The organism is Microbacterium sp. 22179, assembly GCF_052045715.1.
Lineage (GTDB): Bacteria > Actinomycetota > Actinomycetes > Actinomycetales > Microbacteriaceae > Microbacterium > Microbacterium galbinum.
The window spans coordinates 448,742-504,456 of record NZ_JBQEPJ010000002.1; the positions used below are offsets into that span (position 1 = coordinate 448,742).

The 55,715-nt window shown below is 69.7% G+C and carries 56 protein-coding genes and 1 tRNA gene (2 of these 57 running past the window's edge); 13 read left to right on the plus strand and 44 right to left on the minus strand.

Going from position 1 to position 55,715, the window contains the following annotated elements; all coding sequences use genetic code 11:
• The 22 genes from rplN to ACTJKK_RS07370 form a co-directional block, all read right to left on the minus strand.
• Nucleotides 1-178, minus strand: the 5' portion of a protein-coding gene (gene rplN / locus ACTJKK_RS07265; protein WP_045253838.1) for a 50S ribosomal protein L14. It extends 191 nt beyond the left edge of the window; only the first 178 of its 369 coding nucleotides appear in the window; it begins with the start codon at nt 176-178; its stop codon lies beyond the left edge, outside the window.
• Nucleotides 175-492 carry a 30S ribosomal protein S17 gene (gene rpsQ, locus ACTJKK_RS07270; protein WP_247625175.1) on the minus strand — a complete coding sequence of 106 codons (318 nt, stop codon included), beginning with the start codon at nt 490-492 and terminating at the stop codon, nt 175-177. The genes rplN and rpsQ overlap by 4 nt, the downstream gene beginning before the upstream one ends.
• Nucleotides 492-809 carry a 50S ribosomal protein L29 gene (gene rpmC, locus ACTJKK_RS07275; protein WP_050722500.1) on the minus strand — a complete coding sequence of 106 codons (318 nt, stop codon included), beginning with the start codon at nt 807-809 and terminating at the stop codon, nt 492-494. Before rpmC ends, rpsQ begins: the two co-directional genes overlap by 1 nt.
• Nucleotides 809-1,228 (minus strand): 50S ribosomal protein L16, encoded by a 420-nt coding sequence (rplP, locus tag ACTJKK_RS07280; RefSeq protein ID WP_247625176.1) that lies wholly within the window; start codon nt 1,226-1,228, stop codon nt 809-811. The genes rpmC and rplP overlap by 1 nt, the downstream gene beginning before the upstream one ends.
• A complete protein-coding gene (rpsC, locus tag ACTJKK_RS07285) occupies nt 1,228-1,983 on the minus strand; it encodes a 30S ribosomal protein S3 (protein WP_017201587.1) in 756 nt (251 codons plus the stop codon). Before rpsC ends, rplP begins: the two co-directional genes overlap by 1 nt.
• Nucleotides 1,983-2,381, minus strand: coding sequence for a 50S ribosomal protein L22 (gene rplV / locus ACTJKK_RS07290; RefSeq protein ID WP_247625177.1), 399 nt, complete (start codon nt 2,379-2,381; stop codon nt 1,983-1,985). Before rplV ends, rpsC begins: the two co-directional genes overlap by 1 nt.
• Nucleotides 2,381-2,662, minus strand: a complete 282-nt coding sequence (gene rpsS / locus ACTJKK_RS07295; RefSeq protein WP_017201589.1) for a 30S ribosomal protein S19 — start codon at nt 2,660-2,662, stop codon at nt 2,381-2,383. The genes rplV and rpsS overlap by 1 nt, the downstream gene beginning before the upstream one ends.
• A gap of 12 nt (nt 2,663-2,674) precedes the next feature.
• The gene (rplB, locus tag ACTJKK_RS07300) at nt 2,675-3,514 is read right to left on the minus strand and encodes a 50S ribosomal protein L2 (protein ID WP_247625178.1); all 840 of its coding nucleotides are present in this window, start codon (nt 3,512-3,514) and stop codon (nt 2,675-2,677) included.
• 20 nt (nt 3,515-3,534) lie between these two features.
• Nucleotides 3,535-3,858 carry a 50S ribosomal protein L23 gene (gene rplW / locus ACTJKK_RS07305; protein ID WP_247625179.1) on the minus strand — a complete coding sequence of 108 codons (324 nt, stop codon included), beginning with the start codon at nt 3,856-3,858 and terminating at the stop codon, nt 3,535-3,537.
• Entirely contained in the window at nt 3,855-4,517 is a 663-nt protein-coding gene (rplD, locus tag ACTJKK_RS07310; RefSeq protein ID WP_247956749.1) for a 50S ribosomal protein L4, read from the minus strand. The genes rplW and rplD overlap by 4 nt, the downstream gene beginning before the upstream one ends.
• A gap of 2 nt (nt 4,518-4,519) precedes the next feature.
• The gene (gene rplC / locus ACTJKK_RS07315) at nt 4,520-5,179 is read right to left on the minus strand and encodes a 50S ribosomal protein L3 (RefSeq protein ID WP_247625181.1); all 660 of its coding nucleotides are present in this window, start codon (nt 5,177-5,179) and stop codon (nt 4,520-4,522) included.
• A gap of 8 nt (nt 5,180-5,187) precedes the next feature.
• Nucleotides 5,188-5,496 carry a 30S ribosomal protein S10 gene (rpsJ, locus tag ACTJKK_RS07320; protein ID WP_030147986.1) on the minus strand — a complete coding sequence of 103 codons (309 nt, stop codon included), beginning with the start codon at nt 5,494-5,496 and terminating at the stop codon, nt 5,188-5,190.
• Between the two features lie 777 nt (nt 5,497-6,273).
• The gene (locus ACTJKK_RS07325) at nt 6,274-6,486 is read right to left on the minus strand and encodes a hypothetical protein (RefSeq protein ID WP_247625182.1); all 213 of its coding nucleotides are present in this window, start codon (nt 6,484-6,486) and stop codon (nt 6,274-6,276) included.
• A gap of 46 nt (nt 6,487-6,532) precedes the next feature.
• Nucleotides 6,533-15,724, minus strand: a complete 9,192-nt coding sequence (locus ACTJKK_RS07330) for an isopeptide-forming domain-containing fimbrial protein (protein WP_440747484.1) — start codon at nt 15,722-15,724, stop codon at nt 6,533-6,535.
• 312 nt (nt 15,725-16,036) lie between these two features.
• Complete coding sequence (gene tuf / locus ACTJKK_RS07335) at nt 16,037-17,227, minus strand: elongation factor Tu (RefSeq protein ID WP_042538710.1); 1,191 nt, start codon at nt 17,225-17,227, stop codon at nt 16,037-16,039.
• A gap of 147 nt (nt 17,228-17,374) precedes the next feature.
• Nucleotides 17,375-19,489, minus strand: coding sequence for an elongation factor G (gene fusA, locus ACTJKK_RS07340; RefSeq protein ID WP_282185368.1), 2,115 nt, complete (start codon nt 19,487-19,489; stop codon nt 17,375-17,377).
• An 85-nt stretch (nt 19,490-19,574) separates the two neighbouring features.
• On the minus strand, nt 19,575-20,045 hold the full coding sequence (gene rpsG / locus ACTJKK_RS07345; RefSeq protein WP_017201608.1) for a 30S ribosomal protein S7: 471 nt from the start codon (nt 20,043-20,045) through the stop codon (nt 19,575-19,577).
• A 5-nt stretch (nt 20,046-20,050) separates the two neighbouring features.
• On the minus strand, nt 20,051-20,419 hold the full coding sequence (gene rpsL / locus ACTJKK_RS07350; protein WP_017201609.1) for a 30S ribosomal protein S12: 369 nt from the start codon (nt 20,417-20,419) through the stop codon (nt 20,051-20,053).
• A gap of 228 nt (nt 20,420-20,647) precedes the next feature.
• On the minus strand, nt 20,648-21,295 hold the full coding sequence (locus ACTJKK_RS07355) for a spermidine/putrescine ABC transporter substrate-binding protein (protein WP_247634094.1): 648 nt from the start codon (nt 21,293-21,295) through the stop codon (nt 20,648-20,650).
• Nucleotides 21,296-21,365: 70 nt separating this feature from the next.
• Nucleotides 21,366-21,803 (minus strand): hypothetical protein, encoded by a 438-nt coding sequence (locus ACTJKK_RS07360; RefSeq protein ID WP_440747485.1) that lies wholly within the window; start codon nt 21,801-21,803, stop codon nt 21,366-21,368.
• A gap of 65 nt (nt 21,804-21,868) precedes the next feature.
• Entirely contained in the window at nt 21,869-22,927 is a 1,059-nt protein-coding gene (locus ACTJKK_RS07365) for an ABC transporter (protein ID WP_440747486.1), read from the minus strand.
• Between the two features lie 122 nt (nt 22,928-23,049).
• Nucleotides 23,050-23,202: a hypothetical protein gene (locus ACTJKK_RS07370; protein ID WP_247634091.1), complete on the minus strand. Its 153-nt coding sequence runs from the start codon at nt 23,200-23,202 to the stop codon at nt 23,050-23,052.
• Between the two features lie 116 nt (nt 23,203-23,318).
• Here ACTJKK_RS07370 and ACTJKK_RS07375 point away from each other — a divergent pair, with 116 nt between their 5' ends.
• Nucleotides 23,319-23,807: a YajQ family cyclic di-GMP-binding protein gene (locus tag ACTJKK_RS07375; protein WP_247625188.1), complete on the plus strand. Its 489-nt coding sequence runs from the start codon at nt 23,319-23,321 to the stop codon at nt 23,805-23,807.
• A 42-nt stretch (nt 23,808-23,849) separates the two neighbouring features.
• On the opposite strand, the gene ACTJKK_RS07380 is transcribed toward ACTJKK_RS07375, so the two are convergent.
• The gene (locus ACTJKK_RS07380; RefSeq protein WP_440747487.1) at nt 23,850-24,365 is read right to left on the minus strand and encodes a GNAT family N-acetyltransferase; all 516 of its coding nucleotides are present in this window, start codon (nt 24,363-24,365) and stop codon (nt 23,850-23,852) included.
• Nucleotides 24,366-24,630: 265 nt separating this feature from the next.
• Here ACTJKK_RS07380 and ACTJKK_RS07385 point away from each other — a divergent pair, with 265 nt between their 5' ends.
• A complete protein-coding gene (locus ACTJKK_RS07385; RefSeq protein WP_247634089.1) occupies nt 24,631-25,263 on the plus strand; it encodes a GntR family transcriptional regulator in 633 nt (210 codons plus the stop codon).
• A 27-nt stretch (nt 25,264-25,290) separates the two neighbouring features.
• On the opposite strand, the gene ACTJKK_RS07390 is transcribed toward ACTJKK_RS07385, so the two are convergent.
• From ACTJKK_RS07390 to ACTJKK_RS07410, 5 genes are all read right to left on the minus strand, one after another.
• Nucleotides 25,291-26,313: an alpha/beta hydrolase gene (locus ACTJKK_RS07390; RefSeq protein ID WP_440747488.1), complete on the minus strand. Its 1,023-nt coding sequence runs from the start codon at nt 26,311-26,313 to the stop codon at nt 25,291-25,293.
• Between the two features lie 24 nt (nt 26,314-26,337).
• The gene (locus ACTJKK_RS07395; RefSeq protein ID WP_440747489.1) at nt 26,338-27,711 is read right to left on the minus strand and encodes an FAD-dependent oxidoreductase; all 1,374 of its coding nucleotides are present in this window, start codon (nt 27,709-27,711) and stop codon (nt 26,338-26,340) included.
• A gap of 63 nt (nt 27,712-27,774) precedes the next feature.
• A complete protein-coding gene (locus tag ACTJKK_RS07400; RefSeq protein ID WP_247956757.1) occupies nt 27,775-28,836 on the minus strand; it encodes a polyprenyl synthetase family protein in 1,062 nt (353 codons plus the stop codon).
• A 20-nt stretch (nt 28,837-28,856) separates the two neighbouring features.
• Nucleotides 28,857-29,588: a class I SAM-dependent methyltransferase gene (locus tag ACTJKK_RS07405; protein WP_308194268.1), complete on the minus strand. Its 732-nt coding sequence runs from the start codon at nt 29,586-29,588 to the stop codon at nt 28,857-28,859.
• Nucleotides 29,589-29,597: 9 nt separating this feature from the next.
• The gene (locus ACTJKK_RS07410) at nt 29,598-30,191 is read right to left on the minus strand and encodes a hypothetical protein (RefSeq protein WP_440747490.1); all 594 of its coding nucleotides are present in this window, start codon (nt 30,189-30,191) and stop codon (nt 29,598-29,600) included.
• Between the two features lie 36 nt (nt 30,192-30,227).
• On the opposite strand from ACTJKK_RS07410, the gene ACTJKK_RS07415 reads away from it, so the two are divergent.
• Nucleotides 30,228-31,487 (plus strand): isochorismate synthase, encoded by a 1,260-nt coding sequence (locus tag ACTJKK_RS07415; protein WP_440747491.1) that lies wholly within the window; start codon nt 30,228-30,230, stop codon nt 31,485-31,487.
• Nucleotides 31,488-31,513: 26 nt separating this feature from the next.
• On the opposite strand, the gene ACTJKK_RS07420 is transcribed toward ACTJKK_RS07415, so the two are convergent.
• The 3 genes from ACTJKK_RS07420 to ACTJKK_RS07430 all read right to left on the minus strand — a co-directional run bounded on the left by ACTJKK_RS07420 (nt 31,514) and on the right by ACTJKK_RS07430 (nt 34,660).
• Nucleotides 31,514-32,356: a PPK2 family polyphosphate kinase gene (locus ACTJKK_RS07420; RefSeq protein WP_247956760.1), complete on the minus strand. Its 843-nt coding sequence runs from the start codon at nt 32,354-32,356 to the stop codon at nt 31,514-31,516.
• A gap of 199 nt (nt 32,357-32,555) precedes the next feature.
• Nucleotides 32,556-34,265, minus strand: coding sequence for a 2-succinyl-5-enolpyruvyl-6-hydroxy-3-cyclohexene-1-carboxylic-acid synthase (gene menD, locus ACTJKK_RS07425; RefSeq protein WP_440747492.1), 1,710 nt, complete (start codon nt 34,263-34,265; stop codon nt 32,556-32,558).
• A complete protein-coding gene (locus ACTJKK_RS07430) occupies nt 34,262-34,660 on the minus strand; it encodes a PLD nuclease N-terminal domain-containing protein (RefSeq protein ID WP_440747493.1) in 399 nt (132 codons plus the stop codon). Before ACTJKK_RS07430 ends, menD begins: the two co-directional genes overlap by 4 nt.
• 74 nt (nt 34,661-34,734) lie before the next feature.
• Here ACTJKK_RS07430 and ACTJKK_RS07435 point away from each other — a divergent pair, with 74 nt between their 5' ends.
• From ACTJKK_RS07435 to ACTJKK_RS07445, 3 genes are all read left to right on the plus strand, one after another.
• Nucleotides 34,735-35,124: a hypothetical protein gene (locus ACTJKK_RS07435; RefSeq protein WP_440747494.1), complete on the plus strand. Its 390-nt coding sequence runs from the start codon at nt 34,735-34,737 to the stop codon at nt 35,122-35,124.
• A gap of 76 nt (nt 35,125-35,200) precedes the next feature.
• Nucleotides 35,201-35,893: a DsbA family protein gene (locus tag ACTJKK_RS07440; RefSeq protein WP_440747495.1), complete on the plus strand. Its 693-nt coding sequence runs from the start codon at nt 35,201-35,203 to the stop codon at nt 35,891-35,893.
• A gap of 53 nt (nt 35,894-35,946) precedes the next feature.
• Entirely contained in the window at nt 35,947-36,753 is an 807-nt protein-coding gene (locus tag ACTJKK_RS07445) for a tyrosine-protein phosphatase (protein WP_440747496.1), read from the plus strand.
• Between the two features lie 15 nt (nt 36,754-36,768).
• Here the strand turns inward: ACTJKK_RS07445 and ACTJKK_RS07450 are convergent, their stop codons facing one another.
• Nucleotides 36,769-37,866, minus strand: a complete 1,098-nt coding sequence (locus ACTJKK_RS07450) for a PQQ-dependent sugar dehydrogenase (RefSeq protein ID WP_440747497.1) — start codon at nt 37,864-37,866, stop codon at nt 36,769-36,771.
• 70 nt (nt 37,867-37,936) lie between these two features.
• Here ACTJKK_RS07450 and ACTJKK_RS07455 point away from each other — a divergent pair, with 70 nt between their 5' ends.
• Together ACTJKK_RS07455 and ACTJKK_RS07460 are read left to right on the plus strand one after the other, a co-directional pair.
• Nucleotides 37,937-40,024 (plus strand): phosphatidylglycerol lysyltransferase domain-containing protein, encoded by a 2,088-nt coding sequence (locus ACTJKK_RS07455; RefSeq protein WP_440747498.1) that lies wholly within the window; start codon nt 37,937-37,939, stop codon nt 40,022-40,024.
• Between the two features lie 146 nt (nt 40,025-40,170).
• On the plus strand, nt 40,171-41,319 hold the full coding sequence (locus ACTJKK_RS07460; RefSeq protein ID WP_440747499.1) for a baeRF2 domain-containing protein: 1,149 nt from the start codon (nt 40,171-40,173) through the stop codon (nt 41,317-41,319).
• Nucleotides 41,320-41,413: 94 nt separating this feature from the next.
• Here ACTJKK_RS07460 and ACTJKK_RS07465 read toward each other — a convergent pair whose 3' ends face one another.
• From ACTJKK_RS07465 to ACTJKK_RS07475, 3 genes are all read right to left on the minus strand, one after another.
• The gene (locus ACTJKK_RS07465; RefSeq protein ID WP_440747500.1) at nt 41,414-42,148 is read right to left on the minus strand and encodes a DUF4870 domain-containing protein; all 735 of its coding nucleotides are present in this window, start codon (nt 42,146-42,148) and stop codon (nt 41,414-41,416) included.
• A gap of 94 nt (nt 42,149-42,242) precedes the next feature.
• Nucleotides 42,243-42,683, minus strand: coding sequence for an alternative ribosome rescue aminoacyl-tRNA hydrolase ArfB (arfB, locus tag ACTJKK_RS07470; RefSeq protein ID WP_440747501.1), 441 nt, complete (start codon nt 42,681-42,683; stop codon nt 42,243-42,245).
• Between the two features lie 25 nt (nt 42,684-42,708).
• Entirely contained in the window at nt 42,709-43,998 is a 1,290-nt protein-coding gene (locus ACTJKK_RS07475; protein WP_440747502.1) for an MFS transporter, read from the minus strand.
• Between the two features lie 70 nt (nt 43,999-44,068).
• Between ACTJKK_RS07475 and ACTJKK_RS07480 the strand changes: the two genes are divergently transcribed.
• Nucleotides 44,069-44,692, plus strand: a complete 624-nt coding sequence (locus ACTJKK_RS07480; RefSeq protein ID WP_440747503.1) for a TetR/AcrR family transcriptional regulator — start codon at nt 44,069-44,071, stop codon at nt 44,690-44,692.
• Between the two features lie 22 nt (nt 44,693-44,714).
• Nucleotides 44,715-45,935, plus strand: coding sequence for an alpha/beta hydrolase family protein (locus ACTJKK_RS07485; RefSeq protein WP_440747504.1), 1,221 nt, complete (start codon nt 44,715-44,717; stop codon nt 45,933-45,935).
• Between the two features lie 23 nt (nt 45,936-45,958).
• On the opposite strand, the gene ACTJKK_RS07490 is transcribed toward ACTJKK_RS07485, so the two are convergent.
• From ACTJKK_RS07490 to ACTJKK_RS07515, 6 genes are all read right to left on the minus strand, one after another.
• A tRNA-Met gene (locus ACTJKK_RS07490) sits at nt 45,959-46,034 on the minus strand.
• A gap of 94 nt (nt 46,035-46,128) precedes the next feature.
• The gene (locus ACTJKK_RS07495; RefSeq protein WP_440747505.1) at nt 46,129-47,550 is read right to left on the minus strand and encodes a DUF6716 putative glycosyltransferase; all 1,422 of its coding nucleotides are present in this window, start codon (nt 47,548-47,550) and stop codon (nt 46,129-46,131) included.
• On the minus strand, nt 47,547-48,419 hold the full coding sequence (locus tag ACTJKK_RS07500) for an N-acetylneuraminate synthase family protein (protein WP_440747506.1): 873 nt from the start codon (nt 48,417-48,419) through the stop codon (nt 47,547-47,549). Before ACTJKK_RS07500 ends, ACTJKK_RS07495 begins: the two co-directional genes overlap by 4 nt.
• A 96-nt stretch (nt 48,420-48,515) precedes the next feature.
• Entirely contained in the window at nt 48,516-49,724 is a 1,209-nt protein-coding gene (locus ACTJKK_RS07505) for a cytidylyltransferase domain-containing protein (RefSeq protein ID WP_440747507.1), read from the minus strand.
• Between the two features lies 1 nt (nt 49,725).
• Nucleotides 49,726-51,117: a polysialyltransferase family glycosyltransferase gene (locus ACTJKK_RS07510; RefSeq protein WP_440747508.1), complete on the minus strand. Its 1,392-nt coding sequence runs from the start codon at nt 51,115-51,117 to the stop codon at nt 49,726-49,728.
• Entirely contained in the window at nt 51,114-52,094 is a 981-nt protein-coding gene (locus ACTJKK_RS07515) for a glycosyltransferase family 2 protein (protein WP_440747509.1), read from the minus strand. Before ACTJKK_RS07515 ends, ACTJKK_RS07510 begins: the two co-directional genes overlap by 4 nt.
• A gap of 124 nt (nt 52,095-52,218) precedes the next feature.
• On the opposite strand from ACTJKK_RS07515, the gene ACTJKK_RS07520 reads away from it, so the two are divergent.
• A complete protein-coding gene (locus ACTJKK_RS07520; protein WP_440747510.1) occupies nt 52,219-53,109 on the plus strand; it encodes a hypothetical protein in 891 nt (296 codons plus the stop codon).
• Between the two features lie 46 nt (nt 53,110-53,155).
• Complete coding sequence (locus ACTJKK_RS07525; RefSeq protein WP_247625218.1) at nt 53,156-53,464, plus strand: DUF4229 domain-containing protein; 309 nt, start codon at nt 53,156-53,158, stop codon at nt 53,462-53,464.
• Nucleotides 53,465-53,512: 48 nt separating this feature from the next.
• Here ACTJKK_RS07525 and ACTJKK_RS07530 read toward each other — a convergent pair whose 3' ends face one another.
• The 3 genes from ACTJKK_RS07530 to ACTJKK_RS07540 all read right to left on the minus strand — a co-directional run bounded on the left by ACTJKK_RS07530 (nt 53,513) and on the right by ACTJKK_RS07540 (nt 55,335).
• The gene (locus ACTJKK_RS07530; RefSeq protein ID WP_440747511.1) at nt 53,513-54,508 is read right to left on the minus strand and encodes a 1,4-dihydroxy-2-naphthoate polyprenyltransferase; all 996 of its coding nucleotides are present in this window, start codon (nt 54,506-54,508) and stop codon (nt 53,513-53,515) included.
• Between the two features lie 62 nt (nt 54,509-54,570).
• Nucleotides 54,571-54,861: a DUF4287 domain-containing protein gene (locus ACTJKK_RS07535; RefSeq protein WP_440747512.1), complete on the minus strand. Its 291-nt coding sequence runs from the start codon at nt 54,859-54,861 to the stop codon at nt 54,571-54,573.
• An 18-nt stretch (nt 54,862-54,879) separates the two neighbouring features.
• Nucleotides 54,880-55,335 (minus strand): Lrp/AsnC family transcriptional regulator, encoded by a 456-nt coding sequence (locus ACTJKK_RS07540; RefSeq protein WP_247634062.1) that lies wholly within the window; start codon nt 55,333-55,335, stop codon nt 54,880-54,882.
• 72 nt (nt 55,336-55,407) lie between these two features.
• On the opposite strand from ACTJKK_RS07540, the gene ACTJKK_RS07545 reads away from it, so the two are divergent.
• A protein-coding gene (locus ACTJKK_RS07545) for a DUF6421 family protein (protein ID WP_440747513.1) crosses the window boundary here: on the plus strand, nt 55,408-55,715 show its 5' end (the start). It continues 1,153 nt past the right edge of the window; the window shows 308 of its 1,461 coding nt (coding positions 1-308); its start codon is at nt 55,408-55,410; the stop codon falls past the right edge of the window.

Below are 55,715 nucleotides of genomic sequence, written 5' to 3' on the forward strand. Positions count from 1 at the left end.
CCTTGACGACGTCGCCCTTCTTGACGTTGCCGCCCGGGATCGCGTCCTTGACCGTCGCGACGATGGTGTCGCCCACGCCGGCGTAGCGGCGCTTCGAGCCACCGAGCACGCGAATCGTGAGCAGCTCCTTGGCGCCGGTGTTGTCGGCGACCTTGAGGCGGGACTCCTGCTGAATCACTTGGCCTTCTCCAGAATCTCCACCAGACGCCAGCGCTTCGTGGCGCTGAGCGGGCGGGTCTCGTTGATCAGGACCAGGTCGCCGATGCCGGCGGTGTTCGCCTCATCGTGCGCCTTGACCTTCGAGGTGCGGCGGATGACCTTGCCGTAAAGCGGGTGCTTCACGCGGTCCTCGACCTCGACCACGATGGTCTTGTCCATCTTGTCGCTGACGACGTAGCCACGACGCGACTTGCGGTACCCACGGGCATCCGCATCGCGCACATCGTGAGCAGCGTGCTCAGCCTCGACGGCGGCTTCCTTCTTGGTGGCCATCACTCAGCCTCTTCCTTCACGGCGTCGTCGGCGGCATCCGCCTTCTTCGCCTTCGACTTGGACGCCTTCTTGGCCGGAGCCTCGACCGGAGCGGGCGTCGCACGGATGCCCAGCTCGCGCTCGCGGATCACGGTGTAGAGGCGCGCGATGTCGCGCTTGACGGCGCGGATGCGGCCGTGGCTCTCCAGCTGGCCGGTGGCCGACTGGAAACGGAGGTTGAACAGCTCCTCCTTGGCCTTGCGCAGCTCCTCAACGAGGCGCTGGTCTTCGAACGTGTCGAGCTCTGCCGGAGCGAGCTCCTTGGTGCCGATCGCCATTACGCGTCGCCCTCCTCGCGCTTGATGATGCGTGCCTTCAGCGGCAGCTTGTGAATGGCTCGCGTGAGTGCCTCACGGGCGAGCTGCTCGTCGACACCGGCGACCTCGAAGAGGACGCGACCCGGCTTGACGTTGGCGACCCACCACTCGGGGGAACCCTTACCGGAACCCATGCGGGTCTCGGCAGGCTTCTTCGTGAGCGGACGGTCGGGGTAGATGTTGATCCACACCTTTCCACCACGCTTGATGTGACGGGTCATCGCGATACGAGCGGACTCGATCTGACGGTTCGTCACGTAAGCGGGCGTCAGGGCCTGGATGCCGAAGTCACCGAAGGAGACCTTCGTGCCACCGGTGGCCTGACCCGAGCGACCCGGGTGGTGCTGCTTGCGGAACTTGACCTTACGGGGAATAAGCATCAGGCAGACGCTCCTTCTGCAACAGGTGCCTCGTTGCGCGGGGCACGGCGGCGGTCGCCACCACGGTCGTCACGACGAGCCTTGGGTGCGTTGGCCTGCTCGCGAGCGAGCTCCTTCGCGGTCAGGTCGCCCTTGTAGATCCAGACCTTGACGCCGATGCGGCCGAAGGTGGTCTTGGCCTCGTAGAAGCCGTAGTCGATGTTCGCACGGAGCGTGTGCAGCGGCACACGACCCTCGCGGTAGAACTCCGACCGGCTCATCTCCGCGCCGCCGAGGCGGCCGGAGACCTGGATGCGGATGCCCTTGGCACCGGCACGCTGGGCGCCCTGCAGGCCCTTGCGCATCGCGCGGCGGAAGGCCACACGTGCGGAGAGCTGCTCGGCGATTCCCTGTGCGACCAGCTGAGCGTCGGCCTCGGGGTTCTTGACCTCGAGGATGTTCAGCTGGATCTGCTTGCCGCTGAGCTTCTCGAGGTCGCCGCGGATACGCTCGGCCTCGGCGCCACGACGACCGATCACGATGCCCGGACGGGCGGTGTGGATGTCGACGCGGACGCGGTCACGGGTGCGCTCGATCTCGATGTTCGAGACACCGGCGCGGTCGAGCTGCGTCTTCAGCAGGTTGCGGATCTTGATGTCCTCGGCGACGTAGTCGGCGTAACGCTGACCCGGCTTCGTCGAGTCCGAGAACCAGCGCGACACGTGGTCCGTGGTGATGCCGAGACGGAAGCCGTACGGGTTTACCTTCTGTCCCATTACTTGCTCGCCTTCTTGTTGCTGTCACCGGCAGCGGGCGCAGCCGCCTCCGGCGTCGAGAGCACGACCGTGATGTGGCTCGTGCGCTTCTTGATCTGGAACGCGCGACCCTGTGCACGGGGCTGGAAACGCTTGAGCGTCGTGCCCTCGTCGACGTACGCGTTGGCCACGTACAGGTCCTGCTCGTCGAGGTACTCGCCGTCGCGATCCGCCTTCACCTGTGCGTTGGCCATGGCCGACGCGACAAGCTTGTAGATCGGCTCACTGGCGCTCTGCTGTGCGAACTTGAGGATCGCGAGAGCTTCCTGGGCCTGCTTGCCCTTGATGAGCGCGACGACACGACGAGCCTTCTGCGGGGTCACGCGGATGTGCTTCACGCGTGCGATCGATTCGACCATTAGCGGCGCCGCCCCTTCTTGTCGTCCTTCTCGTGGCCGCGGAAGGTGCGGGTGGGCGCGAACTCGCCCAGCTTGTGACCGACCATGGTCTCGGAGACGAACACAGGGATGTGCTTGCGTCCGTCGTGGACCGCGATCGTGTGACCCAGCATGGCCGGGATGATCATGGACCGGCGGGACCAGGTCTTGATGACGTTCTTGGTGCCGGCTTCGTTCTGCACGACCACCTTGCGAAGCAGGTGCTCGTCGACGAAGGGGCCCTTCTTAAGACTGCGAGGCATCTTCTCTTACTCCTACTTGCGCTTCTTGCCGGCGTTACGACGACGCACGATGTACTTGTCGCTTTCCTTGTTGGCGTGACGGGTGCGACCCTCAGCCTGACCCCACGGGGAGACCGGGTGACGACCACCGGAGGTCTTACCCTCACCACCACCGTGCGGGTGGTCGACCGGGTTCATGGCGACACCACGCACGGTCGGGCGAACGCCCTTCCAGCGCATACGGCCGGCCTTACCCCAGTTGATGTTCGACTGCTCGGCGTTGCCGACCTCGCCGATGGTCGCGCGGCAGCGCGCATCGACGTTGCGGATCTCGCCCGAGGGCAGACGCAGCTGGGCGTAGGGGCCGTCCTTGGCGACGAGACGGACGGATGCTCCGGCCGAACGCGCCATCTTCGCGCCGCCGCCGGGGCGGAGCTCGATCGCGTGGATGACGGTACCCGTCGGGATGTTCTTCAGCGGGAGGTTGTTTCCCGGCTTGATGTCGGCACCCGCGCCGGACTCGATGATGTCGCCCTGCTTCAGCTTCGCCGGAGCGAGGATGTAGCGCTTCTCACCGTCGAAGTAGTGCAGCAGCGCGATGCGAGCCGTGCGGTTGGGGTCGTACTCGATGTGAGCGACCTTGGCGTTCACGCCGTCCTTGTCATTGCGACGGAAGTCGATGACGCGGTACTGGCGCTTGTGGCCACCACCGATGTGACGGGTCGTGATGCGCCCCTGGTTGTTACGACCACCGGTCTTCGAGAGCGGGCGCAGCAGCGACTTCTCCGGCGTCGATCGGGTGATCTCGGCGAAGTCAGCCACCGACGAGCCGCGACGGCCCGGGGTCGTGGGCTTGTACTTGCGAATTGCCATGATTGTCCTTATCCCCCGGATCAGCCGATTGCCGTGAAGATGTCGATGGTGCCCGACTTCAGGGTCACGATGGCGCGCTTGGTGTCCTTGCGCTTGCCGGTGCCGAAGCGGGTGCGACGGGCCTTGCCGACGCGGTTGAGCGTGTTGACGGACGCGACCTTGACGCCGAAGATCTTCTCGATGGCGAGCTTGATCTCGGTCTTCGAAGCACGCGGGTCGACGAGGAAGGTGTACTTGCCCTCATCGATCAGGCCGTAGCTCTTCTCGGACACGACCGGCTTCAGGATGACGTCGCGCGGGTCCTTGTTCAGGGCCGTCTGGAGAACAGATGCCTGCTCGCTCATGCGGAGACCTCCTGGTTGGCGCCGGACTTGGAGGCGATGAAGCCTTCGAGCGCGGCCTGGGTGAAGACGATGTCGTCGGAGACGAGCACGTCGTAGGCGTTGAGCTGGTCGAACGACAGCAGGTGCACGTGACCGAGGTTGCGCAGGCTCTTGAGCGCGAGCTCGTCGCCGCGCTCGATGACGACCAGCACGTTCTTGGACGTGGCGACCTGGCCGAGGAAGCCCGCGGCTGCCTTGGTCGAGGGCGAGCCCTCGGTGCCGAAGCTGTCGATCGCGTGCAGGCGGTCGCCGCGGAAGCGGTCGCTGAGCGCACCCAGGAGGGCGGCGGCGATCATCTTCTTGGGCGTGCGCTGCGAGTAGTCGCGCGGCTTGGGGCCGTGCACGATGCCACCACCGGTCATGTGCGGCGCGCGGATGGAACCCTGACGGGCGTTACCCGTGCCCTTCTGCTTGAAGGGCTTGCGGCCGGCACCGGAGACCTCACCGCGACGCTTGGTCGAGTGGGTTCCCTGGCGAGCCGCCGCGAGCTGCGCGACGACGACCTGGTGGATCAGCGGAATGTTCGTCTTGACGTCGAACAGCGCGGCGGGAAGCTCGATCGAGCCTGCCTTCTTGCCGTCTGCCTTGAGGACGTCGAGCGCGAGAGTCGAGTCAGCCATGATCAGGCACCCTTCACTGCGTTGCGGACGTAGACGATGCGGCCACGAGCACCGGGGACGGCGCCCTTGACGAGCATCAGACCCTTCTCGATGTCGATGGCGTGCACCGTGAGGTTGAGGACGGTCACGCGCTCGCCACCCATACGGCCGGCCATGCGCATGCCCTTGAAGACGCGGCTCGGGGTCGACGATGCGCCGATGGAGCCGGGCTTGCGGTGGTTGCGGTGCGAACCGTGCGATGCCGAGACGCCCTTGAAGTTGTGACGCTTCATGACACCGGCGAAGCCCTTGCCCTTGCTCGTGCCGACGACGTCGACGAGCTGGCCGGCCTCGAACGTGCCGTCGACCGTGAGCTCCTGACCGAGTGAGTAGTCAGCAGCATCCGCGGTGCGGATCTCGGTGACGTGGCGGCGCGGCGTGACGCCGGCGGCCTCGAAGTGAGCCGTGAGGGGCTTGTTCACCTTGCGGGGGTCGATCTGGCCGTACGCGATCTGCACGGCGTTGTAGCCGTCCTTCTCGGGGGTACGAACCTGGGTGACCACGTTCGGTGCGAGCTCGATGACGGTGACGGGGACGAGCTTGCCGCTCTCGTTCCACACCTGGGTCATGCCGAGCTTCGTGCCGAGCATGCCCTTGGAAATCTTTGCGTTGATGTCAGCCATGTCGAACCTCAGAGCTTGATCTCGATGTTGACATCGGCCGGGAGGTCGAGACGCATCAGCGAGTCGACGGCCTTGGGCGTCGGGTCGACGATGTCGATCAGACGCTTGTGGGTGCGCATCTCGAAGTGCTCGCGGCTGTCCTTGTACTTGTGGGGCGACCGGATGACGCACACGACGTTCTTCTCGGTCGGAAGCGGCACGGGGCCGACGACGGTCGCGCCCGCACGGGTCACGGTGTCGACGATCTTGCGTGCCGACGAGTCGATGACCTCGTGGTCATACGACTTCAGGCGAATGCGGATTTTCTGTCCCGCCATTGTCTGCTCACTCTCTTTAAGCGTCTTACCGGCCTGAACCCGGTGGCTCAGGGGCATTGGACGCACGTCGGCGCTGTTCACGCCTCGGCACTCGAACGACTCCGGGGAGTCGTTCTGCGCACCACTGTTCTGCTGTCATCCCGACCTCCGCCGCGCACGGCGAAGTCCTCGAAAGGAAGGTGTCGGGGTTGTGTGTTCTGCTACCCGCGGCCTAGAACCCTGCGCCTCTCAGAGGAGACACCGTCTATGCACTGCCCTGGCAGTGATTCGGCGCACGCTGAGCGCACCGAAATGTCGAACCTGTCTATTCTGCCACGGGGTATTTCACTTGCGCAAACCCGGGCGTGTCGCGCCGCCGTCGAAGCCTCAGCCGCGAGGTGAGAACGGGGCGAGGCATCCCCATGCCTCGCCCCGTTCGGGGAGGGCGTTCAGTGCGAGGGGGCACACCGAACGCGAGGAATCCGGCGTGAAGGGACGCCGAGATCCTCGATCGAGGGCACGGCGATGACGCCGCCGTGCAGGCGGGGTGACGAAGGCGCGCAGCGAGTGCGCACGTCGCAAGATGATCCCCAAGATCGCATTCCCCAGTTGAACGCGGACGAGCCGCGTGCTTCAGGAGTCCGGACCCCTCCGGGCTCCCCGACCGCCCTATCCCCAGTGCGGCCAGTCCCAGTCTACGCATCCGCGGGTCTCCGCGCGAGCATCCGCCGGAATATCGCAGCGCACGACGGAGGGCGGCGACCTCCTCCCGGAGATCACCGCCCTCGGAGCGATCGACTACTGGTTGCCGACCTGCTTGTCGGCCGCGTCGCGGATCTCGTCGATCTTCTCGGACGCACCCGGAGCGATCTTCTTGGCGAAGTCGGCGACGCCGTCGAGGACCTTGTCGCTGATGTCCTCGGCCTGTTCGCTCTTCACGGCCTCGGCGATCTTGTCCTTGTTCTGCTCGACGAAGTCCTTGCCCTTGTTGACGGCGTCCTCGATACCCATGTGCGTCCCCTACTGGTCATGTGCTCCGGATCGGTTCCGGGCACCCTCATTCTGCATGGACGGACGCGCCGGCGGAAGAGCGTCGACGCGCGGCGACGAACAGTCCTCCCGACACCATCATCAGCAGGGCGACCGCGAGCAGACCCCAGGCCATCTCGGCACCGGTCGTGGCGAGCGGATCCGCCGCGGCGACATCGACCGTCGCCTCGTCGGTCAGCACGGCGTCCTCGGTCTGCTCGCTGGGCGAGGTGACCGTGACGACGTTGGTGACCGACGGGTACGCGGCTTCGCCGACGTTCACGCGCAGCGCGAGGGTGATCTCCTCGTCGACCGCGAGGCCGTCCTCGAGCGTCCAGGTCACGACCTGGCCGTCGACCTGCACTCCCTCGTCGGGAGATCCGGCGAACGAGAGCCCGGCGGGCAGCACGTCCGTCACGGTGATCGGCCCCGGGTCGGCGGTGGGACCGTCGTTGCGCACGACGATCTCGTACGACCCGGCCTTGCCGACCTGGAACTCGCCGACCGCGGTCTTGCTCACGACCAGCGCGGCCATCGGCGGCACCGTGACGACGTCCGACGCGCGGTTGTCGTCGGGGGTGCGGTCGGGGTGCTCCTCCGTGATCTCGGCGGCGGAGACATCCGCCACGTTCACGACCTCGGAGTAGGCCGCGACGAGCACACGGGTGCTCACACCCAGGACGGATGCCGTCTCGCCCGGCGCGAGGGGCAGCGCGTAGCGCGCGACCACACGGGTCCCGGCCGTCGCGTCGTCCGCATCGACCGGTTCGATGCTCTCGATCGACCAGTCGGTGCCGACCTCGTCGCCTGGGACCGTCGTGACCTCGAGCCCGGCGGGCACGACATCGGTCACGACGACATCCGTCGCCTCGGACGGTCCGGCGTTGCGGACCTCGAGAGCGAACGCGAGCTCGTCGCCGATGCGCACAGCGGCGGCATCGTGGGTCTTCGTGATCGAGAGATCCACCTCGCGAGCGATCGTGAGATCGGCCGAGTCACCGTCGTTCTCGGGGTTCGAGTCCGGGGTGCCCGACGACACGGATGCCGTGTTGGTGAGCACCGTGCCGTGCGCGACCGAGGCGTCAACGGCGGCCTCGAACTCGATCGAGGGCGCAGCGGCGCCGTTCACGAGGCCCGCGTCCGCCGGCAGCATCGTGAAGGTCACGGTCTGCGGATCGGCGTCGTCGGCCTGCGCGGACCATGCTTCGGCGGCGTCACCGGTCAGACCGGTGAAACGGATGCCGGAGGGCAGCGCGTCCGTGACCGTGATCGGCCCGACCGCATCGCTCGGTCCGGCGTTCTCGACCTCGATCCGGTAGCGCACGCTCTCCCCCGCGACCGCGGAGGTGATCTCGGCGCCCTCGGCGTCGACCGCCGTCTTGACGAGGCCGAGGTCGGCATCCGTGGTGACGTCGATCGCGGCATCGTCGCTGTCGGAGTGCGGCGAGGTGCTGCGGCTGTCGGTCCACGACAGGTTCGCCGTGTTCGTCAGCGCGGTGCCGGCGGGCACGTTCGACTCGATGAGGGCGACGACCGTGATCGTGCTCTCCCCCAGCGGGTGCCCGCGACGGATGCAGCTCTGGGCGTCCTCGTCGCACGTCCAGCCCTCGCCCGCGATCGAGACGGGGGCGAGGCCGGCCGGCAGCACGTCGGTGAGGAAGGCGTCCGCGACGGACGGCCCCTCGTTGTCGACCGTGATGGTGTACTCGACCTCGGTGCCGGCGATCCACGGACCGTCGGCGACGTCCTTCTGCACCGTCATCTCGGCGAGGGTGACGATGTCGATCTCGGCCTCGCCGTGGTTGTTCGCGGGGTCGAAGTCGTCGGGGCCCGTCACGTCGGCCTCGTTCACCAGGGTCTGCGGGCGAACGTCTGCGGCCACGTCGGCGGTGACGACGATCTCGATGGTCGATCCGACCTCGAGGGTCTGCTCCTCGGTCAGCGCCGTCCACGAGATCGCGCGGCCGTTCTCCGACACCGTGGGGGTGGCGGCGACTGCCTCGGCTCCCGCGATCGAGATGGTCGACGAGCTGTACGTGAGACCCGCCGGGAGCTGATCGCTGATCGTGATCGGCGCGCTCGAGAAGCTCGGCCCCTCATTCGTCACCGTCAGCAGGAATCGCGTCTGCGTGCCCGCGGTCACCTCCGGGGTCTCCCCCTCGGCGACGGCGACGCCCTCGGCATCCATCGCCTGCTTGAGGATCGCGAGATCCGCGACGCGGTCGGAGTCCGTCGTGTCGCCGTCGCGCGGCTCGTTGGTGGCGTTGGTCGCCGATGCGGTCGCCCAGTTCTCGACAACCGAACCGGGCGCGAGCGCGGCGTCGACGTCGTAGGTCACCACGAACGCGCGGGTGTTGTCCCCCGCGGCCGCCGGCACGGTGCCGTCGACGGTGAACGTGTCGTGGGTGTCGGGGCCCGCGACGCGGGTCCAGGTGCCCGTCACGTCCTCGACGGATGCGAAGGCGAGCATGCTCGGCACCTCGTCCTCGACGCTGACGTCGCGGGCATCCGCCGGTCCGTTGTTCGTCACGACGACGCGGTAGCTCACCGTCTCACCGGCGACCACGACGGGCAGCGGCCCGCCGAACTGCGCGGCGTCCTTCCAGACTCCCTGGTCGTTCACGACGCGCGTCTTGGTGATGGCGAGGGTCGTCGCATCCCCCGGGGAGACGGTGACATCGTCGGAGTTGTTGGTGGTGGTCGGATCGGTGGTCGCCCCCGGGGTGACGGTCGCCGCGTTGACGATGTCGCCGTCGTCGGGCGTCCACGATGCGAGCACGGTACCGGTCAGCGAGAGATCCTGCGCGGGACCGACCGCGAGCTGGGTGCCCGTGAACGTCCAGGTGATCGTGTCACCGGCGGTGGCGGGCCAGCCGTCGGATGCCGAGGCGGTCCACGCCGTCAGCCCCGCCGACGGGTCGGCCACGCCGGTGATCCCCTCCGGGATCGTGTCGGTCACGGTGATCTTGTCGTCCGCCGTCGACGCCGACACCGAGGGGCCGTTGTTGCGCACCGCGATGCTCCACGTGATCGAGCGTCCGGCGGTCACCTCGGCGGTGTTCACCGTCTTCTCGATCGCGAGATCGGCAGCGCTCGAGATGGGCTTCGTGGCCGTGGCCGCGTTGTCCTTCGCGATGTCGGCCGGCAGCTCGTACGTGCGGCCGGTGACGCTCGCGGTGTTCTCGGCGGTCCCGGTGGCCGGGGCCTGGATCGTGACGTTCGCGACCAGGACGATCCGGTCGGAACCGTCGGCCTTCAGGGCCGTGCCGGTCGTACCGACGACGAACGGGTCGGCTGCCGTGCCCGCACCCGAGAGCGAGAGCGCGGTGCCCGTGGTGTCGGCGGCGCCGCTGTAGTACCGCGCGGTGAAGGCACCGGTGGTCACGCCGTCGGGGAGGACGGCCTCATCGGTCACGCGGAACGGACCGTTCGCGGCATCCGGTCCCTGGTTGGTGACTGTGATGCGCCACTGCGGCTGCGTGTACCCGCCGCGCACCGTGTCGCCGGCCGTCCAGGCGCCCTGAGCGTCGCCGCCGATCGCCTGCTTGACGATCTTCAGGTCGGCGCGGGCGATCTGAGCGTTCGCCTGCGCGTTCGTGTCGACGTACAGGCCGTTCGCATTGCGGGTGACGCCCGTCCGATCGGTGGCGGAACCCGTGAGGGTGTTCGTGTGGTTGGTCGCGAGGCCCGCTCCCGCCGTGGTCACGGCATCCGCGAGTGGCTTCGAGGAGAAGGTCACGACGACCGTGCGCTGCGCATCGGTCGCCCCGCCTGCGGTTCCCGGAAGGAACGCTGCTCCCGTCTCCGACCCCAGCACCCAGGTGAGCACCTGGCGACCGTTCGCGGTCGTGATCGTGGGCGCGTCGAGGGTGATCGCCGCCTGGCCGGCCACCGAGATGCGCGGCGCCACCGAGTCGTCGAAGCGCCAGTCCGTCGGAAGGGTGTCGGTGAGGGTGACGGTCTGGGCGGAACCCGCACCGACGTTGCGGGCCTGGAGGGTCCAGGAGAACGCCTCGCCGATGAAGGCCTGGGCACCCGGCGTGGTGACGCTCTTCTGCAGCTGGATGCTCGGGAAGAGCGGGGTGATCGCCGCGCTGCTCGTCGTGTTGGTGGTGGGGATGGCGGCCCCGCCCGGGCGGGTCGAGCCCGGACGGTAGACCCAGCCATCGGACGACGCCGACGAATACTGCGTGACGCGCACCGTGTTGTTGAGGGCGATCGCACGCAGCGACTCCGCGGAGATGAAGCTGCCCTCGTAGACGAGGTCGCGCACGTTGGCACCGCTCGCGTTCGAGAGCGGACCGGCGAGGGTCCAGGTGATCACGCCGCCGCGGCCGTCGCGGATGGCGTCCTCATCGGAGAACACGGCCTCGTCGAACACGCTCTGCTTCGTGTCGATGCGCACTCCCGCGTCGACCGTGTCGGTGACGACGATCCCGTGAGCAGGCGCCGTGCCTGCACCGGTGGCGTTCGTCACGCGCACGCGATAGGTGAAGGATTCGTCGGGGTTCCCCGTCTTGCTCGCCGCATAGGTCGAATCCGCGGCGCCCGTCGTCTTGACGGCCTTCGCGATCGTGACGCTGGGGTGGAGCAGGGTCACGGTGGCGGTCGAGGTCGGCGTCTTGCGGTCGCCCGGTGCGGTGGATCCGTTGACCGAGCTCCAGGCGAAAGTGCCCGTGTTGCTCGGCGCCGCGGCCGTCACGGCGTTCGTGATACGCGCCTCGAACGTGACGGTGATCGTGCGGTTCGCCGACCACGCGAGGATGTCGTCGGGACCGACGCTCCAGGTGAGCGTCCGCCCGTTCAGCGACGGGGCGCCGATCACGGGCGTGTTGGGAGCGCCCGCCCAGTTCGCCGTCTCGGTGTGCGTGCCGCCCGAGAGGTACTCGACTCCGACCGGCAGGGTGTCGGACAGCACGACGTCGTAGAAGTTCGTGCTGGCCGGCAGCGTGGTGGTCAGGGTGTAGGTGACGACGTCGCCGACCGGTGCGGAGCCCGGCTCGACGGTCTTGAGGATGGATGCTTCGGGCATGCGCACCGTCGCGGAGCTGATCGCCGCGACCGTGCCGCGACGGTCCGACGTGTCGGTGTCATCGCCCACCGCGAGCGGGAGCGTGTATCCCTTGAGCTCGGCACGGTTGGTGAACGTCGACCCGCCGCCGGCCTGGGTCTCGACCGTTCCGGTGTAGGTGAGCGTGGGCGCACCGGTCGGGCCGGTTCCGTTGATCACCGGGATGGTCCACTCGATGAGCGTTCCCGGACCGGTGCCCGGCTGGATCACGTTGCCCGTACCGATCGCGCAGTCACCGATGATGCGCGGATCACCGGACGTGGCGGAGAGATTGCTCGGCGTGATCTCGGTCGGCACGCAGTCGAGCACGACGGCGTCGTAGAACGAGACGCGGTTCGCGCCGTTCTCCGCACGCAGCGTGTAGGTCACCGTGCCGTCGGCGGCGACCGTCGCGGACGATGCCGTCTTCGTGAGCCGCGGGGCGGGCTCGATGAACTGCACCTGGGCGTTCGCGGTGCGGGTGAGGCGCGCGTTCGTGTTCGTGCTGTTCGGGTCGCCGAAGGTCAGTGTGGCCGTGTTCGTCAGCTGCGTGCCGTTGGCGATCTGGGGCTGGCTCGCGTTGGCCGTGTTGGCGTCGCGGTCCTTCACCCACACCGAGATCTGCACGCGGAACGTCTGGGCTTCGTCCGTGGCGTTCGTGTACGTGCTCGGGAAGGTGAGCACGCCGCGCGCGGCGCCCGAGGTCTCGGCGGTCCGGAAGCCGTCGGCCTCGTCGGCCGTCTCGATCTCTTCCCCCGTCGGACCGAAGAACTTCGCACTCCCCGCGACGTACTGGTACGTGACCGTCGCGCCGCCGGTGCTGAGCGCGCCGTTGTCGGAGAGCACGGCATTGCGGATGGAGGTGCGGGCCGGGATGGTCATCGAGTACTCGAAGGTCGCGTACTCCCCCTGCACGATCTGCGACGCGGAGTTGCGCGCCGAGGTGCCGAGATCCGTCTGACCGAACGGCGTCCCGGTCGTCGGGCCGACCTCGGTCGACAGGAGCTTCTTGGCGACGGTCACGTCGGGCAGGTGCACCTCGGCGGTGCCGACGGTGTCGACATCGGATGCCGCGACCTCACCGGCCTGCGGGGTGCGGTTCGTGAGCTGCTGGCCACCGGCATCCGCCTGCGGCACGACCGTGGTCTTCGTCGACGGCGTGTTCTCGATCGCGTAGCTGACGATGCCGGCCGTGTTCACGTAGCTCTGCGTGAGCTGTGCGGCGGCGCCGCCGTTCGTCGCGCCGGCGGGAACCGTGAGGGTGTAGCCGAGCGAGAGGCCGCGGACGACCTCGGGCGCGGCGTTCTCACCCGTGGTCGCGGGGGTGCTGCCGGGAACCGAGGCGCCGACCGTCCAGACGATCACCGAGCGCCCGCTGTACGCAGGCGTCAGAGCGATCCCGTTCGGCAGCTCTCCATCGTCGTAGGCGACCGCGGTGACGTCATCCGCCGTCGTGTACGGCGACGCGGGTGCGATCGCCCCGCCGTCATAGGTCGCGGCGGTGAAATCGGCGACGTCCGCCTTCTTCACCCCTGCCGGGAGAACGTCCCACACGACGTAGTCGGTGGTCGAGTTCTGGGGGGAGGTGACGTCGATCCGGTACTCGACCTTGTCGTTCTGCACGACCTGGTTCGTCTCGGTGCGCGCGCCGAAGGTCGTACCGTTCGGGGTCGCGGTGCCGTTGACCGCGGCGATGCCCTTGGTGAGCGTCGAACCCCAGTCGAGGTCGATGCCCGCGTCGTCGCGGCGGAAGGAGATCTCGCCGTTGACGTTCACCTGCTGGTACTTCGCCTGGTTCTTCGGGCTGTCGACCTCTTCGCGGGATGCGGACTGCGCCTGCACCTCACCGCGGATGTAGATGGTCACCGTGCTGCCCGCGGGCATGAAGCGGTGGTCGCTGCCCCCGCGGTTGCGAGAGCCGAACTCCCAGGTGAGCGACGACTCGGTCGTCACCGGGTTCGGGATGAAGTCGGTGGGGAATCCGGACGAGCCGTAGGCGACCGGGGTCGTCGTCGATGCACCCGCCGGGAAGCCCGTGTAGGCGTAGCGGACCTCCTGCAGCGCGACGCCCTCGGGGAGGTAGTCGACGAGCTCGGGGTTACGGATATCGATCCCCTTCGCGAACGGGATCTCGATGCGGTACCAGACCGAGTCGCCGGGCGAGAACGGCTGGACGGCATCCTTCACCCAGGCCTCGGGGTCGGTGGTGAGATCGCTGCCGCGCTCGAGAACCGTCTTCGTGAGTCCGGTGAAGCCCGAGGTGATGATCGCGGCGGAGTCGTCGGAGACCAGGCGGGCGCCGCCGACGCGCGCGCTCAGCGCCGGGTCGTTCGCGATCGCGGCGATCGGGTCGGTCTGCGCCGTGACGGTGACGCGGTTGACGAAGCTGTCGCCCGAGCTCGTGCCGCCGCTCGTACCGCTGTAGTTGGGACGCTGCATGACCGAGTAGCGGCCGGTCATCGTCTCGCCCGCGACGAGGTCATCGGCGGAGAAGACGACGGTGAACGTGCCGTCGGTGCGGTCGTAGTCGATCGAGACGACCGTCAGATCGTCGGAGAGCACGGCGCCGTTCGCGGTGGTCGGGTAGTTGCACGCCTCGCCGGGGACCTCGGAGTTCCAGCGCTCGGACGTGACCGTCGCGCCGTCGATCATGAGGGTCGCGGCCGTCTCCCCCGCAGGGAGCGCAGGGCAGAGACCGTTCGGGATGACGTCGGTGAGGATGATGTCGCTCGCATCGACGTACTCGCTGACGTCGACCTGCATGGAGTAGACCGCCACCGATCCCGTCGAGAACAGTCCGCTCGAGTCGACGCTCTTGAGCACGCGCACGTCGACCGCCTCGATGATCTCGTCATCGTCGTCGGAGCTGGCGCGCAGCGACTCGTCGCCGCCGAAGACCGGCCCCTGGTAGGTGCCGACGACCGACGCGACGTTGCGGAACGTCTGCGCGGTGGCCGGCGCATCCGTGGCACCGTGGCGGGTCGAGGCGCCGGTGTTGTTGTCGAGGTTCGCCGCCTGTGCGCCGCTCTCGGCCGACGGGGCCGTGCCCGCCGCCCACTGCGCGTTGGCGAACAGCGGGACGACGGCGCGGTACTGGAGGGTACGGGTCTCGTCGGCCGCGAGGTCGCCGAGCAGCCAGGTGACCTTGGTGTAGACACCGGCGCCGGAGAGTCCGAGAGCCAGCGCCTGCGCCTCGGTCAGCGACACCGTCTCGACGGTCTCGCCGTCGATCGCGCCGCCCGCGAGACGAGGCGCGGTGGGGTACTCGGCTCCCGGCGCCGAGTTGTCGACGGTGGTGCCGTCACCCAGGTATTCGATTCCGGCGGGGAGGTAGTCGGTCACGGTCGCGCCGAGGGTCGCCTCGCGCCTCGTGTTCTGCACGGTCACGGTGTAGACGGTGGGCTCGCCGTGCGCGCCGCGCAGACGCTCGTCCTCGGCGCTGGGCTCGGACTTGGTGACGCGGAGTGCCTTGACCGGCACGTCGTCATCGGCGAAGCCCGTACCCGACGTGTGGTCGGCCGTACGGGAGACGCTGGTCGAGCCGTCGAAGGTGGGCAGACGCGCGGGGTCGTCGCTGGTGAACGCTCGGATCGAGAAGTCGATGCGGCTGCCGACCGGGTAGGCGTCGGATGCCGGGGCGATCGTGATCGTGGAGGGAACGGTCGCACCCTGCGGGAGGTCGTTGACGTTCGACCAGACCCAGACCTGCTGACCGGCGGGGACCGCGCACAACTGCGGCTGAGCGGAGCCCGTGGGGGCGGCCACGAGGCCGAGGTCGGTGCAACTCGGGAGATCGGTGGCGGCCGTGCGCGTGCGGTTGGGCAGCACCTGGCCCTCGGTGAAGATCGTCGGGGCACCGAACTCGCCGCCCGAGACGAACGAGACGGATGCCGGGACCATCGCCATGAGGCTGAGGTTGAACTGCCGTCCACCCGAGGTGTTCGAGACGGCGACGTCGAAGCCGACGTTCTCCTCGGCGAGGACGAAGTCCTTTCCGGCGCCGGAGGGATCCACGCTCTCGACCGAGACGCTGGGCGTCCAACTGTTGGCCGATGCCATCTGAGCCGAAATACCGGCGACGAACGCCCCGGCGATCACGGAGACGATGGCGGTGATCGCCGTCAGCTTCCGGGCGTGCTGCTGCTTCTGCGGACGCGCGTTCGAACGCATGGTGATACTCCCCTTTATCCCGCGCGCCACTCCCCGACGCGCAGGCTCTCCCCGATACAGGCAGGCGCACGCAGATCAGCGGCTCAGGGAAGCTTCGGGTTTCCCTGGCCGCTGCAGCGCCGGTACGACCCAGGGCTCGAACACATGCCTGCTTCGCCATGCTTTCGCATAGCGGTATTCACCATATCCAACACTTCGTGTTTTATTCAACTGGATAGGGGAACGAGTTTGGGATACCGGATTCTCGGGTGTCCGGGCAACACAAAAGGGGCCGGACCCGAAGGTCCGACCCCTTGTGCAGGAAGCAGATGCTTACTTGATGATCTTCGTGACCGTACCAGCGCCGACGGTACGTCCACCCTCACGGATGGCGAAGCCGAGGCCCTCTTCCATGGCGATCGGCTGGATCAGCTCGACCGTCACGTCGGTGGTGTCGCCGGGCATGACCATCTCGGTGCCCTCGGGCAGCGTGATGACGCCGGTGACGTCGGTGGTGCGGAAGTAGAACTGCGGGCGGTAGTTCGTGTAGAACGGGTTGTGACGGCCACCCTCGTCCTTCGACAGGATGTACGCGGTGCCCGCGAAGTCGGTGTGCGGCGTGACCGAACCCGGCTTCACGATGACCTGGCCGCGCTCGACGTCCTCACGCTTCGTACCACGGAGCAGGAGACCGCAGTTCTCGCCGGCCCATGCCTCGTCGAGCTGCTTGTGGAACATCTCGATACCCGTGACCGTGGTCTTGACGGTCGGACGCAGTCCGACGATCTCGACCTCGGAGTTGATGGCCAGGGTGCCACGCTCGGCGCGACCCGTGACGACAGTTCCACGACCGGTGATCGTGAAGACGTCCTCGACGGGCATCAGGAACGGCTTGTCCTTGTCGCGCACCGGGTCGGGCACGTTCTCGTCGACGGCCTCCATGAGGTCGAGGATCGACTGGACCCACTTCTCGTCACCCTCGAGGGCCTTGAGAGCGGAGACGCGGACGACAGGAGCGTCCTCGGCGAAGCCCTGCGAGGCGAGCAGCTCGGAGACCTCGAGCTCGACGAGCTCCAGGATCTCCTCGTCGTCGACCATGTCGGACTTGTTCAGCGCGACGAGCAGGTACGGAACGCCGACCTGCTTGGCGAGCAGAACGTGCTCACGCGTCTGAGCCATCGGGCCGTCGGTGGCGGCGACCACGAGGATCGCGCCGTCCATCTGAGCCGCACCGGTGATCATGTTCTTGACGTAGTCGGCGTGGCCGGGGGCGTCAACGTGCGCGTAGTGGCGCTTCGGGGTCTCGTACTCGATGTGCGAGATGTTGATGGTGATACCACGCTGGCGCTCTTCCGGCGCCGAGTCGATGGAAGCGAAGTCGCGCTGCACGTTGGTGTCAGACGGGAACTTGTCAGCAAGCACCTTCGAGATCGCTGCGGAGAGCGTGGTCTTGCCGTGGTCAACGTGACCGATGGTTCCGATGTTGACGTGCGGCTTGGTCCGCTCGAACTTGGCCTTAGCCACTGGGTCCTCCTCAGGACGTCGTGTAGAGGGTGCCGGGCACTGGATTGCGACCGGTTCTCTACGGGTGTGAATCTCAGTTTAGTAGAGAGGGAATGTGAAGTTGTAGGGGACCTGGGAGCCGGGCCGGAACCCGGCTCCCAGAAGTTGTTACTCGCCCGCGGTCTTCTGGACGATCTCGTCGGCCACGTTGCGGGGAACCTCAGCGTAGCTGTGGAACTCCATCGAGTAGACCGCGCGGCCCGAGGTCTTCGAGCGCAGGTCGCCGATGTAACCGAACATCTCGGACAGCGGCACCTGGGCACGGACGACCTTGACGCCGGCGGCGTCCTCCATCGACTGGATCTGGCCACGACGCGAGTTCAGGTCACCGATGACGTCGCCCATGTACTCCTCGGGAGTACGGACCTCGACGGCCATCAGCGGCTCGAGGAGAGCCGGGCTGGCGCGGCGAGCCGCTTCCTTGAAGCCCATGGAGCCGGCGATCTTGAACGCCATCTCCGAGGAGTCGACGTCGTGCGCGGCACCATCGACGATGGTCGCCTTGACGCCGACCATCGGGTAGCCCGCGAGGACTCCGACGTTCATGGCGTCCTGGAAACCGGCGTCGATCGAGCCGATGTACTCGCGCGGGATGCGTCCACCGGTGACGGCGTTGACGAACTCGTAGGTGTTCTCGGAGTCCAGGTCCATCGGCTCGATGGTGAACTGGATCTTCGCGAACTGACCCGAACCACCAGTCTGCTTCTTGTGCGTGTAGTCGTGCTTCTCGACGGCCTTGCGGATCGTCTCGCGGTACGCGACCTGGGGCTTTCCGACGTTGGCCTCGACGTTGAACTCGCGCTTCATGCGATCGACGAGGATGTCGAGGTGCAGCTCGCCCATTCCCTTGATGGTCGTCTGACCGGTCTCGGGGTTGAGCTCGGTGCGGAAGGTCGGGTCCTCTTCAGCGAGCTTCTGGATGGCGACACCCAGCTTCTCCTGGTCGGCCTTGGTCTTCGGCTCGATGGCGACCTCGATCACGGGCTCCGGGAACGTCATCGACTCGAGGACGACCGGGGAGGCCGGGTCGGTCAGGGTGTCACCGGTGGTGGTGTCCTTCAGACCGATGACGGCGTAGATGTTGCCCGCGGTGACCGAGGGGACCGGGATCTCCTTGTTGGCGTGCATCTGGAAGATCTTTCCGATGCGCTCCTTCTTGCCCTTGGTCGAGTTGATGACCGCGGAGCCCGACTCGAGCGAACCCGAGTAGACGCGCACGTAGGTCAGACGACCGAAGAACGGGTGCACCGCGACCTTGAACGCCAGCGCGGCGAACGGGTCGTTGGCGTCGGGGTGACGCTCGATGATCTTCTCGGGGTCCTTGGGGTCGTGCGCCTCGATCGAGCCCACGTCGAGCGGGTTCGGGAGGAAGTCGACGACCGCGTCCAGCATCGGCTGCACGCCGCGGTTCTTGAACGCCGAGCCGCAGAGCACCGGGTAGATCTCCGAGGCGACCGTCATCTTGCGGATGGCGCCCTTGATCTCGGCGACCGTGAGCTCCTCGCCACCGAAGAACTTCTCGAGGAGTGCGTCGTCGCTCTCGGCGACGGTCTCGAGCAGCTGCTGGCGGTAGGAGTCGGCCTTCTCCTTGAGGTCGGCCGGGATCTCCTGGATCTCGTAGGAGGCGCCCATGGTCACATCACCCTTGGCGTCACCCGCCCACACCAGTGCGCGCATCTCGATGAGGTCGACGACACCGATGAAGTCGCTCTCCGCGCCGATGGGCAGCTGGATGACCAGCGGCTTGGCGCCGAGGCGGTTGATGATCGTGTCGACCGTGAAGTAGAAGTCGGCGCCGAGCTTGTCCATCTTGTTGACGAAGCAGATGCGCGGGACGTTGTACTTGTCGGCCTGACGCCACACGGTCTCGGACTGGGGCTCGACGCCCTCCTTGCCGTCGAAGACGGCGACCGCACCGTCGAGGACGCGGAGCGAGCGCTCCACCTCGACCGTGAAGTCCACGTGACCGGGGGTGTCGATGATGTTGATCTGGTTCTTGTTCCAGTAGCAGGTCACGGCGGCAGACGTGATCGTGATGCCGCGCTCCTTCTCCTGTTCCATCCAGTCGGTGGTCGAAGCACCGTCGTGGGTCTCGCCCAGCTTGTGGTTGACACCCGTGTAGAACAGGATGCGCTCAGTCGTGGTGGTCTTGCCAGCATCGATGTGCGCCATGATGCCGATGTTGCGGACCTTGCTCAGGTCGGTGAGCACGTCTTGTGCCACGGGAGTGTCCTTATCTTTTCTGGCAGTCGTACTGCGAAGAGGGGGTGCCCGCCCCCGACGGATGGCCGGGGGCGGGCGGAGCTGTTTACCAGCGGTAGTGAGCGAACGCGCGGTTCGACTCGGCCATCTTGTGGGTGTCTTCGCGGCGCTTGACCGCGGCACCCAGGCCGTTCGAGGCGTCGAGGATCTCGTTCTGGAGACGCTCGGTCATCGTCTTCTCACGACGACCCTTGGCGTAGCTGACGAGCCAGCGCAGCGCGAGGGTGTTCGCGCGGTGCGGCTTGACCTCGACCGGCACCTGGTAGGTCGAGCCACCGACGCGGCGGCTGCGGACCTCGAGGGTGGGGCGGACGTTGTCGAGCGCCTTCTTGAGCGTGGCGACGGCATCCTGACCGTTCTTCGCCTCGACGCCGCGGAGGGCGCCGTAGACGATCGACTCGGCCAGCGACTTCTTGCCGTCGACGAGGATCTTGTTCACCAGCGAGGTGACGATCGGAGCGCCGTAGACCGGGTCGTTGACGACGGGGCGCTTGGGGGCGGGACCCTTACGAGGCATCTAACTCAACCCTTCTTCGCGCCGTAGCGGGAACGAGCCTGCTTACGGTTCTTGACGGCCTGGGTGTCCAGGGCGCCACGGACGATCTTGTAACGCACACCGGGGAGGTCCTTGACACGACCGCCACGGACGAGCACCAGCGAGTGCTCCTGGAGGTTGTGGCCCTCACCGGGGATGTACGCGGTGACCTCGGTGCCGTTGCGGAGCTTCACACGGGCGACCTTGCGCATCGCCGAGTTCGGCTTCTTCGGGGTGGTGGTGTAGACGCGGGTGCAGACCCCGGCCTGCTGCGGGTTCGACTTGAGCGCCGGCGCCTTGGTCTTGGTGACCTTGGGCGAGCGACCCTTGCGAACCAACTGCTGAATGGTTGGCACGTTCTCTCCTCATAATGCTGCACGGTGACAGCGTGATGGGTTTCACATCATGACCCACCGGCGCGTCCGAACGGACGCGCCTTTGGTGTGGTGGGTATGCCGTGGGGGCGGACCGGCCATGGGGCCGGCGCCCAGCGCGCACGTCGAGACGTGCACACACCTGACCAAGTGTAATGGCGCGTAACCTGCCGGTCAAATGACCGCGGGCTCCTCGCGCGGATGCCGTCGCTAGCTCGGGTCGGCGTCGAAGGGCGAGTCGAGCGACTGGGTCAGCTCGGCGAGGAGCGCCTCGATCTGCGGCTCGATGTGCTGCGCGATGGCGGCCTGGATCGGCAGACGGTGACGCAGCAGCAGACCGCAGATCTCACGGCCGACCATGTTGGCGTACTCATCGGCCAGACCGACCTCCTGGCGCAGCGCCACCTTCGCCTCCTCGGTCAACGGCGGCAGGGGCGGCAGCGTCTCGGCCGCGTCGTCGGCGAGGCCGGCGATCGTGAAGAGGAACGGCGCGCCCGGAACCGGATCGGGATCGAGCGGCAACCCGTCGAACTCGGGGTCGAGGTCTTCGGCCGGGCGGTAGCTGCGCGCGCGGTTGCGGGCGGCCTGCTGATCGAGTTCGCGCTGCAGCATCGGCAGGTTGCGGGCGGTGTAGTCGGCGACCGCGTGATCGACGATCGTCTTCAACCGCGTCGAGAGCCCGTGCTGCACGCCGTGCGGCACGTTCGCTCCGATCCCCGCGGCGGAGAGCAGCGGGGAGCCGAGGCACCGGCGGCACGGCGCGATCCGACCGCGATGGGTCGCCGGCTCCCAGCGCGGCACCCAGCGCAACCAGGCCTCGACGGCCTGGTCGACCTGCGTCTCCAACGAGCGCTCCACCCCACCAGGGTACGCGCGAGCGGGCGCTCCGCGGCGACACGCCGGGAGAGCGGCGCGTCATCGCCGCTCATCACTCCGCGTCTTCGTCGCGTTCCCAGGGCCAGCGCGGATGCCGTGCGCGGGTGCGCCGCAGGGCGATCCCGGCCCAGGCGCCGATCGCGGCGGCCAGGAGCAGCACGGCACTCGCTCCCCCGCGCACCAGGTCGCCGGCGACCGCCGTCGCGAGCAGCGCGCTCCCGGCGACGCTCGCCACGGCGATCCAGACCGCGCCCAGATGCACGAGCGCCGTCGCCACCGCGATCACGAGCGCCGAGAAGAACGACGGCCCGGGGCGACGGACGACCGACCAGAGCAGGACGGCGAAGGCGAGCACGGCCGCGGCCATGCCGCTGATGCCCGGCCACTGCCCCAGCCCCGGCGTCGCGATGATGTCGCTGTCGGTGAGGAAGCTCAGTCCACCGAGCCCGAAGATCACCAGTGCGAAGAAGCCGACGGTGGCGAAGACCACCGCCAGGACAGGCGAAACCCCCGCGGACTCGGGTCCACGGGGGTTCGGCATCGGCGTGTGCGTCATTACCTCGACAGCGTCGGGCCGGCCTCGAGGGTGCGCTCGTACTCGCGCTGCGCCTCGAGGTTCAGCTCGGTCTTGCGGGCACCGCTGCGGGCGACCCAGGCGCCGAACCAGATGGTGAGTTCGCGGGCGAACACGAACGCGACGATCGCGAGCGGGGCGAGGAGCTGACCGCCGATGAGGTCGGCGCCCTCGGAAGCGGTGAGCGTCCAGAACTGCGCCTGGAAGAGCTGCCCGAGAAGGTGGCCGCCGTACGCGATCGCGCCGACGATGATGCCGAAGACGACCCAGAGACCCCAGCGACCGCGATTGATGATCGCGCCGAGCAGCCAGAAACCGAGGAAGAAGACGGCGACCGGCACCCAGTATCCCGCGGTCTGCAGCGGTGCGAGAGCGGCCTGCCCGATGTTGCTGCCGTCGACGTCGCCCGCAAGCGCGCCCAACCCGAGCGTGGCACCCAGGTAGAGCACGGCGAAGGCGAGGGTGGCGAGGAGTCCGATCGCGCCGGCCGTTCCACGGTTGCCGCGGTCGCGCGGCGGCTCGGGAGCCTGGACGAAGATCGGCTGCGGCTGCGAGGGAGCGGCTGCGGCGAACGCCGGCTCCGAGGGGACGATGGTGGTCTCGGCGTCGGCACGCGAGGAGTAAGCGGTGTCGGCGACCGTCGGCGTCTCGTCGACGTACGCGGTGGGCGCGGCGATCACCTCGGTGGCCTCGGCGCCGTAGACGGGCTCGCGGCGCTCGACCGGAGCCGAGAACGTGCCCGGGTGATCGCGCTCCGCGGCCTCGAAGGCCGCGAGATCGGGGTCGACGGCCGGAGCGGCGGTCGCGGCATCCGTCGTGGCGGGCTCGGACACGGCGGCACCAGAAGCGGCGGCACCGGAAGCGGCGTCGCTGTGGATGGCGGCGTCACCGCGGGCGGCATCGTCACGGATCGCGGCGTTGTCGCCGGCGGGCACGTCGGCACCGGCCGCGGCGGCGGCGTCGAGACCCTCGTTCGCGCTGTCGAGGACGTCGTTGACGTCCTTCGGCCGCTCGGGCTGGGGAACCTCGGGGTCACTCATGGGGTGCGCCTCTCATCGGAAGTGTGCAGTGCGAGGGTACCGCCGCCCTCGGACACGCTCCGGGAGGCGTGCCGACGTGTCGGCATTCGCCCTCCGGGGCGTTCGGGAAGCGACGGTCCCGCTCAGGGGAAAATCGATCGCAACGTGTCGCCGGCGAACGCGGCGAGCACGGGCATCATCGGCAGGGAGAGCCAGATCAATCCGGCGACGACACCGGCGCAGACCACTCCCGCGAACCAGCTCATCGCCAGGTTGCGTCCACCGACTCGTGCCATGCCTTCACGCTACGACCGAAGTATCGGTTGCACGCGGAGCAACGCCGAGACGCCCGCGTGTCGCGGGGCCACGGGCGCGAGCGGCGCGGGTTGCGCACTCTCGGTACACTCCCTGTATGGCTGACAGTTCCTTTGACATCGTCTCGAAAGTGGATCACCAGGAGGCCGAGAACGCCCTGAACCAGGCCCGCAAGGAGATCGAGCAGCGCTACGACTTCAAGGGCACGGGCGCGTCGATCGCCTGGAGCGGCGAGCAGATCCTCATCATCGCCGGCACCGAGGAGCGCGCGAAGGCCGTGCTCGACGTGTTCCAGTCCAAGCTGATCAAGCGCGGCATCTCGCTCAAGAGCCTCGACTCCGGCGACCCGTTCGCCAGTGGCAAGGAGTTCCGCATCGTCTCGACGCTCAAGGACGGCATCTCCTCGGAGAACGCGAAGAAGATCAACAAGATCATCCGCGACGAGGGACCCAAGGGCGTCAAGAGCCAGATCCAGGGCGACGAGCTGCGCGTGCAGTCGAAGAGTCGCGACGACCTCCAGTCGGTGATCGCCCTCCTCAAGGGCTCCGACCTCGACGTCGACCTGCAGTTCATCAACTACCGCTGACCGCGTCGTCACCCGTTCGTGAAGCCTCGCCCCGGCGGGGCTTCACGCGTTTCCGGAGGCCGCTTCCCCGAGGTCGTACACCCACTCGTTGATCGCGAGAGACGCTCCGCGGAACTCCTCGACGAGCGAGCCGACGTGGGCGAATCCCGCGCGACGGCACACGGCGTTCGACGCGGCGTTGTCAACGCCGGGGAAGGCCGTGAGCATCCGTCGCTCCCCCGGCTCGGCCCGCGCCTGCGCGACGACCAGCGCGACCGCGCGCGCCGCGATCCCGCGACCCTGCGCCTCGGGCAGCACGAACCACCCCGTCTCCCATGCGTCGGTGTCGCGCCAGCGCACCGGCCAGAAGCCGATCGACCCGACCGGCATCCCACCCTCGAGGATCACCGACATGTGCGCCGCACCCGAGGCGTTCAGGCGCAGGTAGCGCGCATGGCGCTCCTCGACCTGGGCGTCGGTCTCGGAGCCGTTCAGGTGCGACGTCATCGCGGGCGCATTGGCCCGGTGCAGGAGCGGCAGGTCGCCGGAACCCCAAGGGCGCAGAGTGAGCTCGTCCATCCCCGGAGCTTCCCACGGACCGCCGACACGCACCACAGCGACGCATCACCGCGGCATCGACGCAGGCCCACCGCAAGAACTCCGCAAGAACGATAGGCACGGCGGCCCCACAGGTGCATGATGTAGTTTCCTGCGGGAGCGTATGGGGCGCTCACGCAGCACAGCAGAACCGAAGACAGCAGGAAGCACGACAGCAGGCGCACCGCGCGACCGGGAGGCGCGACGCCAGCGGTGGTGAACCGACGAACTTACTGGGGGTAAGTCGATGAGCAGCATTGAAACCACACACATCGGCGAAGGAAAACAGCTCCTCGCAGACGAGGTGTTCCACCACATCGGCCAGCAGATCATCGACGGGGTGATGGAGCCGGGCCACCGCATCCGCGACGTCACCGTCGCCGACGAGCTCCACGTCTCGCGCACGCCCGTTCGCGAGGCCCTGCAGCGCCTCGAGCGTCTGGGACTGGTCACGATGTACCCGAGCCGCTACACCGAGGTCACGCTCGTCACACCCGAGATCGTGCTCGGCACGCTCGAGTTCGCCGGCTACCAGGCGGGCGTCTCCGCGCGCATGGGCGTGCCCAAACTGACCGAGGTCGAGCGCGCCTACCTGGCGGGACTCGTCGAGCGGCTGCACACCACGCTCGACGATGCCGCGAAGACGTCCGAGGGCCGGTGGGCGGTCTTCTCGTACCTCACGCACCGCGCGGGCAATCCCCAGCACAGCGCCCTCGTCAACGACTCGAGCATCGCGCTGTTCCGCAACCTCCGCAACTGGGTGGTACCCGTCGAGGACCGCGCGCACATGACGCAGGTGTACGCCGACTTCCGCGATGCGGTGGAACGGGGAGACGGCGACGACGCCGAGCGTCTCGCCCGCGCCATGTACTACGTCTGACGCCTGCGGGGCGGACGGCCGCCCGCGTCACCCGGCGGCTCGCCACCCCTTCACCCAGCGGTCGAGCCGCCGGTACGCGTCCTCGCGTGCGTCGTGCGCCGAGAGGAACACGTCGTGCAGCGCACCGTCGATCCGCTCGACGGTGACCGACGGCCCGAGGCGCAGCGCGGCGCGGGCGATGTCCTCGACCACGAGCACGGTATCCGCCCGCGTGAGCTCGTCGGACCACCGCGTCGGCGACGCGAACCGCGCCGACAGCAGCACGCACACCGGCGCCGTGATCGACAGCCCCGCCGCGACCGTGCGGTGCCCGCTGAGGATCGCGTGCAACCAGCCGGCGTGCACCGCCATGGTCTGCTGCGGGCGCCAGCGGAGGTCGACCTCCATCGGGTCGTCGGGATCGGCCACCGCCTCCTGTGCCCGACTGTAGAAGCCGAGATCGATCTGCGGTGCCGCATCAAGCGGGCGCAGCCGCGCCTGCAGCTCGACCATCGGCGCGATCGCCGCGCGCGCCGCCGCGAACTGGAACTCCAACCACGGACTGTTGAGGATCACGGCATCCGCCATCCCCGGATGCCGTGATGCCCAGAGGCTCAGCGTCAGCCCGCCCGTCGAGTGTCCGAGCAGCACGAGGCGCCGAGGCGACGCCGCGGCATCCGCTCCCCGGCCCATCGCATCGAGCGCCGCGGCGATGTCCTCGTCGTAGGTCGCGAGATCGGTCACGTAGCCGGGCGTCTGCCCGTCGCGCAGGCTGCGCCCGTACTTGCGCAGATCCAGCGCGAAGAACCGCGCGCCGCGCGAGGTCCAGAACCGTGCGAGGCGCTTCTGGAAGAAGTAGTCCGACCAGCCGTGCACGTAGAGCACGTCGACGTCGTGCAGGAGCGGCATCCGTCCCCGCAGGCGCTCCCACCACCCGACGGATGCCGGCAGCGCGCGCACCAGGGTCGCGACGACCGGGCCCTGGTCGTCGTCGGCGAGCGGCAGCGTCAGCTGCTCGAACTCGTCGCCGAGGATGTCGGGGATCCAGTGCGCGGAGCCGGTGTCAGCCATGCGGCCAGGCTATCCGAGGGCGACTCACTCCCCGCGGGAGACGCGCACCATCTCGTCACGCGGCACGACCTTGACGCGCGCCCGCTCGTGCGGAGCACCGAGGGCGATCTCGTGCTCGTCGAGGCGGTGCCAGCCGTCGAGATCGGTCCACTTCACGTCGCGCTCCTCGAGCAGCGCCGGGATGGCCTCCTCCGAGGGGTCCTCCGGGTGCCACCACGAGCCCTGGTCGTTGATGATGTGACGCACGGTCTCCATCGCGTCGGACTTGGTGTGGCCGATGAGCCCGACCGGTCCGCGCTTGATCCAGCCGGTCGCGTAGATGCCGGGAACCTTCTCGTTCGAGTCCTTCGCGAGCACCTGCCCTTCGCGGTTCGGGATCACGCCGTGCTTCTTGTCGAAGGGCACGCCGGGCAGCGGCGAGCCGAAGTAGCCGATCGCGCGGTACAGCGCCTGGATCGGCAGCTCGCGCATCTCGCCGGTGCCGATCGCGCCGCCCTGCCCGTCGGGCTGGGTGCGCTCGTAGACGAGCGCCGCGACGCGACCGCTGTCGTCGGTGCGCACCTCGACCGGGCGCGCCCAGAAGTGCAGGTGCAGGCGACGGGATGCCGTTCCGCCGGCGTTGTTGACCGAGTCGAGCTTGCGCCACGACTGCAGGATGCGATCGATGACCATGACCTGCTTGTTGCTCGCGACGGCATCCTTGGCGGCGTCATCGTAGTCGAAGTCCTCGTCGTAGACGACCATGTCGACGTCGCGCAGCTCGCCGAGCTCGCGCAGCTCGAGCGGAGTGAACTTCACCTGCGCCGGGCCCCGGCGTCCGAAGACGTGCACGTCGGTGACCGCGCTGGACTTCAGGCCCTCGTAGACGTTCTCAGGCACCTCGGTGACGAGCAGGTCCTCGGCATGCTTGGCGAGCATGCGCGACACGTCGAGCGCGACGTTGCCGTTGCCGAGCACGGCGACGGATGCCGCGTCGAGCGGCCACTCGCGCGGCACGTCGGGGTGCCCGTCGAACCAGCTGACGTAGTCGGCCGCACCGTAGGAGGCGACCGCGTCGATGCCGGGGATGTCGAGAGAGGTGTCGCGGATCGCGCCGGTCGCGAAGATCACGGCGTTGTAGTGCTTCTTGAGGTCGTCGAGCGTGATGTCCTCGCCGAAGCGCACGTTGCCGAACAGGCGGATGTCACCGCGGTCGAGCACATCGCGCAGCGCGTTGATGATGCCCTTGATGCGGGGGTGATCGGGGGCGACGCCATAGCGGACCAGTCCATAGGGCGCCGGCAGCTGCTCGAACAGGTCGATCGAGACGTCGAACTTGCGCTCGGCCTTCAGCAGCAGGTCGGCCGCGTAGATCCCGGCGGGTCCTGCACCGACGATGGCCAGTCTGAGCTTGGTCATGGAGGTCCTTTCGTATGCCGTCGCGTGAGCCGCACAGCCGCGCCCGTCCGGACGCGGCGCCGGTCAGCTGGAGCGTTCGGCGAGGGTCTCGGCGAAGCGCGTCAGCGCCTCGCGCACGGTGCCCCGGGGCAGCGGTGCGAGCGCGGCGATCGCGTCGCGCGTCCACGTCAGGGCGAGATCGAGGGTCTTCTGCGTCGCCGCGTGATCGCGCAGCTCGGCGAGCGGTCCGTCGAGGATCGCGGGGTCCTCACCGTCGGCGATGCGCACGACTCCGGCGTCGATGCGGGCGGCGAGGTCGGCGGCATCCGCGTCGTCCTGCGCCTTCAGCAGCAGGTACGGCATGGTGGGCACGCCCGCGCGCAGGTCGGTGCCGGGGACCTTGCCGGTGTCCTCCGGCTTGGCCGACAGATCGATGACGTCGTCGAGCAGCTGGAACGCCACGCCGATCTTCTCGCCGTAGACCCGCAGCGGCTCCTCGTACTCGCTCGGCGCGTTCGAGAAGATCACCCCGCCCTGCGTCGCGGCGGCGATCAGCGAGCCGGTCTTGTCGGCGAGCACCTGGATGTAGAAGTCGATGGGGTCGTCGTCGGGCTGCGCGCCGAGCGTCTCGTGCATCTGCCCCAGGACGAGGCGCTCGAACGTGTCGGCCTGCAGGCGGATCGCCCGCTCGCCGAGACGCGACATGAGCTGGCTGGCCCGCGAGAAGAGGATGTCACCGGTGAGGATGGCGATGTTGTTGCCCCACACGGCGTGCGCGGCGGGAACCCCGCGGCGGCGGTCGGCTCCGTCCATGACGTCGTCGTGGTAGAGCGAGCCGAGGTGCGTGATCTCGAGCGCCTTGGCGACGTCGATCACCTTCTCGGTGTTGCCGTCGCCGAGCTGGGCGGCGAGGAGCGTCAGCACCGGACGGATGCGCTTGCCTCCGGCCTCGTACAAGTACCGGCTCGCGGCGTCGGCGAGGGGATCGGCGACGCGCACGTCTTCGGCCAATCCGGTCTCGACGAGCTCGAGCCCGTCCTCGATCGCGCGCGCGACGCGCCGCGCAGCAGGACCGATGAAGACACGGTCGCTGAAACCCAGACGGCTCGCCAGTCGCGATCCCGGGGCTACGGGGCTCGAAGTCACGTTGTCAGCCTACCGTCGTCTCAGGCGGGCTTTCGCGCCCGGTGCAGGGCGACGATCCCGAAGGTGAGGTTGCGGTACGCGACGTCGATCCAGCCGGCCTCGCGGATCCACTCGGCCAGGCGCTTCTGGTCGGGCCAGGCCGCGATCGACTCGTTGAGGTAGTCGTAGGCGTCGCCGTTGGTGCCGGCGACGCGGGCGACACGCGGCAGCACCTGCGCGTTGTAGAAGCGGTACGCGCCGCGGAAGAGCGGAGCGGGGGGCGTGGAGAACTCGTTGATCACGAGACGCCCGCCCGGCTTGGTGACGCGGAACAGCTCGCGCAGCGCTTTCTTCGGGTCGTTGACGTTGCGCAGCGCGTACGACATGGTGACGGCGTCGAACTCGTCGTCGCCGAACGGCAGCGCGGTGGCATCGGCCTGCACGAAGGAGAGGTTGCGCATCGACCCGTGGCGGCGCTCGCCCTCGGCGAGCATGCCCGGCGAGAAGTCGGCGGCGACCACCCGGGCGCCGCTGCGGGCGAGGGATGCCGACGACGACGCCGTGCCCGCCCCCAGATCGAGGATGCGCTCCCCCGGCTTCGGCGCGACGGCGCGCGTCGTCGCCGCTCGCCACAGCACGTCGTTACCGAAGGTCATGGCGGTGTTCGTGCGGTCGTACCCGGCCGCCACCTGGTCGAACATGCCGCTGACGCGCGCGGGGTCCTTACCGAGATCGGCGCGGTTGGGCTCGCTGCGGGGGTCGTTCGAGGTCACCCGACCAGTCTAGGCGTCGGGTCTGTGCGCATTCTGCGGGTTGACAGGGTCGAACCCGTGCAGGTCGAACGACTCGAGCAGGTCGAGCCATCGATCCGCCGTCGCATCGTCGAAGGGCGCGACCCGGGCACGCACCCGCTCCTCGAGGTCGAGCGCCAGCGCCTCCAGCCGCGCAATGATCTCGGGCGGATACCCGTAGCGCGCGCTGTGCTCCGCCCACTCGTCACGGTCGTCGACCCAGGTGCCGCGCTCGCCCTCGACGCGCACGACGTCGAGATCCATGTCGATGCCGGTCGCGAGCAGCGGATCGTCGCTCCAGTGCACGTCCCAACCGAGATCGACGTAGATGCGCATACCCTTCGAATGCCCCCGGTTCACCGTCAGGGCGAAGTCGCCCTGGTGCGGGATCAGGGTCACGTTGGGGCCGCCGGCGAGGTAGTCCCGCCCCGGACGACTGCTGCGCCATCCGGCGGGCTGCCCCACCCAGTCACCCCAGGCATCCGCCCCGAGGTACACGCTCTCGTGGCGCCAGTGCGGAGACCCGTCCCACTTTCGCCACTGCACGATCATCGGGGTTCCCACGGCGGGACGGGCATCGCTCATGCGCTCAGCCTAGAACGCAGAGATTAGGCTGGAGCCGTGAGCAGCGCGCTGGTCGTGGAGACCCGAGAGATCGATCCGATCGAAGACCTCCTGGCATCGGCCTCCCCCTCCCGCCCCCTCGCCTGGCTGCGCCGCGGCGACGGCATCGTGGCCGTCGGCGAGCCCCTGCGCGAGCTGCGTGCCTCGGCCGGAGCGAACGGCCTGCGCAGCGCCGCCCTCGCCACCGCCTGGCGCCGCCTCGCCTCCACCGCGCGCATCGACGACCCGGTCGGCCTGCCCGGCACCGGGCTCGTCGCCTTCGGCGCCCTCGCGTTCGACGAGCGCTCGTCGAGCGACAGCGTGCTGGTCATCCCCTCGCAGGTGATCGGACGCCACGGCGACCGGTTCTGGCGCACGACCATCGGCTACGCCGACGAGAACGCGGATGCCGTCGCCCCGAGCACCGTCGCGGATCACCCGTACGGACCGCACTGGGCCGGGACCGTCGGCCCCGGTGCGCAGACGCCCCAGGGATACCAGGACTCCGTGCGCCAGGCGCTCGGCCGGATCGCCGCGGGTGAGCTGAGCAAGGTCGTGCTCGCGCGCGACCTCACCGGCAGCATCCCCGCCGGCTCCGACCTGCGCCGTCTCGTGCGCGCGCTGTCGACCGGATACCCCGACACCTGGGCGTTCGCGGTCGACGGATTGATCGGCGCGAGCCCCGAGACCCTCGTCACGGTGCACGAGCGCACGGTCACCGCGCGCGTGCTCGCGGGCACCGCGGGGCGCGGAGCGGATGCCGACGCCGACACCGCCGTCTCGGCCGCCCTCGCTTCGAGCACCAAGGACCTCGACGAACATCAGTACGCGGTGCAGAGCGTGCTCGCCTCGCTGCGCCCGCACACCCGGGCGCTGGCGGCGAGCGAGCAGCCGTTCCTGCTGAAACTGCCGAACCTGTTCCACCTCGCGACCGACGTGGAGGGCGAGCTGGCGGAGGGTGAATCGGCGCTCGACCTGGTCGGGGCGCTGCATCCGACCGCGGCCGTGGCCGGCACCCCGACGACGATCGCCATCGGCGTGATCCGCGAGCTGGAGCCCTTCGACCGCGGGCGCTACGCGGGCCCGGTCGGATGGGTGGATGCCGCGGGCAACGGCGAGTGGGCGATCGCGCTGCGCTGCGCTCAGTTCACCGCGACCGACGACGACATCGCCGTGACCGCTTATGCGGGCGCGGGCATCGTCGCAGGCTCCGACCCCGAGTCGGAGCTGCTGGAGACCCGGGTGAAGTTCCGCCCGCTGGTCGACGCCCTGGCCTGAACCGGCATCAGCGCCGCCCGCGGGGCTCAACTCGCGGCGAGCCGCTTCTTCTCGACCTCGACGTCGAAGTCGGCGACCGGCCACTGCGGGTCGATGTCCTCCAGCGCCGCGAGCAGCAGCTCCTGCACCGCGAGACGCGCGTACCATTTGCGGTTCGCGGGTACGACGTGCCAGGGCGCGATCTCGGTCGAGGTGCGCTCGAACACCGTCTGATACGCCCGCATGTACTCGGGCCAGACGAGCCGCTCGTCGACGTCGCCGGGGTTGTACTTCCAGTGCTTGTCGGGGCGCTCGAGACGTTCCATGAGCCGCGACTTCTGCTCTTCGGGCGAGATGTGCAGCATGACCTTCACGATGCGGATGCCGGAGGCCGCGGCATCCGCCTCGAACGCGTTGATCGCGTCGTAGCGCCGCTCGATCTCCTCGGGCGGCGCGAGTGCACGCACGCGCCCGATCAGCACGTCCTCGTAGTGCGAGCGGTCGAAGACGCCGATGAACCCAGGCTCGGGCAGCCGCTTCTCGATGCGCCAGAGGAAGTCGTGCGCGCGCTCCTCGTCGGTCGGGGCCTTGAACGCCGCGAGCGAGACGCCCTGCGGGTCGACCCCGCCCACGACGTGCCGCACGATGCCGCCCTTGCCCGCCGAGTCCATGGCCTGCAGCACGAGCAGCACGGCATCCGTCGCGGTGCCGGTGCGACTCTCGGCGAACAGGCGCTCCTGCAGATCGTTGAGTGCGACCAGTCCCTCGGCGAGGTCGCGGGCGCCGTCGGCTTTGTGCCCGTGATAGCCGGGCGTGCTCTCGGCGTCGACATCGTCGAGACGGAAGCCGTCGCCGACGCGGAGGGTCTCGGTCCACTGGTGAGCGTTCATCTGCTCATGATGGCCGAGTCGCAGGCTTCCGCGCACGTCTCGAGCTGCACCGATCGGTGGGAAATGTCGGTCACCGGGCGGCAGAACCGACATTTCGCACCGGTCGGTAGGCATGGGCAGCGAGCGGTGGGCATGGCAGCGAGCGGTGGGGCTCCGCGGGCGAGACGGTCAGCGGGCGAGATACTCCGCGCGCGGCACCTCAGCGCGCGAGCGGAACCTCGATGAGCTGACGGCCGCCGACGGGGCGGGTGAGCACCTGGTCGAGCGCAGTGCGGGTCGTCACGCGCTGGTACTCCCAGCCGTAGGCGAGGGCGAGGTGCTCGAGGCGAACCTGGTGCGGCGTGTAGAACGCGCGGTCCAGGTCGGCGGCCGGGGCGACCTGCGCCACCTCGAGTCCGTCGAAGATCGTGCCCCCGCCGTCGTTGCCGACGATGACTTGCAGACGCGGCTCGGTCTCGTCGGGCGGCAGCAACAGCGCTCCCACATCGTGCAGCAGGGTGAGGTCGCCGAGCAGCACCCGGGTCACGCCCGGCGCTCCCCCCGCCTGGCTCGCGAGGGCGATGCCGGTCGCGGTCGCGATCGTGCCGTCGATGCCCGCGAGACCGCGGTTGGCGTGCACGGGGATCTTCTTGCCGCCGAGCACCGCATCGGCCACGCGCACGAGACGCGACGACCCGAACACGAGCCGGTCGTGCGGCCACGTCGCCCGCCACACCGCGTCGACCAGCAGCTCGCGATCGAGCGGTCGACGCACGGCTTCGAGCTCGGCCTTGACGGCGTCGCGTCGGGTCGCGGAGTCGGCGGACGCCAGGCCGTCGTGATCCGGAGCCCGCTCGCTGAGGTCGACGGCCTGCGCGGCGGACGCCTCGAGCCAGGCACCGAGCCAGGTTCGATCGGCGGCACGGTCGTCATCGTTCGACGGCGCGGCGACGACGACGGATGCCGCGGGCCGCGAGCGGTGGTTCAGGTCGAGCTCCTCGCCGCCGTGCCGCACCGCGATCACCTCGACATCGGGCCGTGCGAGGAGCGCCGCGACCTCGCGGCTGAGGGTGGGATGCCCCAGCACGACCGCACGCTCGACGGCGCCGCCGAGCTCCGCGCGGCGCAACAGTGTGCGATAGCCGTGCACGAGATGACGGCCGAAGCGGGCACCCGACACGATCTCGGCGATCAGCGGCCACGACCCGGCGTGGGCGATCTCCTCGGCATCGGGCCCGGCATCCGCTCCCGCGATCACGACCGTGCGGGGTCCGCGCGCGAGCACGACGGCCTCGCCCCGTGCGGGCATCGGAGCGGCGCCGGGAGTGACGGGGGTGACGACCGGTTCGCCCGACAGCGGCTCGCGCGCGGGCAGGTTCAGATGCACGGGGCCCGCGACTCCGGGAAGGCCGTGCGGGGCGTCCGCGCCGAGCGCGAGCGCGACCGCGCGGACGGCGAGGCTTGACCAGTCGCCCCCGGACCCCGACTCACCAGGAACCGGAGCGTCGACGCTCTCACGCACCCAGGGCGCGAACATGCCGGGCTGGGTCGTCGCCTGGTTGGCGCCGATTCCGCGCAGCTCGGGCGGACGATCGGCGGTCAGCAGCAGCAGCGGGACTCCGGCGTGGAACGCCTCCATCGCGGCCGGCAGCAGGTTGGCGGCCGCCGTGCCCGAGGTGCACAGCACCGCCGCCGGTACGCCTGTCTCGCGGGCGAGCCCGAGAGCTGTGAAGCCGGCCACCCGCTCGTCGATGCGCACGTGCACGCGCAGGTCGCCGGTGTCGGCCAGACGCACCGCGGCGAGCGCGAGCGCCTGGGAGCGCGAACCGGGCGAGAGCACGAGGTCGCGCACGCCGTGGGCGACCAGATCGGCGAGGAGGGATGCCGCGGCATCCGTCGCCGGCGACGCGGCCGGACGCGGAAGGGTCACGGGCGGGGCTCGGGCGTCGCCCCGGGAGTGGAGCCGCTGTCGTTGTCGCCGTCGATCTGCGCCTCGTTCGCGGCATCCGTCTCGGCATCGAGGCGTGCGAGTTCTTCTTCGAGACGAGCGATGCGGGCGTCCTGCTCGGTCTTGCTGATGCCGCGCAGGAACATCGGGTCGTCGTCGGGGGCGATCACGCGCGCGGGACCGGGGTCGTTCTTGCGGCGTCGGCCGATCGCGAACCAGAGGACCCCGCCGATGACGGGGAGGAGCACGACGATCAGGATCCAGATGCCCTTGCGCACACCACGGTGCCGCGTCGCCGGCTGCACTGCGCAGTCGACGATGCTGAACACCCAGAACACGGCGGCCAGGAAGCCGCCGATGATCAGTAGTCTCGCCACCCCTCCAGTGTAAGCGGGTCGACGGACACGTGGCCCGACGGGTGCAGAGGACCGCTTGTTAGACTTCGCGCACCATGACGTCGACCCGGTCGCTGACCACCCTCTTCACCGCGCTGGGCCTCGCCCTGCTGCTGGTCGTGGGCGCCTGGTCGACCTCGCACGGCGAGGCCGATGTGCACGCGTCGCTCTGCCTGGCGTCGGGGGCCTCCGCGTCGGATGCCGGAGCCGGAGCGTCGCACCACGAGGAGGTCGCACCGGTCGATGCCTCCTCCTCGCACACCGCGGTGGCGGGCTTCGTCGTGCTCTGGTTCCTCGCACTCCTCGTGCTGCTCGTACGGATGCTGCGGCGCGGCCCCGGCATCCGGCTCCCGCGCGCGACCCTCGCCGTCGCCACGCCGCGCGCCGGTCCCCGCCCGTCGCGCACCACCCTCACCCTCACCGAGCTCTCGATCTCCCGCACCTGAGCGACGACGCGTCGATCCGGCCGCTGCCCGCGGCATCCTCGTCCGTCGTTCCTCTTTCTCGTGTCTGGAGACACCCATGTTCGCCACACCCTCTCGCACCCCTCAGAAGACCCGCCTGACCACGCCCGTCAAGGCGACCCTCATCGCTCTCGCCGTCGCCGTCGTACTCGCGATCGCCGGCATCGTCTACGCCATCACCCAGCAGGCGCCCGCGCCCGACGTCGCCGAAGACGGCACCCTGCAGACCACCCGGGCAGACTCGCACGTGCTCGACGACGGCGGGACGGATGCCGTGACCGTGGTCGAGTTCCTCGACTTCGAATGCGAGGCGTGCGGCGCCTTCTACCCGATCGTCGAAGACCTGCGTGCGCAGTTCGACGGCGAGATCACCTACGTGGTGCGGTACTTCCCGCTGCCGGGTCACATCAACTCGACGCAGGCGGCTCTGGCGGCCGAGGCGGCGGCGCAGCAGGATCGCTTCGAGGACATGTACCACCGGCTGTTCGAGACCCAGCAGGAGTGGAGTCACGCGACGGGCGAGACGCCCGCGGTGTTCCGCGCGATGGCCGAATCCCTCGGGCTCGACATGGCGGCCTACGATGCGGCGATCGCCGACCCCGCGACGCTCGCCCGGATCCAGGCCGACAAGACCGACGGCGAGTCGCTCGGCATCACCAGCACTCCGTCGTTCTTCGTCGACGGCACGTACGTGCAGCTGCAGGAATGGGACGACCTGGAGGAGGCCGTCACCCGGGCCGTCGAGGGCTGACGGTCCGGACCGGCGGCCAGAGCGAGTCCACCACCTTCGCTACGCTCGCTCGCATGGACATCTCCTCCGCTCTCACGGTCACCCACAACGCCCGCAGCCTCGAGGGGATCGCCACCTCCGACGGCGCGGTGATCGCCCCCGGCATCCTCTTCCGTTCGGATGCCCTGGCGAGCCTGACCGACGAGGGCCTGCGGGCGCTGGCCGACCTCGGTATCGGCACGGTGATCGATCTGCGCACCGACGCCGAGCGCACCCGCGCCGCGGACCGGCTGCCCGACGACGGGAGCGTGACGCTCGTGCCGCTGTCGGTGCAGGGCGGGGCGATGGACGAGATGGTGCAGAAGCTGCTGCCCGCGAGCGGGCAGCACGCGCTGACGGACGAGCAGATGGCGGCGGTGCTCGATCAGGTGCCGACACTGGAGGACCTGTACGTCGCGATCCTGGCCGCGAGCGCTCCGCAGTTCGCGACCGTGGCGCGCGCGGTGCTCGATGCCGCGGGCACCGACCGGCCGGGCGTGCTGTTCCACTGCACGGCGGGCAAGGACCGCACGGGCCTGGCCGCGGCGATCCTGCTGTCGGTCGCCGGGGTGCCGCGCGAGGCGATCGTCGAGGACTACACGCAGACCGGCACGAACCTCGCGCGCGGCTTCGCCGCCTCGCTCACGCAGCTCATCACCGCGATCGGGGTGCCGCTGACGCCGCGCCTGCGCACGCTCGCCACCGAGTCACCGGCTCCGGCGATCGAGGCCGCGCTGGACTGGATCACCACCGAGCACGGCGATGCGACCGGGTACCTGCGCAGCGGTGGGATGACCGACGACGAGATCGCGGGTCTTCGTCGGATACTCCGGGGAGAGTGAGCCTCCCCGAAGGACCTATCCGAAGTCGACCCGGAGGATGCGGTCGTCGCCATCCCGAGGATCGCCGCGACCGTCGGTGTTGTTCGTGAGCACCCAGACCGATCCGTCGGGGGCGGCGACCGCATCGCGCAGGCGTCCGTACTCGCCGCGGTGCTCGCCGCCGTGCAGCTCGAACGCCGTTCCGGTGTCGGCGAGCGGAACGATCCGCAGACGTTCGCCCCGCAGGTTCGCGATCACGATCTCATCCGCCGCCACCGCGATGCCGCTCGGACTCGCGGTCGACGGCGACCACTGCTGCACCGGATCGACGAAGCCCTCGCGGTCGGCGATGCCCTCGACGGTCGGCCACCCGTAGTTCTCGCCCGCGACGATCACGTTGAGCTCGTCCCAGGTGTCCTGCCCGAACTCGCTCGCGTACATCGTGCCGTCCTCGGTCCAGGCGATGCCCTGCGGGTTCCGGTGGCCGAGCGTGTAGACCGCCGAGCCGGGGATCGGGTTGTCGTCGGGAACGGCGCCCTCGGGGGTGAGCCGGAGGATCTTGCCCGACAGCGCGTCGGGGTCCTGCGCGCTCTCGCGATCGCCGGCATCGCCGGTCGTGGCGTACAGCATCCCGTCGGGGCCGAAGGCGATGCGGCCGCCGTTGTGGTTGCCGGCCGCCGGGATGCCGTCGATCACCGTCTCGGCATCTCCCAGTGAGAACGCGCCCGGGTCTCCGAGCAGATCGCGGCGCTCGATGCGGTTCTCGGTCGCTCCGCCGTCGCCGGCGTCGGCCGTGAGGTACGTGTAGAGCTGATCCTCGTGCACGGCGATGCCGAGGAGACCGCCCTCACCGCCCGCCCGCACTCCCCCGATGCGGCCCACCTCGCGCGCGCCGCCCGTCGCCGTGATCTCGACGATCCGCGCGCTGTCGCGCTCGCTCACGAGCGCCGTCTCGCCGTGGAAGGCGATGGACCAGGGCGCGTCGAGTCCCGAGGCGACGACGGACGTGAGGATCGTCGCGGCCTCGGACTCGGCCGACTCCGGTGTCGGGACCGGGGTCGGGGATGCGCATCCGGCCAGCGCGACGGCAGACACGACCAGGAGGGCGGTGGCGGTCCGGCGCGAGAGGGGCATGTCTCCCATCCAACCCTCTCGCGTCAGATGGAGGAAGACCCGGAGGGGCGCTGATCGCTACGCTGAGCGCATGCACGCAGAGCCGAACGCCTCGCCGACACCCGTGCGGTCCTCGGCGCTCTCCGTCGTGAGGCGGATGCCGGCGACGTTGACGTTCATCGCGCTGATCCTCGTCGTCGGCGTGGTCTGGCAGGGACTCTGGACCCCCTTCGAGAAGTCCGCGCTGTTCGAGACCGTCGCCTACGGGCTCCCCAATCTCGCCGACGGCAAGTGGTGGACGCCGCTGACCGGCACGTTCTTCGTGAACGAACCGTGGGTGTACATCTTCACGATCTCGGGCTTCTGGGGCATGGCGTACCTCGAGTACCGCCGCGGGTCTTGCGTCGCCCTCGCCTACTACGCGATCGGGCAGTTGTTCGCGATCTTCGCCACCGCCCTCCTGCTGCTCGTGCTCTCGCAGTTCCCGTGGGCGTGGGCGACGACCCAGGCGCAGGCGCTCGACGTCGGGGCATCCGGCGGCACCATGGCGTGCATCGCGGCGGCCGTCGGCCTGTTCCGCCCGCCGTGGCGCGTGCGCGGCTGGTTGATCCTGCTCGGCTTCGTGTTCGTCGCCATGCTGTTCTGGGGCAAGGTCGCCGACCTCGAGCACCTGCTCGCCGTGCTGCTGATCCTGGTCGTCGACCGCTCGCTGCACGTGCGGCGCACGACGGTGCGCGAGCAACGGCTCATCGCAGTGATGGCGATCCTCGTGCTCGGCGCGGTCGAGATCATCACGACCCTGGTGTCCACCGACGGCCCGTTCGGCCCCACCGATCCGGCCTCGGGCGGCTTCATCGACCTGGCGATCGACCTCGTCGTGATCATCGTGCTCGTGAACGGCCTGCGTCGCGGGCGCCGCTGGTCGTGGGTGCTCGCCGTGCTCCTCGGCATCTTCAACGTGCTCATCGCCGCCCTCGTGCTGACGCTCATCATCCTCACGAGTCAGGCCGAGCTCGACATCCGATGGGACGGCGAGACCGAGCTCGCGCTCGCCAACGGGTTCCTCTGGGTCGTCGTGCTCGTCTACCTCGTGTGGGTGCGGCGGGCATTCCGCGCCAAACGGCGCTCGCCCCTCGGCATCCCGCCCACGCCGACCGTCGACGACGTCAAGGCCGATCTGCGCGCGCACGGCGGCGGCACGCTGTCGTGGATGACGACCTGGGAGGGCAACAGCTACGCCCGGGTGGCCGGGGGCGTCGTCGCGTACCAGCGCCGCAACGGAGTCGCCCTCGCGCTCGCCGACCCGATCGGCCCCGCGGATGCGCGGGCCGAAGCGGTCGGGGACTTCATCCGCACGGCCGAGCAGGCCGGCCTCGTTCCGTGCTTCTTCAGTGCGGATACCGCGACCCTCGCCGCCGTGCCGTCGACGTGGCGCAGCATCGTCGTCGCCGACGACACGATCGTCGATCTTCCGGGACTGGAGTTCACGGGCAAGCAGTGGGCATCGGTGCGCACCTCGCTGAACCGTGCGGGTCGCGAAGACATGACGTTCCGGATGACGCGGCTCGGCGACGAGTCGTGGGGCGTGAAGCAGCAGCTGCGCGCGATCTCGGAGGCGTGGGTCGGCGACAAGGATCTGCCCGAGATGCGCTTCACCCTCGGCACGCTCGAGGAGGCCGAGGACCCGGAGGTGCGGATCGCCCTGGCCCTCGCGCCCAACGGCGACGTCGACGGCTTCCTGTCGTGGCTGCCGGTGTACGGCGCGGGCGGCCGGGTGCGCGGCTGGACCCTCGATCTGATGCGCCGGCGCGAGGGCGGGTTCGCACCCGTGATGGAGTACCTGATCGGCGCCTCGGCGAAGCAGTTCTCCGAGGAGGGCGCAGAGATCATGTCGCTCTCGGGAGCGCCGCTCGCCCACGACTATCCGCCGGACGCCGGGATGATCGCCGCGTTGAGCGACCGCCTCGCCGAGGCCCTCGAACCGGTGTACGGCTTCGGTTCGCTGCACCGCTTCAAGCAGAAGTTCCACCCCCGCTACGAGACCATGTACCTGCTGTTCCGCGACGAGAGCGACCTCACCCGGATCGGTGGCGCGCTGACCCGGGCGTTCCTGCCCGATGCGACGCTGCGGCAGTTCGCCGGGGCGGGGCTGGAGCTCGTGCGGGGCGGCAAGGACTAGCCCGGCGCTGGTCCGGCGCTCATCGGGAGCGCCCGATGCCGACCCCGCGCGCGGTTAACGTCGGGCATCCGATTCGTCAACCCTGTCGACCTCTCCCCTCTCGTTTCCTAGCGTCGTGAACACCGACGACCGATGAAGGAGAAGTCATGAGCGAACACACGCTGACCGAGATCCTGCAGGGTTCGGGCCCCTGGACCACCGCCTACGTCGACGGCACGGGCGAGCTGCCGCAGGTCGAGGAGGGAGCCCGCCACCAGGCCGTGCGCGACCAGCTGATCGACGAGGTCGGCGCACCCGAAGACGACGCCGCGGCCATCGAGTCCTCGCTCGGCGAGCGCAACGGACTGCCGAGTCCGTCGGCCCGCGTCGTGATCGCCCGCGACGGCGAGACGGTGCTCGATCGCAGCTTCATCGGAGCTCGCCTCGGCCCCGAGCGCCTCGAGCACGGCGCCCTGCCGTCGATCCTCCCCCTCCTGCGCCACACGGCGTCGGAGACCCGCTATCTCGTCGTCGAGACGAGCCGCGACGGCGCCGACATCCGCCTCGAGACCTCGGGACGCGGCGGCAGCGAGCGCGAGACCGAGATCGAGGGCGACACCGACGAGATCTCGAAGGTGCGCACGGGCGGCCTGGGAGATGCGAAATACCAGAACTACGTCGAGAACGTCTGGAAGCAGAACCAGAAGGATGTCGCGGCCGCACTGAGCGCACTCATCCGCGAGGAGCGGCCCGCGTTCGTCGCGGTGTCGGGCGACGTGCGCGCACGACAGCTGCTGGCCGAGGAGCTCACGGGCGACGAGCGCGCGCTGCTCGTCGACGTCGATGCGAACACCCGGGCCGACGGTGCCGATCGCACGGCGCTCGACGACACGATCGCCCGCGAGATCGACGAGCGTCGCCGTCGGGAGATCGCCGACGTGCGAGACCGTGCAGCCGCCGACGACGGCTCGGGCGGTGCCGAAGGCTTCCCGGCGGTCATCGAGGCTCTGCAGCAGGCCCGCGTCGACACTCTCGTGCTCGACGGGCGCCTGCTCGACGACGAGCGCACGCTGATCGCTCTCGACGGCCCGCCGTGGGTGGTGACCGACGTGGCGCAGCGACTGAACACGCAGGTGCTCGGAAGCATCCGCGCCGCCGAGGCGCTCGCGCGCGCCGCCCTGCTCACCGACGCCCGCGTGCTGATCGAGGACGACGAGTACGAGGCGTCAGACGACCGCCGCGAAGAGCGACCCGTGCGCGAGCCGATCGCCTCGCTGCGGTGGGCGGATGCCGGAACGGATGCCGATCCGAGCTGACGCGCACCGCACGCCGCACACGAAGAGAGGACGCGGACCCGAACGTGGGTCCGCGTCCTCTCTTCGTGTGACGGTATGGCGTCGCGCCCGCGGATCAGGCGCGGAAGAACGGGATCGCCAGGGCGGGCCGGTGCACGACCCGCTCGGAGATCACCGTTCCGCGGATGAGGGTGACCAGGCAGTAGATCCCGATTCCGATGATGAGCAGCCCCGGGACGGCGATCCAGCCCGAGGGGTCGCCGCCGTCGCTGTAGCCGTACTCGTCGTAGGAGCGCGGCCGCGCCGTCCCGATACCGATCGTGATGAGGAGGACGAAGAGCACGATGAGGTAGAGCACGAAACTGAGCGCCCAGTTCGCCGCCCAGCGCGCGTTCTCACGCACGATCGGATGCGGCGAGCGCATCGCGGACGACCGCTGCACGATCCCGACGATCGCGGCGACGATCGCACCGACGTACGGGATGTACACGAGGAACAGCAGCGCCCAATAGCGACGACCGCTGATCGGCGCGTAGCCGTAGGGGGCGTACCCGGGGGCCGGGTAGCCGGGGGCCGGGTAGCCGGTCGGAGCCTGGCCGTAGGGTGCGGGCGCCTGGCCGTACGCGGGCTGCCCCGGGTACGGCGCCGGGGCCTGATTGTAGGGCGGCTGAGCCGGAGCCTGACCGTACGGCGGTTGAGCCGGAGCCTGACCATACGGCGGCTGAGCCGGGGCCTGACCATACGGCGGCTGCGCCGGGAGCGAGTATCCGGCGGGCGGCTGGTAGCCCGCCGGCGGCTGAGGCGCGGCGGGAGGTTCGGGCGGCTGGACGGCGTCGTTCTCTTCGGTCATCTGTCACTCCCAAGGTCGGAACCGCGCTCCCCCTGAGCGGGCCAGCGACCATCATCGCAGAGACCGCGCGCACCCGCCGACGGCTGTGGACGGGTCAGACGTCGCGCGGCCGCTGACGCAGCTGCTTCACATCGGTGCGGCGCTGCTTGGCCTTCAGCCGCCGCTCCTTCGATCCACGACTGGGCTTCGTCGGGCGACGGGGCGGCGCAGGCGGGCGGATGGCCTCGGCGATGAGCGCGACCAGCCGCTCCCGCGCCGCCTCACGATTGCGCAGCTGAGCCCGGTGTTCGGATGCCGCAATCGTGAGCACGCCGTTCACCAGCCGGCCTGCCAGCCTCTCGAGGATCCGCTCCCGGTGCACCGAGGAGAGCTGCGCGGAGTTCGCGGCATCCCACACCAGTTCCACGCGGGAATCCGCCGTGTTCACGCCCTGCCCGCCCGGCCCCGAGGAGCGGGAGAACCGCCACGACAGCTCGGACTCGGGGATCGTAAGACCCGACGAGACCCGGAGACCGGGACGAGCAGAAGTGGACATGGCATCCATCATCCCCCGATCGGCGTCATCCCGCGATCGGCGCGGGGGCCGCGGCATCCTGCTCACCGAGGGCGCCGGCCTCCTCGTTCTTCGCGGTGTTGACGATGTGCGCGCGGCCGACGACGATCGCGGCGACGACCATGAGCGCGACGCCCAGCCAGTAGGGCGCGGCATGGCTGATGCCGGCGTAGAGCGCGGCGGCGATGAGCGGGGCGACCGTGCCCATCGCGGCGTTGAGCGACTGCGTCACACCACCCAGCCAGCCCTGCTCGTCGTCGCCGACGGCGTTCGACATCGCGCCGTCCATCGCGGCGGTCGCGGCGCCCTGGCCTGCGGCGAGCATCAGCGCACCGACGATGAACACCCACGGCTGCGCGAGCACGGACGCGACGATCGCGAGACCTGTGAGACCGATCGCCTGGGCGACGATTCCGCTGACGATCACGCCGCGCTCGCCGATACGGGGCAGCAGGATGCCGAGCAGCACGCCCTGGATGAGGATGTCGATGATGCCGACGCCCGCGGTGAGCAGCCCGATCTGCGTGGGTCCCCACTGGATCGAGTCGAGGGCGAGCACGCTGAAGTTGTTGACGAAGAACCCGAACGGCAGGGCGAGCAGCGCGAAGCCGATGAGGAGTCCGCGCAGCTCGCGGCGGGCGAAGGCGTTGCGGAACACGGCGAACGGTTGCACGTCGCGGGCGGCGATGCGCGTGATGCGGTTCTCGGGCGCGAGGCTCTCGGGCAGCAGGAAGATGCTGAGGATCGCGATCGTCAGGCCGACGGCGGCGGTCACGAAGACGGGCAGCTGCAGGCTGATGGCGGCGAGGAGTCCGCCGACCGCCGGGCCCACCATCATGCCGATGCCCGAGAGGGCACCGAGCAGACCGAAGCGCTGTGCGCGCTTCTCGGGCGGGGTGATGTCGGCGAGGTAGGCGAAGAGCGCGGGCAGATCGCCGGCGGTCAGCCCCTGGATGACACGAGCGAGCACGAGCACCCACAGCGCACCGCCGATCCCGAACAGCGCCATCGAGAGCGCGGCTCCGAAGGCGGCGGCGATGATGACGGGCCGCCGACCGAAGCGGTCGGAGAGGCGTCCGAGGAACGGGGCGACGAGGAAGGCGCACAGGCCGTTGATCGCCTCGAGCACCCCGACCCAGATGGCGAGGTCGCTCTCGTGCGACACGTACTGCAGCACGACGAAGGGGAGCACGGGAAGGACGACCGTCATGCCGATGACGGTGAGCATCGTCAGGACGATGAGCATGATCCAGGCGCGATTCGTGGAGCGCGCGGAGAGGAGAGAAGGTGAAGTCATACCGAAAGTGTAGCCATACCAGTTTTGGTGTCAAGCCAGTTTTGAATCGAGTTCGCGATAGGGTGGAGGCATGACCGGAACGAACCCCCTCGGCCGGCGGGAGCGCAAGAAGGCGGCGACCCGCAAGAACATCTCGGATGTCGCGACGATGATGTTCCTCGAACGCGGATTCGACGACGTCAGCATCCGCGAGATCGCCGACGCGGCCGATGTCTCGCCCACCACCGTCTTCGCGCACTTCCCGCAGAAGGAGGCGCTCGTCTTCGACGAGGACGACGAGCAGCGCGACCGCCTCGTGGGCGCCGTGCGCGACCGTGCGGACGGCAGCACGATCAACCGCGCGATCCGCGACTTCTACGCCACCGAGATCGGCGCGAACCTCGACGAGCACGGCGAGGATGTCGCGCGCATCTTCCTGCGATTCCTCAACGAGACCCCGGCGCTGCGCGACTACGCCGCCAAGATGTGGCTGCGCCACGAGGACGCGCTGGCGGATGCGATCGCCGACGAGCTCGGCCTCGACGCCCCGACGCCCGAGATCCGCGTCTACGCGCGTTTCGTGCTGCAGCTGCAGCTGCTCATCACCGACAGCGACGACCAGCTCGCGACCCTCGACGCCGGGTTCGTCGTGCTCGAGCACGGCTGGGGCCGGGTCGAGCAGCGCCTTGTGGGCTCGGCGCACGACCCTCGATAGTGGAGACGGAAGGGAGTCCCGCATGACGCACCACGCCGCCCAGATCCGCGCGTTCTCCGAGAGCGCTGACTTCGACTTCGAGATCCGCAGCGCCCTCGGCGCGAGCGTGGAGGGCGCCGCAGAACCGGGCGAGGTCCTCGCCGCCGTCGCCGGCATCCGCAACGGCGAGCACGAGGCCTGGTTCGACGCCTGGAAGGGTCTGGCCGACCGCACGGTCGCCACGGCATCCGCGAGCGCGGAGGCGGGGCACCCGGTGAGCGCGGCATCCGCCTACCTGCGCGCCTCGGCGTACTACGGGGTCGCGGTCAACGCGGCGAGCGCACTCGCCGACCCGGATGCGATGGCACCGACGTTCGCGAAGCAGGAGGCCGCCTGGCGCGGATTCGTGACGCACACCTCGACCGTGGTCGACGACGTCACGATCCCGTGCGGCGGCGGGACCCTGCCCGGATGGTTCTTCCGCCCCGCGCCGGCGCCGGAGGGCGCGACGCCCCCGACGCTGGTGGCCGTCAACGGCAGCGACGGCTCGCGCGCGTCCCTCTACGCGGCCGTCGTCGCGCCCGCTCTGCGCCGCGGATACAACGTGCTCGTCTTCGACGGTCCCGGCCAGCAGTCGGAGCTCTTCGAGAAGGACGTGCCGTTCCGCCCCGACTGGGAGCACGTGCTCACCCCGGTCTTCGACACGGTCGCCCGCCTCGACGGCGTGGATGCGATGCGCATCGCGGTCTACGGCATCAGCCAGGGCAGCTACTGGGTGGCACGCGCCCTCGCCTTCGAGGACCGCTTCGCGGCCGCGATCACCGACCCCGGGCTCGTCGACGTCTCGACCTCGTGGACCGGGCACCTCCCGCACGGGCTGCTGAAGCTGCTCGACGAGGGGCAGGTCGAGAAGTTCGACCGCGAGATGGAGCTCGGCCTCAAGCTCTCCCCCGAGACCGCGCGCACCTGGCGCTTCCGCGCACGCCCCTACGGCACGCGCGGCTACGGCGAGACGATCCAGGCCGTGCGTCAGTACTCGGTCGCCGACATCGCCGCCGAGATCACGACCCCGCTGCTGATCCTCTCCCCCGAGAACGAGCAGTTCTGGCCCGGCCAGGCCGACCGGCTCGCCGCCCTGACACCCGGCGTCTCGACGGTCGTGCGCTTCACCGAAGCGGAGGGCGCCGATGGGCATTGCCAGCCGCTCGGCCGCACGATCACGGCGCAGCGGATGTTCGACTGGTTGGACGAGCGGCTCGGGTGACGCCCGGGTCTCGTCGGGAGAAGTGGACGCGACGGCGGGAGTCGAACCCGCAACGCCATCAGATATGAGCTGAGGCCCGGGACCGCCCGGATCGCCGCGATGGCACTGACGTTACCCGGCCGTGATCGTCAAAGCGAGGACATTCCTCGAAGTGACACTCGACTACTTCGTATGACGTCATCAAGGCACGACGTCAGCGCCGGATGGAGTCGCGCAACGGGCTCGGCTCGAGCGTGTAGTCGGTCGAGGCATCCGCCCAGGTGCGCCCGCCGCCCTGCGTGCGCCCCCGGCGCAGCGCCGAGATCAGGCGGGTCGCCGGCACACCGATCGCCAGTGCGATCGCCCCGCTGACCGACCGGTCCTCGCGACCGAGCACGCTGGCCCGATGCCACGCCTCGTGCAGCCGCCGCCCGCGAGGTGCCGGCACCCGCCGGGCCGGAAGACCGCCCGCCCGGCGCAGTGCCACGAGCTCCTCGACGCGCTCCCACCACGTCGACTCCTTCGAGGGGTGGAAGTAGTTGTCACGCAGCCAGTCGGGGTGCGGCTGACGGAACCGTCCGCCCACCACCTCGCGCCCGCCGCCGAGCAGACCGCTGCCCACGAACACCGTGTTGAGGAGCGGCTTGCTGACCCCGTAGGAGTCGAGCGCGATCACGGGCACGCCCTGCGCGACGGCTTCGATCGCGGCGGTGGAGCTCACGGTGACGAGACCCGCGGCCGTCGAGAGCGCCTCGGCCATGGACGCGTACGAGATGACGAGGTTCGACGGCATCCGGCCCGCGAGCAGCTCGGGGTACGAGTCGCGTTCGAGGTGCGTCTCGGCCTCGCCCGGCCGCGAGCGCAGCTTCACCACGATGCGCCGGGCGGGGTCGACCTCGGCGGCGCGGATGAGCATCTCGGCGATCTTCTCGCGCTCGGCGCGCTCTGCGGGAACCATCGCCTGAGCCGCGAACACGATGTCGGTCGCCGGAGGGCGGTGAGCGACGGCCTCGGCAGGCTGCGGGCGTTCGGCGACCGCGACGCCCGCCACTCCCGGCACCCCCGCCGCTCCGGCGGCGAGCACCCGCGCGCGATCGGCCGTCAGCATCCGCTCCCGTCCGCGCGCGAACGGCAGCGTCGCCAGGGCCGTGGGGATCTGCACGCCGATGCGACGACCGAGCTCGGCGAAGGCCCGCTGCTCTCGGTGCGAGTGCACGACCAGCAGGTCGGTGTGGCGCCGGTAGTCGAGGGCGCCGCGTTGCGCGGGGATCGCCATCCCCGGCAGGCCCGAGACGGTGACGGGACGCTCGGGCAGCGCGTCGATCACGCGCCCCATCAGACGCACGAAAGGGCCGCGCCCGGCGAGCACGACGACGTCGGGCTCGTGCCGGGTGAGCCAGGCCTCGGCCTCGCGGAAGGCGATGCGCGCGACATCGGACTCAGGGATGCCGGTGCCCGCGAGAGCCGTGCGCTGCTGGGCCGCGCTCGCGGTGAGCGGGGTGCGCACGAGCAGCAGCTGCGGACGGATGCCGGGCACCGCCGCGAGCAGCGAGGCCGACCACTTCACGAAGGAGTCGGCATCGGCGATCGCGACGACCTTCAGCCCCCCGCCCGCCCCGGGACGCAGGTCGGTCATGCGGGAACGCGGCGCAGCTTCGCCATGGGGGCGAGCTCGCTGTCGAAGACGCGCTTGACGCCGTCGCCGAGGGCCTTCTCGATCACGCGGATGTCGCGGACGAGGTGCTCGAGGCCGGTCGGCTCGAGGGAGGCCGCGTGGTCGGAACCCCACATCGTGCGGTCGAGGGTGATGTGGCGCTCGACGGCGACGGCCCCGATCGCGACGGCGGCGAGCGAGATCTGCAGGCCGCGCTCGTGCCCCGAGTAGCCGACGGGGATCCCGGCGTAGCGGTCGCGGAGCGTGGCGATCGCCCGCAGGTTCGCCTCCTCGGGCTCGAGCGGGTACGTGGAGGTGGCGTGCATGAGCACGACGCGGTCGGTGCCGAGCGTGTCGAGCGCGCGATCGATCTGCTCGATCGTCGACATGCCGGTCGAGAGGATGACGGGCTTGCCGGTCTCGCGCAGGGCGAGGAGCAGCTCGGTGTCGGTCAGGCTCGCCGAGGCGACCTTGTGCGCGACCACGTTGAGGTCCTCGAGGAAGGCGACACTCGGCACGTCCCACGGCGAGGCGAACCAGTCGAGGCCGAGCATCGTGGCGTGATCGCCGATCGCGATGTACTCGTCGCGTCCGAACTCGACGCGGCGGCGGTAGTCGAGGTAGCTCATGGTGCCCCAGGGCGTCTCGCGCGGCACGTCGCGCATGTGTGCGGGCGTCGAGATCTCCGGGGTGCGCTTCTGGAACTTCACGGCGTCGGCACCGGCCCTGGCCGCGACGTCGATGAGACGCTTCGCGATATCGACGTCGCCGTTGTGGTTCAGGCCGATCTCGGCGATGACGTAGGCGGGGCGACCGCCGCCGATCACACGCGATCCGATGCTGACAGTCATGGTTCCTCCGGTGGTCGAGCGATGCGGAAAACCCCCGCCCCTCCTGGCTACGCCTCGGGGGTGAACACCCGACGACTCCCGGGTTACCGGCACCGGTCAGTCGGGCAACACCCGTTCGACGAGCTCGCGCACGGCGCCGTTCCCCCCGGTGCGGGTGAGCACGACGCGCGCTGCGGCGAGCACGCGCGGGTGCGCGTTCGCCACCGCGACCGGCCACCCGACGATACGCATCGCCGGCAGGTCGTTGACGTCGTTGCCGAGGTAGGCGATGTCGTCGAGGCGGATGCCGGCGTCCGCGGCCCACGCGCGCAGCGCCTGCTCCTTGTCGTCTATGCCGTGCAGCACCGGCACCCGCAGCTTCTCAGCCCGGGCGCGGACGACGGGGTTCTGCTCGGTCGAGAGGATCAGCATCGGGATGCCGGCGCGCCGGAGCAGTGCGACGCCCATGCCGTCCTCCCGGCTCACTCGCACGCGCTCCCCACCGTCGGCGTCGATGATCGCGGTGTCGTCGGTGTGCACGCCGTCGAAGTCGGTGACCACGGCGCGCACGTCGATGCGCCCGGGGGCTTCGCCTGCCCGATCGTGCACAGCGGCGAGCGCGTCGGCGATGCGGAGCTGCTGTGCATCGTCGATCTCGATCGCCGTCCACTCCGGCACCTCGGCGATGCGGATCCGGCCGAAGAAACGGTGCCGGCTCGTGCGGAAAGCCTCCGCACGGAAGACGTAGAACGCGCCCGTCTCGAGATAGTGGGGCTCGCGGTCCTGGCGGCGCGGGCGGTGCGCGGCCTCGTGGTTGATGGCCGTGGCCTGGTCGACCTGTGATGCGCTGCCGCGGCGCCAGAGGAAGCCGTAGGTCTCGTGCGCCGAGAACACGCTGTCGGCGCGATCGGCCCGCACCTCCGCGACGGCTCCGGCGAGCGCCACGCTCGGGATGAACGGCGAGGTGGCCTGCACGAACGCGATGATCCCGACCCGCTCCCCCGCGGCTTCGATCTCGTCGACCGCATGCAGGATCGCGCTCTCCGACGACGCCGTGTCGCCGGATATCTCCGCGGGTCGACGGACCACCCGCGCGCCCGCCGCCGCACTCACGGCGGCGATCTCGTCGTCATCAGTCGAGACGACGACGAGGTCGATGCCCGCGGCGTCGCGCGCCGCCCGGATCGCCCGCACGACCAGCGGCACTCCCCCGACGGTGCGCAGGTTCTTGCGCGGCACGCCCTTCGACCCGCCGCGCGCGGGGATGATCGCGACGGTCAGCCCGTCGGTCGCATCGCTCGTGTCATCGCTCAAGTCATCGCTCATGTCATCGTCCTCGAATCACTCGCCAGGCCCGGCCCGCACGCCGTCGCGCCCCGATCGCCGTCAACCGCAGCTCCTCCATACGCCCGGTGCCTCCGGCCGAGCGCAGCATCCGCCGCGCAGCACTCTCGGCCGGCGCCCCGGGCAGGCGCAGGTCGCGCAGCCGCTCGGGCGAGAAGTACCGCTCGCGTTCTCCCGGCGTCAGGTCGCGCAGCAGCAACTCCGCGCGCTCGCGCAGGTGCCCGGCGATCTCGGGCTGCATGGCGTAGCCCACCGCATCGACGAGCAGCTGCAGACGCGCAGGATCGACGTACGGGGAATCCTCCCGGGTGAGCGCGTCGATGATCGTGAGCGGCACCCGGTTGCTGTTCTCGTACGGGCGCAGGCGGCGCAGCAGCATCGACACCCCCGCCGAGGCGATCGTCGTGCCGCGCAGGGCCTGCACGGTGGGCAGCGCGGTCGAGAACGCCGCGACCACCGCGCGGGCATCGACGCGGCGCGCGAGCTGCTCGGCGGCGAGCGGACCCCGGTAGACGGCGAACTCCACGCCGTGCGAGAGGGCGCGTTCGCGCACGGCATCCGTCTGCAGCGGCGGCGCCGCCGGATGCGGTTTGAAGATGATGCGGGCGGGCCCGGCGCCGGCCGCCCGGTCGATCAGCTCGCGCTGCAGTGCGATCTCCTCGCGCGGGGTCAGCAGTCCGAGCGCCGAGAGGTACTGTCCGAGCACGATCGCCGTGGGGGCGCCGTCGTCGAGCGGATGCCCCGCCGTGTCGAGGAGGGGCTCCCCGAGATCGGTCTCGTCGAGCACGCGTCCGAGCGCGGCGACGGGCACGGGAACGGATGCCGCGACCGGGCCGCCTGCGAGAGGCGCGACCCCCGGCACGACGTCGGCGTGCAGCACCCGGATGATGCGGCTCCGCACGGCGTGGTCGAGGGGCACCCGCATCGGCGAGTACGTCATGAGGCCGTCGCCCACGATCGTGATCTTCGCGCGCGGGAACAGCGACATCAGCGTGCGCGCCGGCGCGACCTGCGGGCTCTGCACGAACAGCTCGAGCTCATCGGCGTCGAGGTTCCACGCGCGGGTGAACAGGCGCTCGAGCAGGGGCAGGTCGGCAGGTTCCGGCTCCCATCCGCTCGGATGCAGCGGGCCGAGCAGCGCGTCGAGGTCCTCGATCCGGTCGAAGCGAGTGCGCAGCGCGGCGAGCGCCGGATCTGCGGCGATCCCGGTCACGAGCTCGGGCACCCGCGCCGAGACGAACGGCACCAGCACCCGGTCGCCGCCCGCTCCACCGCGGCCCACCTTGCCGGGACGCGGCTCCAGCAGCCCCTCGTCGATCGCCGCGGCGACGGTCGCGAGTCCGTAGGCGCTGTGCAGTGCGAAGATCCGGGTCATGAGCCGTGCCCCGCCCGTCGCAGCACCCGCGCGAGCACTCGGCGCCGTGGTCCCGAGAGTGCGCGCACGGCGGCCCGCACCTCGGCGTGGGGCAGCGCCCGCAGCAGCTCGACGATCTCCGCACGCATCTCCCCGCGCAGTGCGCGCGGCATCCGCCGGGCTCGCACGAGGTGGTGCGAACTGAGCGCCAGGGAGGAGAAGGTGATCTTCGGCAGGAATCGTGCGGCCTCGGCATCCGCCTCGACGATCGCGACGGCCTCGACCATCGCGCGGGCGAAGTCGAGCTGCCGCCGATCGCGCACCTGCGTGAGCGAGGTCGACACCCCGCGGCGGTACAGGAGCGCGGGGGCGTCGACCACCGCGAACGAGGAGTCCGACAGATGCAGTCGCCAGATCCAGGGGCGGTCCTCGGCGGTGTGCAGCCCCTCGGGGAAGGCGGCGAGTCCCCGATCGATGATCCGGCGGTCGAAGATGCCCGCCCAGGCGAACGGGTAGTCGACCATCGTGGTCTCGGCCTGTGGCAGGATCGCGTCGCGGGCGGCGACGACGGCCTCCCGCCACGGATGCGGCGCGCGCACGAGCACCCGATCGGCATCCGTCACCGTGACGTGATCGGTGCGCAGGAAGTCGGCATCCAGCTCCCGCAGTCGGCGCGCCAGCACGGCGAGCCGCTGCGGCTGCATCCAGTCGTCGCCGTCGAGGAAGCAGAACGCCTCGCCCTCGACGTGCGCGAGTCCCTGGTTGCGCGCGCTCGCGAGCCCGCGGGCCGAGTCGTTGCGGATGACCTCGGCGTGCGGGAACCGATCGGCGTACCGGCGCATGAGGGCGCCGGTCTCGTCGCCGGATCCGTCGTCGATCGCCACGAGCTTCAGCGCCGCCGGGTCGTCGAACTGGCGCGTCAGGGTCTCGAGCGTGGTCGCGATGTAGGCGCCGGCGTCCTTCGCGGGAAGGATGACGGTGACGAGCGGACTGCGCACGGGACTCCCGGTGATGGTCGGTCGGTCGGGAATCGTCTCAGGCGTTCCTTGCCGCCCGGCGACGCGCGGGTGAACGCGGGGTGTCCTGGTAGGCGGGGCCGCGCGCATCGGCGACGATGGAGCGATGCTCTTCTCACGCGGGTCGAACGGTCGACGGATGCTGCGACGACGCCGTGACACCCATGATCTGCGATGGCTCTCGGCGCGCGCCTGGACGACCCGCTGGTATCCGCAGGGGATCGACATCGGCGAACGCGGGGGGCGCCGCACGCTCGCCGTCAGCTGGTTCCGCCAGGATCGGACCGGCCATCATCTCGCCTCGCGCGTCGTGCTGATCGACACCGAGCGGGCCAGGCATATCGACATCGCGCTCGCGATCGAGGACGATGCGGGCGACCTCCAGCCCGCGCAGATCCACACGGGCGGGCTGGCCTGGTTCGGCGATCGGCTGTTCGCCGCGGCGACGGGACGGGGCATCTGGGAGTTCGACCTGTCCGACATCCGCCGCGTGCACGGCCCGGTCGCTCGGCGCGTGCGCGGGATCGCCGGCCGATGGTGGCCGCGCTCCGCGCTGGTCGCCGTGCGCACGCGCGTGCATCCGATCGATCTGCGCTGCTCGTTCCTCGGGCGCGCGTTCGACGCCGACGGCGCACCGCTGCGGCGGGTGCTGATCGGCGAGTACCGCCGCGACGACGAGGGACGCATCGGCGAGTTCACGATCCCCGAGGGCACCGATGACGGCTTCGTCGCTCACGAGCGGTTCGCGCCCGGCATCCCCCGCATGCAGGGTGCGGTGCGGTGGGGCGACCGGGTCCTCGTGTCGCAGTCGGCGCTGAAGACCCCCGGCAGGCTGTGGACCGGCACGCGCGATGCCCTGACCCGGCACTCCGTGCCCCTGCCCGCCGGGTGCGAGGACCTCGCGCTCGATCCGGACGAGCGGATGCTGTGGACGCTCGGCGAGCATCCCCGGCACCGGGTCGTGCGGGGCATCCCCTTCGCCCGTATCGGGCTGTGAGGGTCGGCCGAGAAGTCCGCCCCGAGAACGCTCGTAGACTTGTCGGGTGAAGCCTGCACCTTTCTTCGTCTACTCCGTGCTGCGGCTGCTGGCGTTCCTCGTCCCGCTCGCGATCCTCTGGTTCTTCTTCCCGATCTTCCGGGAGTTCTGGTGGCTCGCCGCGATCTTCGCCGCGCTGATCGGCACGAGCATCTCGATGCTGTTCCTGCGCCGCCCGCTCACCGAGGCGTCGGCGGCGATCGTCGAGCGCCGCGAGGCGCGCGCGTCGACCGGCCAGGAGGATGCCGACGCGGAGGATGCGGTGGTCGACGGCGAGAGCGAGACGCGCGCCGACGAAACCCGCGACGAGAAGTAACCGAGGGAAACGGCCGGGCTGTGCCGGGCTGTGCCGGGCTCGGCCGGCTCAGCCGATGAACGCCCAGAACAGGGCACCGGCGTACAGCAGCGAAGTGAGCGAGGTCAGCGCGAGAGCGATGACGAGTTCCTTGGGCTGGCGGTAGGTCCAGACGATCAGGATCGCCGGGAGCCCCGCGAGCAGGGCGAGCAGCGAGAGCCAGGCGATCGGGAAGAGCAACGCCAGCAGGATCGCGATCGCGAACGGCGCGAGCACGAACAGCGTGAACAGCACCTGCGTCGCGCGGCGCCCGATGAGCACCGTGAGGGTGCGCTTGCTGACGACGCGATCCTGGTCGATGTCGCGCAGGTTGTTGGCGAGCAGCACCGCGCAGGCGAACAGTCCCGCGGCGATCGCCCCGAGCCACGCCTGCTGCGGCAGGTCGAAGATCTGCACCCAGGTCGTGCCGAGGGTCGCGACGAGCCCGAAGAAGACGAACACGAACACCTCGCCCAGACCGGCGTAGCCGTAGGGGCGCTTGCCGCCGGTGTAGAACCAGGCGGCGACGATGCATGCGGCGCCGACGGCCAGCATCCACCACTGCTCCGTGCGCACCACGATCGCGACGCCCACCGCGGCGGCGAGCGCGAAGAACACCAGCCCGATGATGAGCACGGTGCGCGGCTTCACGCGACCCGAAGCGGTGAGGCGCGTGGGACCGACGCGCACGGCATCCGTCCCCCGCACGCCGTCGCTGTAGTCATTGGTGAAGTTGACGCCGATCTGCAGCAGCACCGCGACCGCGAGGCACGCGAGGGCGATCACCCAGTGGAACTCGGGGCCCGTGCTGCGCGCGGCTCCCGTGCCGATGAGCACCGGCGCGATCGCGAGGGGCAGCGTGCGCAGACGCGCGGCGCCGATCCAGTCGCCGATCGTGACGGGCCCGGCCTCGATCACGGCCTGGCGGGCGGGGTCGCCGCTCGCCCGCTTCGCCGGGTTGCCGCTCACGCGGGCCGGGTTCGTCTTGCGGGTCGCGGAGGTCTTGCGCTTCGAGGATGCTGCCACGGAGGAATCCTACTGTGCGAGCCCATGACGCCCCGGGGCGACGGCGGGTCGGGGATTCGGGCTCAGGGATTCGGGTTCGAGTCCTTGCCGTCGAGCCACAGCTCGTCGCTCTTGTCGCCGTGTGCTCCGCCCTTGCCGACGTGCGTGGAGCTGATCTTCGGGCCCTTGAGGATCACGTGCACCATCGCCTGGGCATGCCCGTGACCGAGACCGTAGGTCTCCTTGAGCCAGTTCAGCACGACGGTCGACTTCGTCGTCTCGTCGAAACCCTGCTCCTTCGCGAGCGCGATGAACTGCCGGGGCGTCAGACCCGTCTGGGTCTCGACATTATCGAGGTAGGCCTGGAACGACATCGGTGTCTCCTTCAGGGGTCAGTCGTGCGCGATCGGGATGATCGGTCGATGCTCATAGTAGGTCTGCAGCACCACGGTCGTGCGGGTGTTCACGGATGCCGCGAGCCGGATGTCGCGCACGAGCTCCTCGAGCGCCCGGGGCGAGGCCACGCGCACGAACAGCATGTAGCTCGCGTCACCGGCGATCGAGTGGCACGCCTCGATCGCATCCAGGTGCTCGAGCTGCTCGGGGGCGATGTCGGGCTGTGCGGGGTCGAGCGGGGTGATCTCGATGAACGCCGAGAGCGGCGTGCCCACCTTCTCCGGGTCGAGCAGCGCCCGGTAGCCGGTGATCACGCCCCGCGTCTCGAGGCGGCGCAGACGCGACTGCACGGCCGAGACCGACAGCCCCACGGCATCCGACAGTTGCGAGAGCGTGGCACGCCCGTCGCGGGAGATCTCGGCAAGGATCGCGCGGTCGACAGAGTCATCCATGCGTGTAAGAATATCGTTAGCTTCCCGTTTGCACAGGAAAGTTTCCGTCTATTTCTCCGATCGGAGGTCCCGATGTCCATCATTTCCGCCAACAGTTCCGCTGTTCAGGCCATCGTCGGCGAACCCGAGGTCGTCGAGGACTCTTCGACGGGCTCAGTGCAGGCGCATTCGGCGGAATCCTCCGCCGCCTGGGCACAGCTCAAGGATGCCGCGATCGCGATCCGCGAGATGCAGATCAAGGACGGATCGATTCCCGACGCCGCGCACCACGCGACGGCCCGGGAGCTCGTCGCCGCGATCACCGCCGGCATCCGCGCCCTCGCGCCCGCCTTCCCCCATGACGCCGCCTACCTCGCGGCCTCCGTGGCCGACTTCGACCG

Excerpts from the sequence above, each read along its gene's own strand:
- rplB (WP_247625178.1), bottom strand. The coding sequence starts at position 3,514 with ATGGCAATTCGCAAGTACAAGCCCACGACCCCGGGCCGTCGCGGCTCG.
- rplV (WP_247625177.1), bottom strand. The coding sequence starts at position 2,381 with ATGGTCGAATCGATCGCACGCGTGAAGCACATCCGCGTGACCCCGCAG.
- rpsQ (WP_247625175.1), bottom strand. The coding sequence starts at position 492 with ATGGCCACCAAGAAGGAAGCCGCCGTCGAGGCTGAGCACGCTGCTCAC.
- ACTJKK_RS07540 (WP_247634062.1), bottom strand. The coding sequence starts at position 55,335 with ATGGATGACTCTGTCGACCGCGCGATCCTTGCCGAGATCTCCCGCGAC.
- rplW (WP_247625179.1), bottom strand. The coding sequence starts at position 3,858 with ATGAGCGAGCAGGCATCTGTTCTCCAGACGGCCCTGAACAAGGACCCG.
- ACTJKK_RS07330 (WP_440747484.1), bottom strand. The coding sequence starts at position 15,724 with ATGCGTTCGAACGCGCGTCCGCAGAAGCAGCAGCACGCCCGGAAGCTG.
- ACTJKK_RS07420 (WP_247956760.1), bottom strand. The coding sequence starts at position 32,356 with ATGAACGCTCACCAGTGGACCGAGACCCTCCGCGTCGGCGACGGCTTC.
- ACTJKK_RS07535 (WP_440747512.1), bottom strand. The coding sequence starts at position 54,861 with ATGTCGTTCCAGGCCTACCTCGATAATGTCGAGACCCAGACGGGTCTG.
- ACTJKK_RS07485 (WP_440747504.1), top strand. The coding sequence starts at position 44,715 with ATGACGCACCACGCCGCCCAGATCCGCGCGTTCTCCGAGAGCGCTGAC.
- rplP (WP_247625176.1), bottom strand. The coding sequence starts at position 1,228 with ATGCTTATTCCCCGTAAGGTCAAGTTCCGCAAGCAGCACCACCCGGGT.
- ACTJKK_RS07435 (WP_440747494.1), top strand. The coding sequence starts at position 34,735 with ATGACGTCGACCCGGTCGCTGACCACCCTCTTCACCGCGCTGGGCCTC.
- ACTJKK_RS07380 (WP_440747487.1), bottom strand. The coding sequence starts at position 24,365 with ATGGACGAGCTCACTCTGCGCCCTTGGGGTTCCGGCGACCTGCCGCTC.
- rpmC (WP_050722500.1), bottom strand. The coding sequence starts at position 809 with ATGGCGATCGGCACCAAGGAGCTCGCTCCGGCAGAGCTCGACACGTTC.
- ACTJKK_RS07455 (WP_440747498.1), top strand. The coding sequence starts at position 37,937 with ATGCACGCAGAGCCGAACGCCTCGCCGACACCCGTGCGGTCCTCGGCG.
- ACTJKK_RS07385 (WP_247634089.1), top strand. The coding sequence starts at position 24,631 with ATGAGCAGCATTGAAACCACACACATCGGCGAAGGAAAACAGCTCCTC.
- ACTJKK_RS07445 (WP_440747496.1), top strand. The coding sequence starts at position 35,947 with ATGGACATCTCCTCCGCTCTCACGGTCACCCACAACGCCCGCAGCCTC.
- ACTJKK_RS07465 (WP_440747500.1), bottom strand. The coding sequence starts at position 42,148 with ATGACCGAAGAGAACGACGCCGTCCAGCCGCCCGAACCTCCCGCCGCG.
- ACTJKK_RS07390 (WP_440747488.1), bottom strand. The coding sequence starts at position 26,313 with ATGGCTGACACCGGCTCCGCGCACTGGATCCCCGACATCCTCGGCGAC.
- ACTJKK_RS07370 (WP_247634091.1), bottom strand. The coding sequence starts at position 23,202 with ATGGCACGAGTCGGTGGACGCAACCTGGCGATGAGCTGGTTCGCGGGA.
- ACTJKK_RS07450 (WP_440747497.1), bottom strand. The coding sequence starts at position 37,866 with ATGCCCCTCTCGCGCCGGACCGCCACCGCCCTCCTGGTCGTGTCTGCC.
- ACTJKK_RS07325 (WP_247625182.1), bottom strand. The coding sequence starts at position 6,486 with ATGGGTATCGAGGACGCCGTCAACAAGGGCAAGGACTTCGTCGAGCAG.
- ACTJKK_RS07475 (WP_440747502.1), bottom strand. The coding sequence starts at position 43,998 with ATGACTTCACCTTCTCTCCTCTCCGCGCGCTCCACGAATCGCGCCTGG.
- rpsS (WP_017201589.1), bottom strand. The coding sequence starts at position 2,662 with ATGCCTCGCAGTCTTAAGAAGGGCCCCTTCGTCGACGAGCACCTGCTT.
- ACTJKK_RS07365 (WP_440747486.1), bottom strand. The coding sequence starts at position 22,927 with ATGAGTGACCCCGAGGTTCCCCAGCCCGAGCGGCCGAAGGACGTCAAC.
- rpsG (WP_017201608.1), bottom strand. The coding sequence starts at position 20,045 with ATGCCTCGTAAGGGTCCCGCCCCCAAGCGCCCCGTCGTCAACGACCCG.
- ACTJKK_RS07410 (WP_440747490.1), bottom strand. The coding sequence starts at position 30,191 with ATGAGCGATGCCCGTCCCGCCGTGGGAACCCCGATGATCGTGCAGTGG.
- ACTJKK_RS07395 (WP_440747489.1), bottom strand. The coding sequence starts at position 27,711 with ATGACCAAGCTCAGACTGGCCATCGTCGGTGCAGGACCCGCCGGGATC.
- rpsJ (WP_030147986.1), bottom strand. The coding sequence starts at position 5,496 with ATGGCGGGACAGAAAATCCGCATTCGCCTGAAGTCGTATGACCACGAG.
- ACTJKK_RS07510 (WP_440747508.1), bottom strand. The coding sequence starts at position 51,117 with ATGACCCGGATCTTCGCACTGCACAGCGCCTACGGACTCGCGACCGTC.
- rplD (WP_247956749.1), bottom strand. The coding sequence starts at position 4,517 with ATGGCTGACTCGACTCTCGCGCTCGACGTCCTCAAGGCAGACGGCAAG.
- ACTJKK_RS07495 (WP_440747505.1), bottom strand. The coding sequence starts at position 47,550 with ATGACCGACCTGCGTCCCGGGGCGGGCGGGGGGCTGAAGGTCGTCGCG.
- ACTJKK_RS07440 (WP_440747495.1), top strand. The coding sequence starts at position 35,201 with ATGTTCGCCACACCCTCTCGCACCCCTCAGAAGACCCGCCTGACCACG.
- ACTJKK_RS07520 (WP_440747510.1), top strand. The coding sequence starts at position 52,219 with ATGCTCTTCTCACGCGGGTCGAACGGTCGACGGATGCTGCGACGACGC.
- rplC (WP_247625181.1), bottom strand. The coding sequence starts at position 5,179 with ATGGCTGACATCAACGCAAAGATTTCCAAGGGCATGCTCGGCACGAAG.
- ACTJKK_RS07460 (WP_440747499.1), top strand. The coding sequence starts at position 40,171 with ATGAGCGAACACACGCTGACCGAGATCCTGCAGGGTTCGGGCCCCTGG.
- arfB (WP_440747501.1), bottom strand. The coding sequence starts at position 42,683 with ATGTCCACTTCTGCTCGTCCCGGTCTCCGGGTCTCGTCGGGTCTTACG.
- ACTJKK_RS07505 (WP_440747507.1), bottom strand. The coding sequence starts at position 49,724 with ATGAGCGATGACTTGAGCGATGACACGAGCGATGCGACCGACGGGCTG.
- rpsC (WP_017201587.1), bottom strand. The coding sequence starts at position 1,983 with ATGGGACAGAAGGTAAACCCGTACGGCTTCCGTCTCGGCATCACCACG.
- ACTJKK_RS07375 (WP_247625188.1), top strand. The coding sequence starts at position 23,319 with ATGGCTGACAGTTCCTTTGACATCGTCTCGAAAGTGGATCACCAGGAG.
- ACTJKK_RS07480 (WP_440747503.1), top strand. The coding sequence starts at position 44,069 with ATGACCGGAACGAACCCCCTCGGCCGGCGGGAGCGCAAGAAGGCGGCG.
- ACTJKK_RS07500 (WP_440747506.1), bottom strand. The coding sequence starts at position 48,419 with ATGACTGTCAGCATCGGATCGCGTGTGATCGGCGGCGGTCGCCCCGCC.